Genomic DNA, 53,276 nt, shown 5'->3' with positions numbered 1-53,276 from the left:
TCCTTGCAGCCGTGCTCGGCCAGCAACTCCCTGCTGGCTCGGCGGTCGTAGCCACGGTCCGCGTACAGCCGCGCGGCGGTGTTGGATGCGTCGATGACCTCCGGGAGGGTATTGCCATCATCCACATTAGCGGGCGTGACCTTGTAGCGCCGGATGAGCTTGTAGCGCGCATCGACGTTGGCGTGCAGCTTGTTGTCCAGCGCGCCTCGCAGTCCTTGTGGCTGCTCTTCTTCGCGCCCCACTCCAGCGGCACGGCGCCCTGCTGGACGAGAGCCTTCTCTTCCTTGTCGAGGTGCTGGATGGGCGCACGCACGATGGTGGCGTCCACGATCTGACCGCCCCTCGGGATGTAGCCCTGGGCCTGCAACTGCTGCTGCACCGCATCGAAGATCGCCTGCGCGCCAAGCCCGCCCTGCGCGAGCCGCTGCTTGAACAGCCAGACCGTGCGCGCGTCCGGGATGCGCAGCTCGTCGGCCAGGCCGCAGAAGCGCTGGAAGCTGCGTGTCGGATACGGAGGCCGCCCGCCCTTGCTGCGATCGGGCCTGGGGCAGGCCGCATCCACTGCAGCCGCCACCTGCTCGAAGTCCACCAGCTCGCCCATGCGCTCCAGGCTATCGGTGTACTGTGTCTTCTTGCTGCTCATCCCCGCATCATGCCGCAGGGGCGGTTTCTAGAAGCTCCCTTGGGCAGTACCTGCACCAGCCTGCCGGATGCTAGATACCGGTTCACATCCCACTCGGCGCGCATGACGATGCCCAGTCCGTCCAAGGCCCAGTTGACCGCGATCTCGCCGTCGTTGGTCGTGACGTTCCCGCGCGTCTTGATCGACTCCGTGTGCTCCTTGGCCCCGCGCCCGGTGGTCAGCCTCCACAGTCCGTAGGCCTCGTCGCCTTGCCGGATGCCGATGCAGTTGTGGCTCATCAGGTCGCGCGGCTCCTTCGGATGGCCGTGGCGGGCCAGGTAGTCGGGCGAGGCGCACAGCACGCGCCGGTTGGGGGCGACGCGCCGCGCGATCACCCGGGCATCCGGCGGCTCGCCAAAGCGGATGCAGACGTCAAAGGCATCGTCACTGAGCGGTGGCGGATTGACGGAGAGCTGGAGCTGCACGTCGACGTCCGGGTACTGCTGCACAAAGCGTGAGACGACCGGCGAGACATGCGATCGGCCGAAGCCGAGCGTCGCGTTCACGCGCAACAGGCCCTTGGGCGTGCCCTTCTGTGAGCTCAGCAGTTCCTGCAGGTCGTCGATCTCGCGCAAGATGCGCCGCGCATGCTCCACGAGCACCTCGCCCTCCGGCGTCAAGCTCATGCGCCGCGTGGTGCGGTTCACCAACGCCACGCCCAGGCGCTTCTCCATCTGCGCCAGGTGCTTGCTGACGGCGGCGGTGGTGATCCCCATGTCGCGTCCGGCCGCGCTCAGGCTGGGGCTGCTGGCCAGCTGTGTGAAGAAGCCGAGTTCGGCGGGTTGGAGGGACGCAGACACGGCATCAACCTTTAAATCCAAGTTAATAGTGGATTCACTTTAGGCCTGCTTCTCGGGGGTGTCCAGTCCCTACAGTCCCACCTCATTCGCTCACCGACTTTGGAGACACCGAGATGAAGACCTACCAGATCGCAACGATTCCCGGCGACGGCATCGGCAAGGAAGTGATCCCCGCAGGCCGCCAGGTTCTGGAAGCCCTGGCGAAGGCTGACGGCTCCTTCGCGTTCGAATTCGAGAACTTCGGCTGGGGCGGTGACTGGTACCGCGAGCATGGCGAAATGATGCCCGCCGACGGCCTGGACGCGCTGCGCGGCAAGGACGCGATCCTGTTCGGCTTCGCGGGCGATCCGGACATCCCGGACCACATCACGCTGTGGGGCCTGCGCCTGAAGATCTGCCAGGGCTTCGACCAGTACGCCAACGTGCGCCCGACCCGGATCCTTCCCGGCATCGATGCGCCGCTCAAGCGCTGCGGGCCCGAGGACCTGAACTGGGTCATCGTGCGCGAGAACTCGGAAGGCGAGTACTCGGGCGTGGGCGGCCGCGTGCACCAGGGCCACCCGCTGGAGGCGGCCACCGACCTGTCGATGATGACCCGCGCCGGCGTCGAGCGCGTGATGCGCTTCGCGTTCAAGCTGGCCCAGTCCCGTCCGCGCAAGCTGCTGACCGTCGTCACCAAGAGCAATGCGCAGCGCCACGCCATGGTGATGTGGGACGAGATCGCGCTGCAGGTCTCCAAGGAGTTTCCGGACGTGACTTGGGGCAAGGAGTTGGTGGACGCCGCCACCGCGCGCATGGTCAACAAGCCCGCCACGCTCGACACCATCGTCGCGACCAACCTGCACGCCGACATCCTGAGCGACCTGGCGGCGGCGCTGGCCGGCAGCCTCGGTATCGCGCCCACCGGCAACATCGATCCCGAACGCCGCTACCCCTCGATGTTCGAGCCGATCCACGGCTCCGCCTTCGACATCATGGGCAAGGGCCTGGCCAATCCGGTCGGCACCTTCTGGTCGGTGGTCATGATGCTCGAGCACCTGGGCGAGCAGGCCGCGGCCGAGCGCGTGATGCGCGCCATCGAGAAGGTCACTGCCAACCCCGCGCTCCACACCGGTGACCTTGGCGGCCGGGCCACCACGGCCCAGGTGACGCAAGCCGTCTGCGAGCTGATTGCCGCGCCGGCACAGCGCCGCGCCGCCTGAACGCCTTCCCCCGCCCACCCCGGGCCGAGGTCCGCCGCAACACGGCGCGACCTCGGGGCCGCGCCCTGCGCGCCCGACCCGGACTGCAAGGACCACCGACCATGAACCAGGACGACGCGCAGCGCCTGCTGCGGCGCATGTTCGACGCCGCGATCGCCTCGGCCCAGCCGCGGCTGCGGATCCCGGACTTCCTGCCGGCGCCGCCCCGGGGCCGCCTGATCGTCATCGGCGCGGGCAAGGCTTCCGCCGCAATGGCCCAGGCCTTCGAGAGTCACTGGCCAGGGCCGCTGGAAGGGCTCGTCGTGACCCGCTACGGCTACGCAGTCCCTTGCGAGCGCATCGAGATCGTCGAGGCCGCGCACCCAGTGCCGGACGCAGCCGGCGAGCGCGCCGCGCGCCGCATGCTGGAGTTAGTGAGAGGCCTCACGGCCGACGACCTGGTGCTGTGCCTCCTCTCCGGCGGCGGTTCCTCGCTGCTGCCCCTGCCGCTGCCGGGCCTGACGCTACAGGACAAGCAGGCGGTCAACCGCGCGCTGCTCAGGAGCGGCGCGACCATCGCCGAGATGAACTGCGTGCGCCGCCACCTGTCGGCCATCAAGGGTGGCCGTCTGGCCGCGGCCTGCAGCCCGGCGCGTGTGCTCAACCTGCTCATCTCCGACGTGCCCGGGGACGACCCGATCGACATCGCCTCCGGCCCCACGGTGCCCGACCCGACCACCTGCGCCGATGCGCTGGATATCCTGCGCCGTTACGGCATCGAGGTGCCGCCGCGGGTGCTCGAGATCCTGCACAGCGGCGAGGGCGAAACGCTGAAGCCCGGCGACCCGCGACTGCCGGAGATCGAGACCCGCTTCATCGCCACGCCGCAGCAGGCGCTGGAAGCCGCGGCCGCCGTAGCGCGCGAAGGAGGCATCGCGGCCCACATCCTCGGCGACGCGATCGAGGGCGAGGCGCGCGACGTGGGCAAGGTCCTAGCCGGAATCGCGCTGCAGGCGGCCGGCCGGGGCCAGCCCTTCGAGCTACCCTGCGTGCTGCTGTCCGGTGGCGAGACCACCGTGACGGTGCGCGGGAGCGGCCGGGACGGGCGCAACGTGGAATGCCTGCTGGCCCTGGGCCTCGCGCTCGACGGCGCCCCGACGGTCCACGCCCTCGCAGGCGACACCGACGGCGTCGATGGCCAGGAGGAGACCGCCGACGCGCTCTGGGCCCCCGACTCCCTCACACGCGCCTGGGCCCTCGGCCTGCGGCCCCGCGACGCGCTCGCCGACAACGACGCCCACGCCTTCTTCGAGGCCCTGGGAGACGCCGTCATCACCGGCCCGACCCTCACGAACGTCAACGACTTCCGTGCCGTTCTCGTCACCGGCCCTGCAGGCCCTTTCCGGAGACCCTGACATGCGACGCCATCGCAATGCAAAGATAGTCGCTACGCTGGGCCCTGCCAGCAGCACCCGTTCCGTCATCGAGGCGCTGTTCGACGCGGGCGCGGACGTGTTCCGGCTCAACTTCAGCCACGGCAGCCATGATGACCACCAGCGCCGCCTGGACCTGATCCGCGCGATCGAGCGCGAGCGGGGCCGCCCGATCGGCGTGCTGCTCGACCTGCAGGGACCGAAGCTGCGCATCGGCACCTTCGCGCAAGGGCCGATCCAGCTGGCCGAGGGTGCGGGCTTCCGGCTCGACCTGGACACGAAGACGCCCGGGGACGCGACGCGTGTGCCGCTGCCGCATCCCGAGATCTTCGCCGCGCTGGAACCGGGCGCCGACCTGCTGCTGGACGACGGGCGCGTGCACCTGCGCGTCGAGCGCCACGGCCGGGACTTCGCTGAGACGCGCGTCGTGACCGGCGGCCATCTCTCCGAGCGCAAGGGCGTTAACGTGCCCGGCGTGGTGCTGCCGCTCTCGGCGCTGACCGAGAAGGACCGTTGCGATCTCGACTTCGGCCTCACGCTCGGCGTGGACTGGATCGCCCTGTCCTTCGTTCAGCGGCCCGAGGACATCGCCGAGATCAAGGAGATCGTCCAGGGCCGCGCTTCCATCGTCGCCAAGCTGGAGAAGCCCTCGGCGATCCAGAGCCTCGCGGCCATCGTCGAGGCGTCGGACGCGGTGATGGTCGCCCGCGGCGACCTGGGCGTGGAGATGCCGGCCGAGCAGGTGCCCTCGCTGCAGAAGCTCATCGTGCGCACCTGCCGGCAGGCCGGCAAGCCGGTCATCGTCGCGACGCAGATGCTGGAGTCTATGGTCAGCGCGCCGGTGCCCACGCGGGCCGAGGCCTCGGACGTGGCCACCGCGGTCTACGACGGCGCCGACGCCGTAATGCTCTCGGCCGAGTCCGCCTCGGGCAAGTACCCCGTCGAGGCGGTGCGCATGATGGACGGCATCATCGCCCGCACCGAGGCCGACGAGCACTACCACCAAGCCATCCAGGCCTCGCACACCGCCCCTCGCGCGGAGGCCGCCGATGCCATCGGCTATGCCGTTCGCCATGTTGCCCGGCTACTCAAGGTCCCGGCCACCGTGGCCTACACCAGCTCAGGCTATTCCGCACTGCGCATGGCCCGCGAGCGGCCCCAGGTGCCCATCCTCGGCATGACGCCGCGCGTGGCCACCGCGCGCCGGCTCGCGCTGGTCTGGGGCGTGCACTCGGTGCTCTGCCACGAGGTGGTGGACGTGCCCGAGATGACTGATCTTGCGGGCCTCACCGCGCGCCGCGAGGGCTTCGGCGAAGTGGGCCAGCCGATCGTCATCTCCGCCGGCCTGCCCTTCGCGGTGGCGGGAACGACCAACCTGCTGCGCATCGCGCAGGTGCAGTGAGGCGGTGAACGGCATGCCCGAGCGCCGGTCCCCGCCCGTGCGCGAGTGGAACGTTCTCGCGCCCACGTCCCCCGCCGGCTTCCCCCATGAACCCTGGCCGCCCGCCGGGTTGTGCTTTCTAGATCCCGGGGCGCTCCGCGCCCCGCTCCCAGAGGAGACAACGATGACTGCACCTTCCACCCACGGTCGCCTCGCGACCCGCAACACGACCCGCCGCACCGTCCTGGCCCTTGGCATCGCCGGGCTGTGTGCCCTGAGCGGGACCTCCGCCCTGGCGCAGGCCTGGCCCGCGCGGCCCATCACCCTGGTCGTGCCCTTCGCGGCCGGCGGCACGACCGACGTGCTGGCCCGCGCGCTGGGCGACAAGCTGCGCCAGTCGCTGGGCCAGCCCGTCATCATCGAGAACAAGCCGGGCGCCGGCGCGACCCTGGGCGCGGCCGGAGTGGCCAAGGCCCGGCCGGACGGCCACACGCTGCTGATGGGCGCGGTCCACCACACGATCGCCACCAGCGTCTACAAGACCCTCCCCTACGATTTCGAGAAGAGCTTCGCGCCGATCACCACGGTGGCCCTCGTGCCCAACGTGCTCACGGTCAACACGAGCACGCCCGCGAAGACCGCCCAGGAGCTGATCGCCTCGGCCAAGACTTCCTCGGGCGGGCTGACCTACGGCTCCAACGGCGCGGGCACGCTCCAGCACCTGATCGGCACGCAGTTCTCGGCCGAGACCGGCGTCGATCTCGTGCATGTGCCCTATAAGGGCAGCGGCCCGCTGGTTACGGACCTGATGGGCGGCCAGGTCACGATGTCCTTCGACACCGTCACGCCCGTGCTGCCGCACATCAAGGCCGGCAAGCTGCGCGCGCTGGCCGTCACCACCGCGAAGCGCTCCTCCGCGCTGCCGGACGTGCCGACGCTGGAGGAGAGCGGGCTCAAGGGCTTCGACCTGGGCACCTGGTTCGGCGTGCTGGCCCCGGCCGGAACGCCCCCGGAGGTCGTCGCCCGGCTGAACGCGGAGATGGTCAAGATCATCCAGTCGCCGGACTTCCGCAAGCGCATGGAGGAGATCGGGGCCGAGCCGATCGGCAACACCTCGGAGCAGATGCGGCAGCAGATCGCTGCCGACACGACGCGATTCGCCCGCTTGGTTAAGGAGCACCAGATCAAGAACGATTGAGAGCGGTACCCGCGGGCTTGCTCGGTCGGCGAGCGCGGCTCCGCGGTTCCAGCCCCCTTTGAATCCCGGATCCAAGCAAGGACGGCGGCTGTCTTTCCTCAAGGCTGCCGCCGTCGAAACGACAGTTGTTGGAGTTGGACAACCTGGCCCAGGGAGGGGCACGGACTATAGCGATTTGCAGGCAGGCCTTGGGGTCGAAAGGCCACCTACAGGTCCGCGGACCGCGCTGCTGCCCTCTGAGGAGGCCGACATAATTTTTCATAAAAGTGCATAAAAGCTGTGGCGCCCTCCACAAGCGCCAGTGAGCCCCAGGCCGCGCGAACGATGTGCGACATGGGAAGCAAGGGAGTGCTCTCCAGGATGGATGCAGGCCCGTCCACCTCAAAACATGCGTGAAATGCCTCACGAGACAGACAGCGCCCTCCTGCCGGAAGGCCCGGGATGCCGCTCCAGTTCTGCTGCCGCGGCTGATCCGGCGGGGCTGCTGTCAGTACGATGGGGGAGGTACACATTGAGGTGCCATCCTTTTGCGTGGGCCGCTCCCTGGGCAGCCGACGCAAGTTGTTGACACTAAAAGGTTTTTTCTTGGTGGAGCAAGAGCCAGGGGCATCTCAGTAACAACGCCCCCTTCGTCTCGACCTAGAGGCGGCGCACCCTACTTCTTGAACGACTGCCGGAACCGCTCGACGAACTCGGCGGGACGCTTGTTGTAGTACCGGTTCAACATCCGCCGGTCCGTATGCCCGGTCACCCAGCCGATCTCGGCTTCGCGCAAGTCGGTGCGCTCGAACAGCCGGCTGGTGCCCTCATGGCGCAGGTCGTGCATCCGCAGATCCTGGCATTGCGCTCGCTTCAGCGCACGCCGGAAGGCGAGCTTGACGGTGTTGACGTTCGTGTCGAAGACGAGCTCGCCCGCGCGCGGCTGGGTCGCCAGGATGCGCCGCGCGCGCAGCGTCAGCGGCACCATGCGGGGCCGCCGGTTCTTCGTGATGGCGCCCGGCAGCTCCAGGTAGCCCTCGTCGAGCCGCACATGGCTCCAGCGCAGCTTCACCATCTCGCCCCGGCGCATCGCGGTCTCGATCGCGAAGCTCACGACCGCCCACAACCGCAACCCACCGCGCATCCGCGCCTTCACAGGCGCCTCGGCAGAGCGCCTCTCGCGGGCTTCTCGCGTGGCCTCGGTCACGTTCGCCTTGCGCTGCACGTACCAGTGCGGATAGCGGCAGGCGCGCAGCAGCGCCTGCTGCTCGGTCTGAGGCATCTCCAGCAACGCCGCGGCCTCCGGATCGTGCACATAGAGCTCACCGGCCTGCTTGCGCCGGCTCGCCGCCCTGCCCTGACCCGGCTCGGGGACGCCGTCGATCATCACGACGTGCCGCTCCGCCAGGCGGCGGTCGCGCTCGTCACCGGGCTCCGGATCGGGTCGTCGCACGAGCCGCCCCGAGGCCGGGTTCTGGACCAGTTGCACGCCCCACTCGGCGCGCGCAACGCTGATGACACGGGCGATCAGCTCGAGCTCCTTCTTGACCGTTGCTCCCTTGACCACCTGCCGGCGCTCGTCCCGATAGCCGGCCACGTCCGCGGGCTTGAGCAGTGACATGCGGATCGCGGCGAGCGGATGCTCGCAGAGCCGGGCGATGCGCACGCAGTCCGCATCGTGCCTGTCGCGCCCGGCGAGCCGCTCGGTGCGGTAACGGCGCAGCAGGTCGCCGAGCGTGTTGCGCTCGGCCTCCCTGTAATCGACGAACTCCCGCTTGACGATCTCGCCTTCGCGCGCGGCCGCCCACTCCTCGGCGAGGTCCTTGCGCGGGAAGGTCTTGACGAGCGCGGGGGCGCCCTGACGACGGATGCGCACCTCCCAGCTGCCACCGGGCGCACGCGAGCAGCGCACGTCCGCATGGCCGGCGGCCGCGAGCCGGGCGGCAGTGGCCTGGGCCTGCTTCTGCGTGGAATGGACGGAGGCAAGCTCGGGCTTGCCGGCGACAATGACGCGCCACGCGCTGCGGCGGCGGATGCTGGCCATCGGAGGAGCTCCTTGTACGTTTGAGGTCCAGGAGTCCAGTGGCGCAAATTTGGCGCAAACGCACCAGCGCGCCGGCCCAATGGGCTGGTGCGGGAACGTTCGGGAAGAGGAGCGGAAAGGAAAAAGCCCCGTAAATCAATGACTTACGGGGCTTCTCTGTTTGGTGGGTGGTACAGGGATTGAACCTGTGACCCCTGCCGTGTGAAGGCAGTGCTCTACCGCTGAGCTAACCACCCGGGAATCCGGTCTTCGCTGCGTCTGTCTTCGTCAGCAGCGAAGAACGCTATTGTGGCACAGTTTCCTGGCGCCACAAGGTCTTTCCCCCAGAATTTTTGTCAACTTCTGCAAGGACCGCCTCGTGGGCCGCCAGTTCCTCGGCGGTGGCGCACAGCACCGGCAGCGTGAACTGGCCGAAGTCGATGCGCTCGAGCTCCAGCGTCTCGGTCCGCTCCTCGCCCGCGTCGATAACCAGGGACTCCTGGCCGCGCGTCATCTGGATGTAGACCTCGGCCAGCAGCCCCGCGTCGAGCAGCGCGCCGTGGAAGGTGCGGTTGGAGTTGTCGACCTCCAGGCGGCGGCACAGCGCGTCGAGCGAGTTGGCCTTGCCGGGGAACATCTCGCGCGCCATCTGCAGCGAGTCGGTGATCTGCGCCACCTGCTCGACGAAGCGCGGCCGGCCGAGCCGGCGCAGCTCGGCATCCAGGAAGCCGACGTCGAAGGCGGCGTTGTGGATGATGATCTCGGCGCCCGCGAGCCAGTCCATCAGCTCGTCGGCGACCGCCGCGAACACCGGCTTGTCGGCGAGGAACTCGTCGGTCAGGCCGTGGATGCGCACCGCGTCCGGATGGCTCGACCGCTCGGGGTTCAGGTAGAAGTGCTTGACCTCGCCGGTGAGGCGGCGATTCACCATCTCCACGCAGCCGATCTCGACGAGGCGGTCGCCGCCCTCGGCGCTCAGGCCCGTGGTCTCGGTGTCGAGGAAGATCTGTCGGCTCATGCGCGGCTCAGTGGTTCTCGCGGGCGTGGTTGATCGTGTACTTCGGGATCTCGATCGTCACGTCCTGCTGCGCGAGGATGGCCTGGCAGCTCAGGCGCGACTGCGCCTCCAGCCCCCAGGCGCGGTCGAGCAGGTCCTCCTCGCACTCGTCGAGCTCGTTGAGCGAGTTGAAGCCCTCGCGCACGATGACGTGGCAGGTGGTGCAGGCGCAGCTCAGGTCGCAGGCATGCTCGATCTCGACACCGTTGTCGAGCAGCGCCTCGCAGATCGAGGTGCCCGCCGGGGCCTCGATCTGCTTGCCCTCGGGGCAGTATTCGGCGTGGGGCAGGATCTTGATGATGGGCATGGGTTCACATCTCCTCGACGCGGCGTCCGGACAGGGCGTCGCGGATGCTGCGGTTCATACGTTCTGCGGCGAAGGCCTCGGTGCCCTTGGCCAGCGCCTCGACGGCGGCCTCGATCGCGTGGTGGTCCTCGCCGCGCGCGGCCTCGCGCACCTGCGCGAGCAGCGCGTCGATGCTTGCCCGCTCCTCGGCCGACAGCAGGTCGCCGTCGCGCTCGAGCGCGGCCAGCGTCGCGAGGTCCATGCGCTCGGCCTCGACGCGCGCCTCGCGCAGCGCGCGCTGGCGCATGTCCTCCTCGGCGGTCGTGAAGCTCTCGGCCAGCATGCGCGCGATGTCCTCGTCGGCGAGGCCGTAGCTCGGCTTGACGGCGACGTTCGCCTCGACGCCGGAGGTCTCCTCGCGCGCCGTGACGTTCAGCAGCCCGTCGGCGTCGACCTGGAAGGTGACGCGAATGCGCGCCGCGCCGGCGGCCATCGGCGGGATGCCGCGCAGCTCGAAGCGCGCGAGCGAGCGGCAGTCGCTCACGAGCTCGCGCTCGCCCTGCAGCACGTGGATGGCCATCGCGGTCTGGCCGTCCTTGAAGGTGGTGAAGTCCTGCGCGCGCGCGGTCGGGATGGTGCTGTTGCGCGGGATGATGCGCTCGACCAGGCCACCCATCGTCTCGAGGCCGAGCGACAGCGGGATCACGTCGAGCAGCAGCAGGTCGGTGCTGTCGCGGTTGCCGGCAAGCGCGTGGGCCTGGATCGCCGCGCCGAGCGCGACGACCTCGTCGGGGTTCAGGTTCGTCAGCGGCTCGCGCCCGAAGAAGGCGCCGACCGCGGCCTGCACGGCCGGAATGCGCGTGGAGCCGCCGACCATCACGATGCCCTGCACCTCGCCGCGATCGACCTTGCCGTCGCGCAGCACCTTGCGCACCGCGGCGAGCGTGCGGTCCACGAGCGGCCGGGTCAGCAGGTCGAACTGCGCGCGGTCGATCTCGACCGCGATCTCGCGCCCGCCCTGCGTGCAGCGCAGCGTGGCCTGCGGCTGGGACGAGAGCTGTTCCTTGGCGGCGCGCGCGGCGACGAGCACGGCGCGCTTGTCCTGGGCGCTGTCGGCGAGCACGCCGGCCTGCTCGAGCGCCCAGTCGGCGAGCAGGTGGTCGAAGTCGTCGCCGCCGAGGGCCGAGTCGCCGCCGGTCGCGACCACCTCGAACACGCCCTTCGAGAGGCGCAGCAGCGAGATGTCGAAGGTGCCGCCGCCAAGGTCGTAGACCGCGTACAGGCCCTCGGAGCCGTTCTCCAGCCCATAGGCGATCGCTGCGGCGGTGGGCTCGTTGATCAGGCGCAGCACGTTCAGGCCGGCGAGCTTCGCGGCGTCCTTGGTCGCCTGACGCTGCGCGTCGTCGAAGTAGGCCGGCACCGTGATGACGGCGCCGAAGATGTCGTCGTTGAAGGTGTCCTCGGCGCGGTAGCGCAGCGTCGCGAGGATCTCGGCCGAGACCTCCACCGGCGACTTCACGCCGTCGCGCGTCTGCAGCATCACCATGCCGGGCGCCTCGACGAACTGATAGGGCAGCTTGTCGCGGTCGACGATGTCGGCGAGGCCCCGGCCCATGAAGCGCTTGACCGAGACGACGGTGTTCTCGGGGTCGCGGGCCTGCTCGGCGAGCGCCTCGTGGCCGATCTGGCGCCGGCCTTCGCCGAGGTAGCGCACGGCCGAGGGCAGGATCACGCGCCCCTGGTCGTCGGGCAGGCACTCGGGCACGCCGTTGCGCACCGAGGCGACGAGCGAGTGCGTGGTGCCGAGGTCGATGCCGACCGCGATGCGCCGCTCGTGCGGATCGGGCGATTGCCCGGGTTCTGAGATCTGTAGAAGGGCCATGGCTCGCAGATGAAGCCCGGCGACCGTGCGGCCGTGCGGGCGATTGTCGTTATTGTTCCAGCGCTTCCAGCCGGCGCTCGACGTCCTCGGCAAAGCGCTCGACGAACATGAGGGCTCTGACCTGCTGGGCCGCCGCGGAAAAGTCCTGCCGCTCGTCTAGCAGCGACTGCAGCGCCTCGAGCATCGCGCGGCGACGCGCGGCCACCTCGTCGGCGAGCGCCTCGACGGCCTCGGGCGAGCGCGCCTCCTCGAGCGACTCGCGCCACTCCATCTGCTGCATCAGGAAGGCCGGCGGCATCGCGGTGTTGCTCTCGCTCTGCACCGCCACGCCGCCGAGCTCGCACAGGTAGGCGGCGCGCTTGACCGGGTCCTTCAGCCGCTGGTAGGCCTCGTTGACGCGCACCGCCCACTGCATCGCGACGCGCTGCGAGGCCGCCCCGTCCGAGGCGAAACGGTCCGGGTGCACCTCCGCCTGCAGCGCGCGCCAGCGCGCGTCGAGGGCGGCGCGGTCCTGCGCGAAGCGGCGCGGGAGGCCGAACAGTTCGAAGTCGTCGTCGTCGAGTTTCATGGCGTGCCGGGTGGTGGTCGGAAGGTCGGACGGGGCGGGCACAAGCACGCTCGATGCCACGACCGCGAGAACCGATGCGATCCCTGCCCTCGCACCCCTCGCAATGCCCCCGGCCGGGGCGCGATCATAAAGAAAACGCCCGACCGAAGCCGGGCGTCCTTCAGCAGACGGGCGGAATGCGGGACAAGTTCAGATCCGGAACGACTCGCCGCAACCGCAGCGGTCCTTCTCGCGAGGATTGTTGAAGCGGAAGCCCTCGTTGAGGCCCTCGCGCACGAAGTCGAGCTGCGTGCCGTCGAGGTAGGGCAGGCTCTTCGGGTCGATCAGCACCTTCACGCCGTGGTCCTCGAACACATGGTCCTCGGGCGCCACCTCGTCGGCGTACTCCAGCTTGTAGGCCAGTCCCGAGCAGCCCGTGGTCTTCACGCCCAGGCGCACGCCCACGCCCTTGCCGCGCCGGCTGAGGTAGCGCGACACGTGCCGTGCCGCGGCTTCGGTCAAGGTCACCGACATCCTGTCATCTCCCCTTGTCGCCGCCCGGCTCAGCCGGTGTGGCGTGCCTTGTAGTCCTGCACCGCCGCCTTGATCGCGTCCTCGGCCAGGATCGAGCAGTGGATCTTCACCGGGGGCAGCGCCAGTTCCTCGGCGATCTGGCTGTTCTTGATCGCCATCGCCTCGTCGAGCGTGCGGCCCTTGACCCACTCGGTCACGAGCGAGCTCGACGCGATCGCCGAGCCGCAGCCATAGGTCTTGAAGCGCGCATCCTCGATCACGCCGGTGCTCGGGTTGACCTTGATCTGCAGCTTCATCACGTCGCCGCAGGCGGGCGCACCCACCATGCCGGTGCCGACCGTCTCGTCACCCTTCTCGAAGGAGCCGACGTTGCGGGGGTTCTCGTAGTGGTCGACAACTTTTTCGCTGTATGCCATGACTGCTTCTCCAATCTCGTCAATGGGCGGCCCACTGGATCGTGCTCAGATCCACGCCGTCCTTGTACATCTCCCACAGCGGAGACAGCTCGCGCAGCTTGGCGACGCGCTCGCGCAGCGTGGAGACCGCGTAGTCGATCTCTTCCTCGGTCGTGAAGCGGCCGATCGTCATGCGCAGCGAGGAGTGCGCGAGCTCGTCGCTGCGGCCCAGCGCGCGCAGCACGTAGCTCGGCTCGAGGCTCGCCGAGGTGCAGGCCGAGCCCGAGGACACCGCGATGCCCTTGATGCCCATGATGAGCGACTCGCCTTCCACGAAGTTGAACGAGATGTTCAGGTTGTGCGGAACGCGACGCTCCATGTCGCCGTTGATGAAGACCTGCTCGATGTCCTTCAGGCCGTCGAGCAGGCGCTGCTGCAGGCCGCGGATGCGCTCGCGCTCGCTGTCCATTTCCTCCTGCGCGATGCGGAAGGCCTCGCCCATGCCGACGATCTGGTGCGTCGGCAAGGTGCCCGAGCGCATGCCGCGCTCGTGGCCGCCGCCGTGCATCTGCGCTTCCAGGCGCACGCGCGGCTTGCGGCGCACGTACAGCGCGCCGATGCCCTTGGGCCCGTAGGTCTTGTGCGAGGCCAGGCTCATCAGGTCGACCGGCAGCGCCTGCAGGTCGATCTTCACCTTGCCGGTGGCCTGGGCCGCGTCGGTATGGAAGATGATGCCGCGCTCGCGGCAGATCGCGCCGAGCGTCGGGATGTCCTGGATCACGCCGATCTCGTTGTTCACGTACATCACCGACGCGAGGATCGTGTCGGGACGCAGCGCGGCCTTGAACTGCTCCAGGTCGAGCAGGCCGTCGGGCTGCACGTCGAGGTAGGTCACCTCGAAGCCCTGGCGCTCGAGCTCGCGCATCGTGTCGAGCACCGCCTTGTGCTCGGTCTTCACCGTGACGAGGTGCTTGCCCTTGGTCTTGTAGAAGTGCGCGGCGCCCTTGAGCGCGAGGTTGTTCGACTCGGTGGCGCCCGAGGTCCAGACGATCTCGCGCGGGTCGGCGTGGATCAGCGAGGCGACCTGCGCACGCGCCTTCTCCACCGCCTCCTCCGCCTCCCAGCCCCAGGCGTGGCTGCGCGACGCCGGGTTGCCGAAGTGCTCGCGCAGCCAGGGCACCATCGCGTCCACCACGCGCGGATCGACCGGCGTCGTCGCGCCGTAATCCATGTAGATCGGGAAGTGCGGGGTCATGTCCATTTTGACGTTCTCACAGGGCGCCCCGGCACCCCCGGGGCGACTGAAGGATTACTTGTTGAAGGCGTTGCCGAGCGCGAACACCGAATTCGGCGCGTTCACCTTGATCGGCTTGACGACCGGCTGGCTGGAGATCGCGCGCTTGACCGGCTGCTCCTCGATCGAGATGCCGCGGGCGAGCTGGTCCTCGACCAGCTTCTTCAGCGAGATCGAGTCGAGGTACTCGATCATCTTCGCGTTCAGGCTGGCCCACAGGTCGTGCGTCATGCAGCGGCCCTGGTCGCCCAGGCAGTTCTCCTTGCCGGCGCAGCCGGTGGCGTCGATCGGCTCGTCGACTGCGACGATGATGTCGGCAACCGTGATCTCCTCGGCCTTGCGGCCGAGCGAATAGCCGCCGCCAGGGCCGCGCGTGCTCTCGACGAGCTCGTGGCGGCGCAGCTTGCCGAACAGCTGCTCGAGGTAGGACAGCGAGATTTGCTGGCGCTGGCTGATCGCCGCCAGTGCAACCGGCCCCGTGTGCTCGCGCAGGGCCAGATCGATCATGGCGGTGACGGCGAAACGACCTTTGGTAGTGAGGCGCATGGAAGACTCTCCTTGTGCTCCGTGATTCCGGAAGCGATTGACCCAAGACGGCTTGTGACCGGGGTTTTCCCTCGACTTAACCTGAGCAATTTAGTCGAATTCTACCCGTAACTCAGTTTTTTGGTCAAGTTTGCGTGAGGAAGTTCCTATGGCCACGATTGCAGTTTCTGTGCCCGCCATCACGCTCGGACACCCTAGCATGGCACGCCAAGCTTACGCCACGCGATCGCCGCCGGAAGCCCCGAACGCCTGCTCCTTGAGCAGCGCGAGCTGGTCGCGCACGCGCGCGGCCTTCTCGAACTCGAGGTTGCGCGCGTGCTCGAGCATCTCCTTCTCGAGCTGCTTGATGCGCTTGCCGAGGTCCTTCTCGCTGAGCGCGTCGAAGGCGAGCGCCGCGGCCTGGCCGCCCACCAGCTCGATGCGGTCGGGCTGGTTGGAGAACACCCCGTCGATCAGCTCGCGCACCTGTTTCTGGATGCCGCGCGGCGTGATGCCGTGCGCCTCGTTGTAGGCGATCTGCTTGGCGCGGCGGCGCTCGGTCTCGTCGATCGCGCGGCGCATCGAGTCGGTGATGCGGTCGGCATAGAGGATGGCGCGGCCGTTGACGTTGCGCGCCGCGCGCCCGATGGTCTGGATCAGGCTGCGCTCGGCGCGCAGGAAGCCTTCCTTGTCGGCGTCGAGGATCGCGACGAGCGACACCTCGGGGATGTCCAGGCCTTCCCTGAGCAGGTTGATGCCGACCAGCACGTCGAAGGTGCCGAGGCGCAGGTCGCGGATGATCTCGACGCGCTCGACGGTGTCGATGTCGGAGTGCAGGTAGCGCACCTTGACGCCGTTGTCGCTCAGGTAGTCGGTGAGCTGCTCGGCCATGCGCTTGGTCAGCGTCGTGATCAGCACGCGCTCGCCGATCTCGACGCGCTGGCGGATCTCCTGCAGCACGTCGTCGACCTGATGCGTCGCAGGCCGCACCTCGACCACCGGATCGATGAGGCCGGTGGGCCGCACCACCTGCTCGACCACCTGCCCGGCGTTGCGCTTCTCGTAGTCCGCGGGCGTGGCCGAGACGAACACCGTCTGGCGCATCTTGCGCTCGAACTCCTCGAACTTCAGCGGCCGGTTGTCCAGCGCCGAGGGCAGCCGGAAGCCGTATTCCACGAGGGTCGTCTTGCGCGCGCGGTCGCCGTTGTACATGCCGCCGAACTGGCCGATCAGCACGTGGCTCTCGTCGAAGAACATCAGCGCGTCCTTCGGGAGGTAGTCCACGAGGGTCGAGGGCGGCTCGCCGGGCGCGGAGCCGGAGAGGTGGCGGGTGTAGTTCTCGATGCCCTTGCAATGGCCGACCTCCTGCAGCATCTCCAGATCGAACCGGGTGCGCTGCTCGAGGCGCTGCGCCTCGACGAGCTTGCCCGCCTTGACGAACTCGTCGAGGCGCTGGCGCAGCTCGTCCTTGATGCCGTCGATCGCCGCGAGCACGCGCTCGCGCGGCGTCACGTAGTGGCTGCTCGGGTAGACGGTGAAGCGCGGGATCTTCTGCCGCACGCGGCCGGTGAGCGGGTCGAACAGCTGCAGCGACTCGATCTCGTCGTCGAAGAGCTCGATGCGGATCGCGAGCTCCGAGTGCTCGGCGGGGAAGACGTCGATCGTGTCGCCGCGCACGCGGAAGGTGCCGCGCCCGAAGTCGGTGTCGTTGCGCGTGTACTGCATGCGGATGAGCTGCGCAATCACGTCGCGCTGGCCCGCCTTGTCGCCCACCCGCATCGTCATCACCATCTGGTGGTAGTCGCTCGGGTTGCCGATGCCGTAGATCGCCGAGACGGACGCGACGATCACCACGTCGCGGCGCTCCATCAGGCTCTTGGTCGCCGACAGCCGCATCTGCTCGATGTGCTCGTTGATTGCGCTGTCCTTCTCGATGAACAGGTCGCGCTGCGGCACGTAGGCCTCGGGCTGGTAGTAGTCGTAGTAGCTGACGAAGTACTCGACCGCGTTCTTTGGGAAGAACTCGCGGAACTCGCTGTAGAGCTGCGCGGCGAGCGTCTTGTTCGGCGCGAACACGATCGCCGGGCGGCCGAGCCGCGCGATCGTGTTGGCCATCGTGTAGGTCTTGCCCGAGCCGGTCACGCCCAGCAGCGTCTGGAAGCTCAGGCCGTCCTCGACGCCCCCGACGAGCTGCTCGATCGCGGCGGGCTGGTCGCCCGCAGGCGGATAGGGCTGGTACAGCAGGAAGGGCGAGCCCTCGAAGCGCACGAAGCGCTCGTCGTCGGTCGCGGGAACTTCGGTCAGGGCTGGGCTCATGGGATGGGTGCGGGACGGTGGAGAAGCCGGGAACGGCGCGGCGGCAGTGCCGCCAGCCTTAAAATGGAGGGCTGCCCTGCCCTTTGCAAGGCCGAGAGCTGTAAAGCGTAGCCCAAACGGGCACGCACCGCTTCCCCACCGCCGACATCCAAGGACACCCTTCATGGCATCGCTTTTCGCCGCCGTCGAAATGGCCCCCCGCGACCCGATCCTGGGCCTCAACGAGCAATTCGCCGCCGACCCCAACCCGGCCAAGGTCAACCTGGGCGTGGGCGTCTACTACGACGACAACGGCAAGCTGCCGCTGCTGGCCTGCGTGGCCGCGGCCGAGAAGCAGCTGATCGAGGCCGCCAAGCCGAAGGGCTACCTGCCGATCGACGGCATCGCGGCCTACGACAAGGCCGTGCAGGGCCTGGTCTTCGGCGACGAGGCAGTGCAGAGCGGCCGCATCGCCACCGTGCAGGGCCTCGGCGGCACCGGCGGCCTGAAGATCGGCGCCGACTTCCTCAAGCGCCTGAACCCGGGCGCGCAGGTGCTGATCAGCGACCCGAGCTGGGAGAACCACCGCGCGCTGTTCGAGAGCGCGGGCTTCCCCGTCGGCACCTACCCCTACTACGACGCCGACAAGCGTGGCATCAACTTCGACGGCATGCTCGCGGCGCTCCAGGCCGCGCCGGCCGGCACCGTCGTGGTGCTGCACGCCTGCTGCCACAACCCGACCGGCTACGACCTGACGGCCGAGCAGTGGGGCCAGGTGATCGACGCGGTCAAGGCGGCCGGCCTCGTCGCCTTCCTCGACATGGCCTACCAGGGCTTCGGCGAGGGCATCGCCGAGGACGGCGCGGTGGTCAAGCGCTTCCTCGACGCGGGCCTGAACTTCTTCGTCGCGACCTCGTTCTCCAAGAGCTTCTCGATGTACGGCGAGCGCGTCGGCGCGCTGAGCGTGGTCTGCGAGAGCAAGGAGGAGGCCGGCCGCGTGCTGAGCCAGCTCAAGCGCGTGATCCGCACCAACTACTCCAACCCGCCGACGCACGGCGCGCAGGTGGTCACCACCGTGCTGAGCACGCCCGAGCTGCGCCAGCAGTGGGAGGACGAGCTCGCCGCGATGCGCGTGCGCATCAAGCAGATGCGCGAGGCGCTGGTCGAGAAGCTCAAGGCCGCGGGCGTGCAGCAGGACCTGAGCTTCATCACGCGCCAGAAGGGCATGTTCAGCTACTCGGGCCTGAACAAGGAGCAGATGCAGCGCCTGCGCAGCGAGTTCGGCGTCTACGGCGTCGACTCGGGCCGCATCTGCGTCGCCGCGCTCAACAGCAAGAACATCGACGCGGTCGCCGCCGCGATCGCCAAGGTGGTCTGAGCGCCGCCCGCTGCCGGCCGGACATCCCAAGGGGCTCTTCGAGCCCCTTTTTCTTTTCCTGCCATCCCGGCAATAGGAACGGAAATTGCCAAGAACCCCGTGTAATAACGCCGTCACTCCTGCAAGATAGCGTCCGGCGCCTGGAGGCCAGACTCCAGAAACATTTCGCGACAAGCTGTACCGTTGCACTTTTTGCCAGTTTCAGGCCGGACTCCCTGCCACCGGATCACAGACGACTCGGGACGGCCCCTGCGCCGCCCCTTCACGATGAGAGGCTGAAATGCTGTATCAGTTGTACGAAACCCACCGCGCGCTGCTGAGCCCGTTCTCGGAGTTCGCGAGCGCCTCCTCCAAGCTCTACAGCCATCCTCTGTCGCCCTTCACGCACGTGCCGATGGCGCAGCGCCTGTCGGCGGGCCTGGACCTGATGCACCGGCTGGCCAAGGAGTACGAGAAGCCGGAGTTCAACATCCGCAGCGTGGCCGTCGATGGCGTCGACGTCGCGGTGCAGGAGCAGGTCGCGCTCGCCAAGCCCTTCTGCCGGCTGCTGCGCTTCAAGCGCTTCACCGACGACGTCGCGGTGCTCGAGAAGATGAAGGACCACCCGACGGTGCTCGTCGTCGCGCCGCTGTCGGGCCACCACGCCACGCTGCTGCGCGACACGGTGCGCACGCTGCTGCAGGGCCACAAGGTCTACATCACCGACTGGATCGACGCGCGCATGGTGCCGCTGTCGGACGGCCCCTTCCACCTCGACGACTACGTCGAGTACGTGCAGGAGTTCATCCGCCACATCGGCGCCGACAACGTGCACGTGATCTCGGTCTGCCAGCCCACCGTGCCGGTGCTCGCCGCGATCTCGCTGATGGCGAGCCGCGGCGAGAAGACGCCGCGCAGCATGACGATGATGGGCGGGCCGATCGACGCGCGCAAGTCGCCGACCGCGGTCAACAACCTCGCGCTCAACAAGAGCTACTCCTGGTTCGAGAACAACGTGATCTACCGCGTGCCGCCGAACTACCCCGGCAGCGGCCGCCGCGTCTACCCCGGTTTCCTGCAGCATACCGGCTTCGTCGCGATGAACCCAGACCGGCACCTGAACTCGCACTACGACTACTTCCTCGACCTGGTGCGCGGCGACGAGGAAAGCGCCGAGGCCCACCGCGCCTTCTACGACGAGTACAACGCGGTGCTCGACATGCCGGCCGAGTACTACCTCGAGACGATCAGGACGGTGTTCCAGGACTTCGCGCTCGTCAACGGCACCTGGGTGGTCAAGGGCGAAACGGTGCGTCCGCAGGACATCAAGACCACCGCGCTGATGACGGTCGAGGGCGAGCTCGACGACATCTCGGGCGCCGGCCAGACCGAGGCCGCCCAGGCGCTGTGCAGCGGCATCCCCCAGGAGCATCGCCACCACTACACCGCGATCGGCGCCGGCCACTACGGCATCTTCTCGGGTCGCCGCTGGCGCGAGATGGTCTATCCGGAGATCCGCCAGTTCATCGCTCAGCACGACAGGTAAAGTCGCGGCTTTTCCTGTTCCCGACCGAGCCTTGACCCCGACCGACGACCAAGCCGCGCTGATCGACGCCCTGCTGCCGCAGACGCAGTGCACGCGTTGCGGCCAGCCCGACTGCGAAAGCTATGCCCGCGCGGTGGCCTCCGGCACCGCCGGCATCAACCAGTGCCCGCCCGGCGGCGCCGAGGGCGTGGTCCGCCTTGCGCGCGCCACCGGCCGGCCTGTGCTGCCGCTCGACCCGCGCCATGGGGCCGAGGGGCCGCGGCTGCTCGCGGTGATCGACGAGGACTGGTGCATCGGCTGCACGCTGTGCATCAAGGCCTGCCCGGTGGACGCGATCTTCGGCGCCTCCAAGCAGATGCACGTGGTCGTCGACGCGCAGTGCACCGGCTGCGAGCTGTGCCTGCCGGTCTGCCCGGTCGACTGCATCTCGCTCGTCGACGCGAGCGGCGGCGCCACCGGCTGGGCCGCGTGGTCGCCCGAACAGGCGGCCGAGGCACGCCGGCGCTACGACTTCCACCGCCTGCGCGTCGAGCGCGACAAGCGGGACAACGAGGCGCGGCTCGCCGCCAAGGCCGAGCACAAGCTCGCCCACCTCGAGACCGAGACCCGGCTGACGGATCCAGCGCAGATCGAGCGCAAGCGCAGCGTGATCGAGGCGGCGCTCGCCCGCGCGCGTGCCCGCCGCCCGCAGGACCGGGCGTGAAGGCGGCGCACATCGCGCCCTTCTTCGCGACGCTGAAGGCCGCCAATCCCGAACCCGCCACCGAGCTGGAGTACACCTCGGTGTTCGAGCTGCTCGTCGCGGTGCTGCTGTCGGCGCAGGCCACCGACGTCGGCGTCAACAAGGCCACGCGGCGCCTCTTCCCGGTCGCGAACACGCCGCAGGCGATCCTCGCGCTCGGCAACGAGCGGCTGTGCGAGTACATCCGCACGATCGGCCTCTACCGCAGCAAGGCCCGCCACCTGCTCGAGACCTGCCGCATGCTCGTCGAGCTGCACGGCGGCGAGGTGCCGCGCACGCGCGAGGCGCTCGAGGCGCTGCCCGGCGTCGGGCGCAAGACCGCCAACGTGGTGCTCAACGTCGCCTTCGGCCAGCCGACGATGGCCGTGGACACGCACATCTTCCGCGTCGGCAACCGCACCGGCCTCGCGCGGGGCAAGACGCCGCTGGCGGTCGAGCTGCAGCTTCTGAAGCGCGTGCCGCCCGCCTACGCGGTCGATGCGCACCACTGGCTGATCCTGCACGGCCGCTACGTCTGCCAGGCGCGCAAGCCGCTGTGCTGGAAATGCCAAGTGGCGCCGTATTGCGACTTCCGCCCGAAGACGCCGGCACCCGGCTGACGAAAGCCGACGAGAAGGTCCAGCGCCTACAATCGGCGCTCCTTGCCGCCCACCCTTCCACCGCCCGGTCGCGCCGATGTCACGATTCGAAGAACTCGCTGAACGCGTGGAGCGCCTGCTCGTGCGCCACGAGGAAATGCAACGCCGCTGCGCGGAGCTCGAGCGCCAGCTCGCGGAGGTCACGCAGGAGCGCGACGGTCTGCACGCGCGCCTGGTCGCGGCGCGGCAGCGCGTGGACGCGCTGCTCGAGCGCCTTCCGGTGGGCGACGGTTCCTCCGGGAGTTCCGCATGAAGCAGCTCGAGGTGACGATCATGGGGCAGAGCTACCTCCTCGGCTGCACCGAGGGAGGCGAGGCGGCGCTGCTCGATGCGGTGGAGAACGTGGACCGCGAGATGTGCGCGATCCGCGATGCCGGCAAGGTCAAGGCGCGCGAGCGCATCGCCGTGCTCGCCGCGCTCAACATCGCCTACGAACTCGCCGAGCGCAGCCGGCAGGCGCCGCCGGCGCCCGCGCAGGCCCCGGCATCGGCCGACAGCGACCCGGCCTCCGGCGCCCGCCTGGAAGCACTGCTGCGTCGTCTCGACGAGGCGCTGAGCGCCCAGGGCGGCACGACGCGCTGAGCTTGCTCGCGCGCCTGCACCCCGGCGCACCGCAATGCAAGCGGCGCCTGCGGTATCCCTGAGCCGAACAGGCCCGGCCTGCCGGGTCGATCGGGCCGGCCGCTTAGAATGGGTCCGTCCGTTGCGTTCGCGTGGGTTCTATATTTCCTTGAACCGATGCTCTCTGAGCAAGGGCTTGGAAAATGTCCGGCGGGTGTGATCGTCTCGCGTCAGACGAACCCGAAGCCCGACTGACCTCGCCCACCTGAATCCCCTGGGTTCAGGAATGCGGCTCACGGCTCGCGGCGGACACCCTCCTTCCCCCGGCCCTGCAGGCAAGCCAGCACTGCACGGCGCCTTCCCTCCCCCGCATTGCACGTTCCGGGCGCCTGCGCCTCGACGGCTGCGCGCCGATTGCGCGACACTTCAGCCCTTGTGCCCGCATGGAAGCGGGCGGAACGGATGGAGTCGTCTTGGATCTCGATTGGCTGTTGATCGCCGAGCTGCTGCTGCTCGGCTGCTGCACCGGATTTCTCGCGGGCCTGCTCGGCATCGGCGGCGGCATGCTGCTGGTGCCCTTCATGACGATGCTGCTGACCATCCAGGGCTTCCCGGCCGACCTGGTGGTCAAGACCGCGGTCGCCACCTCGCTCGCGACGATCTGCTTCACATCGGTGTCGTCGGTGCGCGCGCACCAGGCCCGCGGCGCGGTGCGCTGGGACATCTTCGCCCGGCTCGCCCCCGGCATCGTGATCGGCTCGATGCTCGGCGCGCAGATCGCGAAGGCGCTGCCGTCGAACGCGCTCGCGCTGCTGTTCGCCGGCTTCGTCGGCTTCTCGGCGACGCAGATGTTCCTCGACCGCAAGCCCAAGCCCTCGCGCCAGCTGCCCGCCACCGGCGGCATGCTTGCTGCGGGCAGCGGCATCGGTGCGCTGTCGGCGCTCGTCGGCGCGGGCGGCGGCTTCGTCTCGGTGCCCTTCATGACGTGGTGCAACGTCGTGATCCACCAGGCGGTGGGCACCTCGGCCGCGCTCGGCTTCCCGATCGCGCTGGCCGGCACGATCGGCTACATCTGGGCCGGCTGGGACCTGCCGCAGATGCCCCCCGGCGCGCTCGGCTTCCTCTACGTGCCGGCGCTGGTGGTGGTGTCGCTCGCGAGCGTGACCACCGCGCCGCTCGGCGCGCGCACCGCGCACCGCATGAACGTCAGGCAGCTCAAGCGCGCCTTCGCGGTGCTGCTCTACCTGCTGGCCGCCTACATGCTGTACCGCGGCCTGCGCGGCTGAGCCGCTTGCCGGCCGGCCCCTGCGGGGCCGGCGACGCTCAGAAGGACAGCGGCTCGTCGAGGCCGGCGGCCGGCGCATCGAAGGAGATGCTGGCCAGCGCGACCGTGTTGGCGCCCCGCTCGCGCGCCTGCGCCAGCGCCCGCTCGGCCGCCGGCAGCAGCGCGTCCGGCCGGGCGGTGGTGTGCGGGAAGCAGGCCACCCCCACCGAGACGGTGAAGCGGATCTCGCGCCCCTCGTGCATCACCGGCAGGGCCTCGCACTGGCGGCGCACGTTCTCCATGCGCGCATGCGCGGTGGCCAGGCCGATGCCTGACAGCAGCACCGCGAAGCGCTCGTCGCCGAGCCGGCAGGGCGCGTCCATCGCCCGCGTGCTCGCGCGCAGCTGCAGGCCGAGCGCCTGCAGCACGCGCTCGCCGGCCGCGACCCCGTGCTCCCCGATCAGCGCATCGAAGGCGTCGACCTCCACCGTGACGAGCGCGAACTCGCGATGCTCGCGCAGCGAGACCTCGATCTCGCGGCGCACCTGCTCCTCGAAGTGCCCGCGTGCATAGACGCCGGTCAGCGGGTCGCGCACCTGCCCGTCCGGGCCGCTCGCCCCGGCCGCAGCGTCGTGCTGCAACTGCGCGAGCGCCTGGCGCAACTGGTCCTGCGTGCGGCGCAGCTCGGTGATCTCGATCCAGATGCCGCACAGCGGCTGCAGCGGGTCGCTCTCGCGCTGCGAGACCGGCACGCGCACCGAGAAGAAGTCGCGCTCCAGCCCGGGCTGCCCCGGCGCCGGCAGCGCCTCCTCGCATTCCAGCGCGCGGCGCTGGCTGCGGGCGCTGCGGTCGAGCTCGACGATGCGGTGCGCGAGTTCGGCCGGGAAGATGTCGGTGTCGCGGCGACCCACGATCTGCGCGGCCGGCAGCCCGATCACGTCGGCCGCCGCCTGGTTCACGAACAGGTAGCGCCCTTGCGGATCCTTCGCGAACACCCCGGCGCGCAAGGGCTCGACCGCGAGTTGCAGGTGCTGCAGGAAGCGGTGGTCGTCGCAGCCGCGCGCGTGGGCCTGCCGGAGCATCTGCTCCAGGACGTCGGCGGAAAGGGTCTCTTCGGCTGAAATCATCTCGCCTGCATACAGGGGCCGAAGCCGCGTCATTCTCGTGAAAGCATTGTTATCCGATTGTGATCGTTTGCGCGACCTCGTTTCCAGGGGGAGAAAGAGGTCTTGCCGGAGCCGGACGGCCACGGTAGCGCTGCCCGCGCGTCGCGCTGCGGAAAGCGGCCTCAGCCGATCAGCGTCTGCATGCTGCGCTCGTAGCGCTCGGTGAGCCGGTCGAGCTGCTCCAGCAGCGCCTCGCTCGCCTCGGCCAGCAGCAGCCGCCCGGCCGGGCCGTGCACGCGCTGCACGCCGTCGAGCAGCCGGCGCCATTCCTGCAGGGCGAGCTCCTGCCCCTCCCGGATCTCGGCCGAGCTCAGCGGGATGCCAGCGAGATGGGTCATCGCCTGCTCGAAGCGCGCCTGCGTCTCGGCGGCGGCCTCGGCGATCGCGGCCGCCACGTCGCGCGGCAGCAGCGTCGTCAGCAGCGCCTGCTTGGCAAGCCGCTGCGACAGCATGCGCTGGCGCCCGCAGACGTTGATCACGTGCAGCGGCGGCGTGCTGCCGGCGGTCTCGAGGCTGAGCGTGAGCTGCTCGGCCTGCGTCATCAGCCGCTCGGCATGCTCGTCGAGCTCGCGCAGCCGCACGCGGCGCGGCTCCGCGTCGAGCTCGGCCTTCAGCTCGCGCCAGGTGCCCTTGACCGCGTCGACGAGGTCGCCGAAGGTGGGCCTGGACAGCGAGCGCTCGAGATGCGCGAGCGTCTGCTCGGCGCGCTGCACCGATTGCGCCAGCAGCCGGGTCGCGCCGGCCTCGTCGGCGTTGGCGCAGCGCAGCGCGTGCAGCTTCACGAGCCGCTGCGACAGCATGCGCAGCTGGCCCGCGCGGTTGACCGACTCGGCGTGGTGCGCCGCGTCGATGATCTGGCGCGAGACCTGCCCGACGCGCTGGTTGACGTGCATCGACGCGGTGCGCAGCACGCGGAAGGCCTCGTCCTCGGAGACCTGCGTCGCGCGCATCAGGATGCCCTTGGCGCGGTCGACGAGCTTGCGCTCCTCGAAGCGCTCGCCGAGCTCCTGCATCTCTCGACGCAGGCGCGACTCGCGCCGGAAGCGCAGCTGCGCCAGGTGCAGGGTCGGCCGCAGGCGCGCGAGGCCGTAGCCGCTGACGACGTAGGCATGCACGCCGCTGTCGAGCGCCCCCTCCATCAGCGTCACGTCCGCGTCGAGCGTGAACAGCGCCACCGGCAGCGGCGCGGTGTCGCGCAGCGCCGCGAGCGCCGCGAGCAGCGCCGCATCCGGGCTCGGCGTCCAGCACACCAGCACGTCGGGCACCTGGCGCGCCACCTCGCGCACCAGATTGACGCCGTCGCTCGCACCAAGGACGTGAATGCCGAGCGACGCGAGGTCGGCGGCGAGCGGCGGGGTCTGCGGCCCCTCGGTCACGAGCAGCAAGGCGGTGGTCATCGCGGCGGGTACTTTCTCTTCTTGGTTCTCTGGGCCCCGCATGGGCGCGGCAGGGCGAAAAAGTCCGCAAGCATAGAGCAGGCCGGGCTGCAGGGAGGCCACCGCCTCCTGCTGGCACGGCTGTTGCGAACAGAGCGCCCCGAGGTGTGACGCTGCACCTCGACCGTGCGACAGCACCGCCGGTCACGCGCACAGTGCCGTGCGCCGCCATGTGCCCTCCCCGCCCCCGGCCCGCGCCGGGCGCTGCAGTTTCCCTGGAGAGCGACATGCGCCACCGCGCCTTCCGAGCCGTCCCCGTCCCGCCCCCCCGGCCGCTGCCGCGCGGCGGCATGTCGCTGCGTCCGGCCCCGGGCCGTCCTTGCTGAGAACCGCGCCCGCACCTGCGAAAGACCCACGATGTCCAGCTACAAGACCTTCATGAAGGCGGGCCACTGGCCGACGCTCTTCGCCTCCTTCCTCTACTTCGACTTCTGCTTCGCGATCTGGGTGCTCAACGGCGCGATGGGCCCGTTCATCGGCGAAGCCTTCAACCTCACGCCGGCGCAGAAGGGCTTCATGATCTCGGTGCCGATCCTCGCCGGCGCGCTGATGCGCTTCCCGCTCGGCGTGCTGGCGCAGTACATCGGGCGCAAGAACGCCGCGATGGTCGAGATGGGCCTCGTGATCGCCGCGCTGGTGTTCGGCTACGTCGCGGTCGACAGCTACGACGACGTGCTGCTGATGGGCGTGCTGCTGGGCATCGCCGGCGCGAGCTTCGGCGTCGCGCTGTCGCTGGGCAGCGGCTGGTATCCGCCGCGCTACAAGGGCCTGGCGATGGGCATCGCCGGCGCCGGCAACTCCGGCACCGTGCTCGCGGTGCTGTTCGCGCCGCCGCTGGCCACCGCCTACGGCTGGCAGACCGTGTACGGCCTGGCCGCGCTGACGATGCTGGTGCCGATGGCGGTGATGTGGTTCTGCGCGAAGGAGCCGCCCGACCGCGAGCACCAGACCTTCCGCGAGCACGTCTCCTGCCTGTTCGAGAAGGACGGCTGGGCCTTCAGCCTGATCTACATCGTCACCTTCGGCGGCTTCATCGGCCTCGCGAGCTTCCTGCCCACCTACTTCTACGACCAGTTCAAGGTCACCAAGGTCGAGGCGGGGCAGTTGACGATGCTCGCGACGCTGATGGGCTCGGCGGTGCGCGTGCTCGGCGGCTACGTGTCCGACCGCATCGGCGGCATCAACACGCTCACCGGCGTGCTGCTCGCGGTGGCCGTGACCCTCGTGATGTGCGGCTTCGCCGGCGGCTCGGTGGTGGTGACGACGCTGCTGTTCATGCTGTGCTTCGCCGCCCTGGGCGCGGGCAACGGCGCGCTGTTCCAGCTCGTGCCGCTGCGCTGGCCGCTGACCACCGCGGTGGCCGGCTCGATGATCGGCGAGGTCGGCGCGCTCGGCGGCGGCTTCCTGCCCAACGCGATGGGCCTCTCGAAGCAGTACGCCGGCACCTACCTGTGGGGCTTCGTCGCCTTCGCCGCGCTCGCGCTGGCGATGCTCGCGATGCTGCGCCTCGTGCAGCTGCGCTGGACGCGCACCTGGGCCGAGAAGGGCGGGCGGGCCCGGCCCGGCACGCCCGCCGCGGCCCCGCGGCCCGGCACCTCGCGCGCCACGCGGAGCGCCTGATGCCACCCGCACCCCGCCGCACCGGCCGTGGCACGCGATATGCGTCGCCGCGCCGGTTCGGGCCCGCCGAACGGATCACTGACAAAACCGACATAGCCGACAGGGGACGACATGGATCAGGCCAGCTTGCAGAAGATCGCCCGGCTGCGCACGCTCGCGGCACGCCAGGGGAAGAATTTCGATGTGGTGCGGTTTGCGACAGACCGGGAGTTCGCGCTCCAGACCCTCACCGCCGTGATGGACACGACGGACGAGGAGCTGCTGATGGCGGGGCTCGAGCTGATGAACTCGCTCCGGATGATTCCCGAGCCGCAGCCAGCCGCACCGCCGGCCGCGGCGAAGCCAGCGGGTGCGCCGTCCGAGCCGAGCGGCGGTCGCTACGTCGGCCGCTTGCGCTGAGCCGCCCTGCCGCGCACCCGGCACCCGTCTCAGCGCGGCAGGAACAGCAGCCAGATCACGAGCAGCGCGTTGAAGAGCAGCGAGACCGCCAGGCCGATCTTCCACAGCGCGGCCGGGTCGCGCGCGACCAGCGGCGTGGCGCCCGGTGCGGGCAGCGCCCGCGAGGCGCCGCGCTGCAGCGCCAGCACGAGCTCCTCGGCGGTCTCGAAGCGGCGCGACCGCTCGCGCGCCACGGCCTTCAGCACCACGTGGTCGAGCCAGATCGGCACGTCCGGGCGCAGCCGCGACGGTGCGCGCGGATCGCGGCGGAAGCGCGCGGTCTGCCAGGGCTCGATCTCGCCGTAGGGCAGCCGGCCCGTCAGCCAGCGGTAGAGCGTGACGCCGAGGGCGTAGAGGTCGCTCATCGCGTCGGCACCCTCGCCCTCGCCCTGCGGTCCGCCGTCCCACTGCTCGGGGTTCATGTAGCTCGGCGTGCCGGCGTGCAGCTCGCGCTGCACCGCCGGCTCGCGGCCGGACAGCGCGACGCCGAGGTCGAGCAGCCGCCACTGGCCGTCCTCGCCGAGGTGCAGGTTGTCGGGCTTGACGTCGCGATGCACGACGCCCATGCGGTGCAGCCGGCCAAGCGCGCGGGCGACCGCGATCGCGCCGTCGACTACCTCGGCGACCTCGAAGCGCCGGCCCTGCGCGAGCAGCTCCTCGAGCGTGCGGCCGGCATGCCAGTCGAACACGACGTAGAAGGCGCTCGGGTCGCGCGGCTCGTGCACGCGCACCAGGCCCCGCGCGTCGCGCGCGGTCAGGCGCTGGCCGAGCCAGGCCTCGTGCGCGAGCATCGCGCGCTCCTCGGGGTCGCTCGCGCGCGCCTCGTGCAGCGCCTTGAGCACCACCTCGGCGCCGCTGCGCTCGTCGCGGGCCCGGTAGAGCCGGTGCACGCCGGTGTCGGCGAGCTGCGCGAGGACGGTGTAGCCGTCGAGGCTCTCGCCGGGCTTCAGCCGTGGTGGCGCCGGCAGCAGCCGGCTGCGGCGCAGCAGGTCGTCGAGCCGGCCGGGCGCGAGGCCGCGCACGCGCAGCACCATCGCGGTGACGTTGTCGCGGCTGCCGGCGGCCAGCGCCGCGTCGACCAGCGCCTCGGCCGCCTGCTGCGCGCCGCCCTCGCCCGCCAGCGCCGCGATGCGCTCGCGCCTGAGCACGCCGTGCACGCCGTCGCTCGTGAGCACGAAGGTGTCGCCCGGGCGCAGCTCGCCCTCGACGTAGTCGACGTGGACGTGCGCGTCGAGCCCGATCGCGCGCGTGAGCTGGCTGCGCAGGTCGGGATGGTCGAGGCAGTGGTCCTGCGTGAGCTGGAGGCACTCGCCGCCGCGCAGCAGCCAGCAGCGCGTGTCGCCCACGTGGGCGATCGCCCAGCCCTGGCCGCGCAGCACCAGCGCGGTGAGCGTGCACATCGCGGTGACCCCGCCGCCCGCGCTGCCCTGGCGGCGCCGGTTGTGGTCGGCGAGCCAGGCGTTCTGCGCGCCGATGAGCCGGTCGAGCGCGACCGTGGTGTCCCAGGTGGCGGGCGTGGCGTGGAAGTCCTGGAGCACGCTGCGCACGGTGCTGCGCGCGGCCTCCGCGCCCGCGCCGCCGCTCGACACGCCGTCGGCCACCGCGGCGATCAGCCCGCGCGCCTCATCCTGGGGCGCCGGATGCACCACCGCGGCGAAATCCTCGTTCGCCTCGCGCTGCCCGCTGCGGCTGCAGGCGCCGCTGTCCACGTCGTAGCTCACCGCCCGACGGCGCGCCCGGCGGCGCGATTCATGGTTCTCGACACGTTCTTTTCTACCCGTCGTGCCGCGCAGCAGGCCTGCTGCGGCGGCGTGGAACAACCCGGGCATGTCGCTTGCGTTGGCGACGCCCCGTTTCAGGAGTGCGCAGTATGAAGAAGATGAAGCTGGTGATGGTGGGCAACGGCATGGCGGGCGTGCGCACGCTCGAGGAACTGCTGAAGATCGCCCCGGACCTCTACGAGATCACGGTGTTCGGCGCCGAGCCGCACCCGAACTACAACCGCATCCTGCTATCGCCGGTGCTCGCCGGCGAGCAGACGCTCGAGGAGATCGTCCTCAACCCGCTGTCGTGGTACGAGGAGCACGGCATCACGCTGCACCTGGGCAAGAAGGTGGTCGAGATCGACCGGCGCCGTCGCGTCGTGCGCGCCGAGGACGGCACCGAGGCCGCCTACGACCGGCTGCTGCTGGCCACCGGCTCCAACCCTTTCATGCTGCCGGTGCCCGGCCGCGAGCTCGACGGCGTGATCGGCTACCGCGACATCGCCGACACGAACGCGATGATCGAGGCGGCGAAGACGTACAGGCACGCGGTCGTGATCGGCGGCGGCCTGCTCGGCCTGGAGGCCGCCAACGGCCTGATGCTGCGCGGCATGCAGGTGACGGTGGTGCACATCGGCGACTGGCTGATGGAGCGCCAGCTCGACTCGGTGGCCGGCGGCCTGCTGAGGAAGTCGCTCGAGGAGCGCGGCCTGAAGTTCCTGCTGCCGGCGCAGACCGCGGCGCTGGTCGGGGACCGCGACGGCGGCAAGGCCGGCCGGGTGAAGGCGGTGCAGTTCAAGGACGGCAGCGAGGTCCCCGCCGACCTCGTCGTGATGGCGGCCGGAATCCGCCCGAACGTGGAGCTCGCCGAGAAGGCCGGGCTGCTGTGCAACCGCGGCATCGTCGTGACCGACACGCTGCAGACCGTCACCGATCCGCGCATCTACGCGGTGGGCGAGTGCGCGGCGCACCGCGGCATCGCCTACGGGCTGGTCGCCCCGCTCTTCGAGCAGGGCAAGGTCTGCGCGACGCACCTGGCCGAGTTCGGCATCGGCCGCTACACCGGCAGCCAGGTCTCGACCAAGCTGAAGGTCACCGGCATCGACCTGTTCTCCGCCGGCGACTTCATGGGCGGCGAGGGCACCGAGGAGATCGTGCTGTCCGACCCCTGGGGCGGCGTCTACAAGAAGCTCGTGCTCAAGGACGACCGGCTCGTCGGCGCCTGCCTCTACGGCGACACGGTCGACGGCAGCTGGTACTTCAAGCTGGTGCGCGAGGGCAAGAACGTCGCCGAGCTGCGCGACAAGCTGATGTTCGGCGAATCGAACCTCGGCGACACGGGCCACCAGGGCCAGAGCAAGGCCGCCGCGATGGCGGACAGCGACGAGGTCTGCGGCTGCAACGGCGTCACCAAGGGCGCGGTCTGCAAGGCGATCAAGGAGAAGGGCCTGTTCACGCTCGAGGACGTGAGGAAGCACACCAAGGCGAGCGCCTCCTGCGGCTCCTGCACCGGCCTCGTCGAGCAGCTGCTGATGTTCACCGCCGGCGGCGACTACTCCGCCTCGCCGAAGAACAAGGCGATGTGCGGCTGCACCGAGCACAGCCACCAGGAGGTGCGCGACGCGATTCGCGAGCAGAAGTTGCTGACCATCGACGGCGTGTACCGGGCGCTCGACTGGCGCAGCCCGGACGGCTGCAGCTCCTGCCGCCCCGCGGTCAACTACTACCTGATCTCGACCTGGCCCAAGGAGGCGAAGGACGACCCGCAGAGCCGCTTCATCAACGAGCGCGCCCACGCCAACATCCAGAAGGACGGCACCTTCTCGGTGATCCCGCGCATGTTCGGCGGCGAGACCACCGCCGACGAGCTGCGCCGCATCGCCGGCGCGGTGGACAAGTACCGGATCCCAACCGTCAAGGTCACGGGCGGGCAGCGCATCGACCTGCTCGGCGTCAGGAAGGAGGACCTCGCCGGTGTCTGGAAGGACATCGGCATGCCCTGCGGCCACGCCTACGCGAAGGCGCTGCGCACCGTGAAGACCTGCGTCGGCAGCGAGTGGTGCCGCTTCGGCACGCAGGACAGCACGCAGATGGGCAAGGACATCGAGCGCGCGCTGTGGAAGATGTACGCGCCGCACAAGGTCAAGATCGCGGTGTCGGGCTGCCCGCGCAACTGCGCCGAGTCCGGCATCAAGGACGTGGGCATCATCGGCGTCGACTCCGGCTGGGAGATCTACGTCGCCGGCAACGGCGGCATCAAGACCGAGGTCGCCGAGTTCCTCGTGAAGGTCAGGACGCCCGAGGAGGTGATGGAGTACAGCGGCGCCTTCCTGCAGCTCTACCGCGAGGAGGGCTGGTACCTGGAGCGCACCTGCCACTGGGTCAAGCGCGTCGGCCTCGACCATGTGAGGAAGAAGGTGCTCGACGACGCCGGGAACCGGCGCGCGCTATGGGAGCGGCTGCAGTTCGCGCTCGACGGCGAGCCCGACCCCTGGTTCGAGCAGGAGAAGGCGGCGGTCGACGCACGCCAGTTCGCGCCGATCGAGATCTGAGGCCGCGCGCGCCGCCCCCTTGCCCGCACTCCCTTGCCACCGAGAACGAGAATGAGTCATCGCTTCGCCCCCGTGCCCGCCTCCCGCCGCCGCCTGATGCAGGCCGCCGGCGCCTGCCTCCTCGCCGCGGCCGTCCCGGCCGCGCGCGCCCAGATCCACAGCCTCAACGAGGCGATCAACAAGGCCGGCCGCCAGCGCATGCTGTCGCAGCGCATGGCCAAGGCCTGGCTCGCGATCGGCCAGGGCATCGACGTGCCGCGCGCCGAGCGCGTGCTGCACGACTCGATGGCGCTGTTCGACCGCCAGCTCGTCGAGCTGAAGCTCTTCGCGCCGACGCCCGAGATCCGCGGCACCTACGACGCGCTCGAGCCGGTGTGGGGGCAGTACAAGACCGCGCTCGTCGGCACCGCGCCCGCGCGCACCGCAACGCCGGAGCTGATCGCGCTCGACACGCGCGTGCTGCAGCTCGCGCAGCAGGGCACCGCGCAGCTCGAGAAGCACTCGGGCCAGCCGGTGGGCCGGCTCGTCAACATCGCCGGCCGCCAGCGCATGCTGTCGCAGCGCACCGCGAAGTTCTTCCTGGTGCAGTCCTGGAACGTGACGCTGCCCAATGCGCGGGCCGAGTTCGACGCCGCGCGCGCGGAGTTCGTGCGCGCGCTGCGCGAGCTCGACGCCGCGCCGCAGGCCACCGCGTCGATCCGCGGCGACCTCGAGCTCGCGCGGCAGCAATGGGTGTTCTTCGAGAACGCGCTCGAGCGCGGCGCGGAGGGCAGCGCCGGCGCCACGCGCGCCGCCCAGGTCTTCAGCACCAGCGAGAACATCCTCGACCTGATGGACCGCGTCACCGGCCAGTACGCGCGGCTCGCCGCCTGAGGCCCCGCTCCACACCTACCCCACATCCTTCGAGAGCCTCCCATGAGTCAATGGAAAACCGTCTGCCGCGTCGAGGACATCCCCCTCAAGGGCGCCCGCCAGGTGCGGCGCGCGCGCGGCCCCGCCATCGCCCTGTTCCGCACCGGCGGGGACAAGGTCTACGCGCTGCTCGACCGCTGCCCGCACCGCGGCGGCCCGCTGAGCCAGGGCATCGTGTTCGGCGAGAGCGTCGCCTGCCCGCTGCACAACTGGACGATCGGCCTGGAGGACGGCTGCGCCCGCGCGCCCGACGAGGGCCGCACGCCGCGCTTCTCGGTGCGCGTCGAGGACGGCTGCGTCGCGCTCGACGTCGACGAGCTCGACCGCCTCGCGCTCGACGAGCCGTCCCATGCCGAATGCGGACATTGCGACTGACAATCCCCCTCCCCAAGCCAGCAAGGAGTTGCGCTGTGCGTGAAACCAAGAGCACCTGCCCCTACTGCGGCGTCGGCTGCGGCGTCGTCATCGAGTCCGACGGCGCCCAGATCACCGGCGTGCGCGGCGACCCGGACCACCCGGCGAACTTCGGCAGACTGTGCACCAAGGGCAGCACGCTGCACCTGACCGCCGCCGCGCCGCTGACCCGCCACGCGCGGCTGCTGCACCCGATGCGGCGCGCCGCGCGCGGCGAGGCGCCGCAGCGCGTCGGCTGGGACGCCGCGCTCGACGAGGCCGCGGAGCGCTTCGCGGGCATCGTGCGCGCGCACGGCCCCGACGCGGTCGGCTTCTACATCTCGGGCCAGCTGCTGACCGAGGACTACTACGTCTTCAACAAGCTCGCCAAGGGCCTGATCGGCACCAACAACATCGACACCAACTCGCGCCTGTGCATGAGCAGCGCGGTGGCCGGCTACAAGCAGACGCTCGGCGCCGATGCGCCACCGGCCTGCTACGAGGACGTCGACCACAGCGAGCTGATCTTCATCGTCGGCTCCAACACCGCCTGGGCCCACCCGATCCTGTTCCGCCGCATCGAGGAGGCGCGCAAGGCCCGTCCCGGCATGAGGCTGGTGGTGGCCGACCCGCGGCGCACCGAGACCGCCGACGTGGCCGACCTCTTCCTGCCGCTGCTGCCCGGCACCGACGTCGCGCTCTTCCACGGCATGCTGCACGTGATGCTGTGGGAGGGCCTGGTCGACCGCGCCTGGATCGACGCGCACACCAGCGGCTTCGAGGCGCTGCGCGAGCTGGTGCGCGAGTTCACGCCGAAGGAGACCGCGCGCATCTGCGGGCTGGAGGAGGCCGACATCGTGAAGGCCGCGCACTGGTTCGCGCAGTCGAAGGCCACGCTGTCGCTCTACTGCCAGGGCCTGAACCAGAGCAGCAGCGGCACCGCGAAGAACGCCGCGCTCGTCAACCTGCATCTCGCCACCGGCCAGATCGGCCGCCCCGGCGCCGGCCCCTTTTCCTTGACAGGCCAGCCCAACGCGATGGGAGGCCGGGAGGTGGGCGGACTCGCCAACCTGCTGTCGGGGCACCGCGACCTCGGCAATCCCGAACACCGCGCCGAGGTGGCGCGCCTGTGGCGCGTGGCGGACGTGCCGTCCGTGCCGGGCCGCAGCGCGGTCGAGCTGTTCCAGGCCGCGGCCGACGGCGAGGTGAAGGCGCTGTGGATCGCCTGCACCAACCCGGCGCAGTCGATGCCCGACCAGGCCACGGTGCGCCGCGCGCTGGAGCGCTGCGAGTTCGTCGTCGTCCAGGAGGCGTTCAACAGCACCGCCACCTGCGCTTGGGCCGACCTGCTGCTGCCCGCCACCACCTGGGGCGAGAAGGACGGCACCGTCACGAACTCCGAGCGCCGCATCAGCCGCGTGCGCCCGGCAGTGGCGGCGCCCGGCGAGGCGCGGCACGACTGGTCGATGGTGGTCGACTTCGCGCGCCGCCTGGAGCGCCGCCTGCCGCAGCGCCTGAACGGGCAGGCCACGCTGTTCCCCTACGAGACGCCCGAGTCGGTCTGGAACGAGCACCGCGAGACCACGCGCGGGCGCGACCTCGACATCACCGGCCTGAGCTACGCGCTGATCGAGCGCGACGGCCCGCAGCAGTGGCCCTGCCCGGAAGGCGCCGCGCCCGACGCGCAGGGCCGCTGGGGCCGCGCCCGCCTCTATGAGGACGGCGTCTTCCCGACGCCCGACGGCCGCGCCCGCTTCGTCGCCGCGCCCTACCGGCCGGTGGCCGAGCCGCGCGACGCGCGCTACCCCTTCAGCCTGACGACCGGCCGGCTGCGCGACCAGTGGCACGGCATGAGCCGCACCGGCCTGCTCGGGCGGCTGTTCGGCCACGTCCCGGAGCCCGCGATCCAGCTCAACCCGCAGGACCTCGCGCGGCGCGGGCTGAAGCCCGGCGAGCTGGTGCATGTCACCTCGCGCCGGGGCTCGATCGTGCTGCCGGTCGAGGGCAGCGAGCAGGTCCAGCCGGCGCAGGCCTTCATCGCGATGCACTGGGGCGAGGAGGTGCTCTCGGGACGCGGCAGCCAGGGCGAGCCGCTCGCCGGCGTCAATGCGCTGACCTCGCCCGCCTTCTGCCCCGGCTCGCGCCAGCCGGAGCTCAAGCACAGCGCGGTGAAGGTGCTGAAGGCCGAGATGCCGTGGACGCTGCTCGGCATGGCCTGGCTGCCCGAGGACGCCGCGCCGGCGGCGCGCGAGGCCCTGCGGGCGCTGATGCCGTCCTTCGCCTTCGCGAGCTGCGTGCCCTTCGGCCGCGAGCCGAGCCCGCGCGGCATGAGCGGCCTGCTGTTGCGCGCCGCCGACTACGAGCCGGCGAGCGAGGAGTTGATCGCGCGCATCGAGGGCCTGCTCGGGCTCGCCGGGCGCGAGGTGCTGCGCTACGAGGACCGCCGCCGCGGCCAGCGCCGCGCGATGCGCCTCGTGCGCGATGGCGCGGCGTCGCGGCTGGAGGCCTTCGTGCTGGCGGGCGACACCAGCGCCGAGGGCTGGATCCGGGCGCTGCTGCAGGACGAGCTGCCGGCCGACGCCTACGGGCGCGCGCTGCTCGCGCCCGGCGGCAGGCCGCCCGTCGCGGTCGCGGCGCGCGGGCGGCAGGTCTGCACCTGCTTCAACGTCACCGAGCCGCAGATCGCCGAGACCTTGATCGGCTGCGCGGGCTCGGCCGACGAGCAGCTCGCGCAGCTGCAGGGCCGGCTCAAGTGCGGCACCAACTGCGGCTCCTGCATCCCGGAGCTGAAGAAGCTGGTGCGGGGGCAGATGGCCGCGGCCTGACACGGCGGGGCGGGCGCGCTACAGTGCCCGCCTACGATGGACAACAGCCTTCCCTGCCCCGATCCGCTGCCGCTGTGGCAGGACGCCGACTACGTCGCCGTCCACAAGCCGCCCGGGCTGCTCGTGCACCGCAGCCCGATCGCGAACCGCGACGAGCGCTTCGCGCTGCAGCTCGTGCGCGACCTGCTCGGGCGCCACGTCTTTCCGGTGCACCGGCTCGACCGCGGCACCTCCGGCGTGCTGCTGATGGCGCTCAGCAGCGAGGCGGCGCGCGCCGCGGCGGAGCGCTTCGAGGCCGGCGAGGTGCGCAAGCGCTACGTCGCCTTCGTGCGCGGCTGGCCGGCCGACGAGGGCCGCATCGACCACCCGCTGCGGCGCATCGAGGAGGAGCTGCCGCGCACCGACCGCGGCGTAAACGCCGAGGCCCAGCCCGCGCTGACGCACTACCGGCGGCTGCGCCGCATGGAGTGCCCGCTCGCCGGGTTGCCCGGGACGCTGCCCGCGGGCCTCGCCGCGCCGGGACACGCCAGCCTGCGCTATGCGCTGATGGCGCTGCAACCTCAGACCGGGCGGCAGCACCAGCTGCGCCGCCACCTGAAGCACATCGCCCACCCGATCGTCGGCGACGCGAGCTACGGCAAGGGCGTGCACAACCGCTGGTGGGCCGCTCGCCTGGGCCTGCAGCGCCTGTGGCTGCATGCCGAGGCGCTGGAGCTGCCGCACCCGCGCGACGGCACGCCGCTGCGCCTGGAATCGCCGCTGGCGGCCCCCTTCAACATGGATTGGCAGCGGCTGCTCGAGCAGCCCGACTGGCTGCCACCGGCGCCGCGCTGAGCCGCAGCGAGCGGGGAGGCGGAATCAGCCCGCGTCGTCCGGCAGCCAGGTCACCGAGAGCTGCGGCACGCCCGGCGGCGCCCAGGCGCGCGCATCGATGCCGAGCCCCGGCACGTAGAGGAGTTGCCCGCCCTGCCACAGCAGGGGGCCGCCGCGCAGCCAGGCCGGCACGCCGAGCGCCTGGTACTGCTTCTTCAGCGAACGGGCCGGTCGCGCGGGTGCGAACTGGAACTGCTCGCCGCCCTGCCGTGGCGCGAGGCGCACCGCCGCGAGCCGCGCGGGCTCGATCCCCTTCTCCGCGACCGGCTCGACCCGCAGCACGCCCGGCCAGCCGCGCGCGCGGTGGTCGCCGGGCCGGTCCAGGCGCAGCAGCGGCCTTGCAGACTCGTCCGGCGTGCCGTCGTCCGTGAACGCCTCCGGGGCGGCAGGCCCCGTACTTCCGCTTCCCGGTCGTGGCGCCGCCCGCCAGGACAAGCCCCCCCGGTAGCACTCGAGCGCGCCGTCGGCCATCGGCCAGCGCGCGGCGCGGCCGCCCGGCAGCTCCATCATCAGCCGCTCGCAGAGCGTCGCCGGCAGCGCCCGGCCGGCGGCGGAACGAAACCAGGCACGCAGCGCGTTGCGGGCACGATGCGCCGGCAGCGCCAGCAGCCCGGCCACGTCGAGGCCCTGAGGCGTGCGCAGTCCCTGCAGGTCGATGCCGGCCAGGTCGGCCAGGCAGGCGCGCACCTCCTGGGCGCGGCGCGCGCTGTCGGCGAGCGTCGCCTCGGCACTCGGGAAGGCCGTGGCGAGCGCCGGCCAGACCGCGTGCCGCAGCCGGTTGCGCGCAAGCCGCGTGTCGGCATTGCTGCCGTCGTCCACGTAGGGGAGCGCGTGCTGCGCGACGTAGGCCTCGATCGCCTCGCGCGGCCGCTCGAGCCAGGGCCGCACCCAGAGGATGCCGTCGCGCCCGATCGCGCGCGGCATCGCGGCGAGGCCGGCGGCGCCGGCGCCGCGCAGCGCCTGCAGCAGGAAGGTCTCGGCCTGGTCGCGGCGGTGATGCGCCAGCCAGACCTCGGCGGCGCCGTGCCCCAGCGCCATCTCGCGCAACGCGGCATAGCGCGCGCGCCGCGCCTCGGCCTCGACGCTGTCGCCCGCACGCAGCCGTAGCGCGAGGCGGCGGTGCTCGAAGCGCAGCGGCAGGCCCTCGTGCCGCCAGCGCGCCGCGAGCCGCTCGCAGTGTGCGAGCCAGTCGTCGGCGTCCGGCTGCAGGCCGTGGTGGACGTGCAGCGCGAGGACCTCGGGGTATCCGAGCGAATGCGCCGCGTGGACGGTCGCATGCAGCAAGGCGGTGGAGTCCCGCCCTCCGCTCCAGGCCACCGCCACCACGCCCGGCGCGGCGGCGGCGTCCCGGCTCATCAGCGTTCTTTGGTGTCGGTGAAGCGGCCGTAGCCCTGCAGCCGCTCGTAGCGCGCCTGCAGCAGCTCCTTCGGCTTGAGGTCGCTGACCTGGCGCAGCGCGTCATTGAGCGCGCGCTTCAGGTAGGCCGCCATCTGCTTCGGGTCGCGGTGCGCACCGCCGACCGGCTCGTTGACGATCTTGTCCACGAGGCCCAGCGCCTTGAGGCGGTGCGCGGTGATGCCGAGCGCCTCGGCGGCGTCCGACGCGCGCTCGGCGGTCTTCCACAGGATCGACGCGCAGCCCTCGGGGGAGATCACCGAGTAGACGGAGTACTGCAGCATCAGCACCTGGTCCCCGACGCTGATCGCCAGCGCCCCGCCCGAGCCGCCCTCGCCGATGATGGTGGCGATGATCGGCACCTCCAGCTGCGCCATCTCGAAGATGTTGCGGCCGATCGCCTCGGACTGGCCGCGCTCCTCGGCGCCGATGCCGGGATAGGCGCCCGGCGTGTCGACGAAGGTGAACACCGGCAGGCCGAACTTCTCGGCCAGCTTCATCAGGCGCAGCGCCTTGCGGTAGCCCTCGGGGCGCGACATGCCGAAGTTGCGCGCGGCGCGTTCCTTGGTGTCACGGCCCTTCTGGTGGCCGATCACCATGCAGGGCTGGCCGTTGAAGCGCGCGATGCCGCCGACGATGGACTTGTCGTCCGCGAAGGCGCGGTCGCCGTGCAACTCCTCGAACTCGGTGAAGATCTCGGCCACGTAGTCCAGCGTGTAGGGACGCTGCGCATGGCGCGCGATCTGCGTCACCTGCCAGGGCGTGAGGCGCGAGTAGATGTCCTTCGTGAGCTGCTGGCTCTTCTTGCTGAGGCGGTCGATCTCCTCGGAGATGTCGACCGCGGACTCGCTCTGCACGTAGCGCAGCTCGTCGATCTTGGATTCGAGCTCGGCAATCGGCTGCTCGAACTCGAGGAAGTGTTTCTTGCTCATCCACTGATCCCGTCGTCAGACGAAAATCCGCCCGACCCGCGTCGCCGGTGGCAAGGCGAGGTTCGGACGACAGAAAGCCGGTCGCGCAGGGACCGGGCGCCTTTCAGTACTCCACCGGCAGGGGGTCGAGGCTGCGCCAAATGTACCATGTCGCAACCGAGCGAAACGGCGCCCAGGCCTCGCCGACCTCGCGCGCCTCGGCGCGCGACACCGGCTCGCCGCTGAAGTAGTTCTGGCTGATGCCCTTGAGCAGCCCCACGTCGTCGAGCGGCAGCACGTTCGGCCGCATCAGGTGGAAGATCAGGAACATCTCGGCAGTCCAGCGGCCGATGCCGCGGATCGCCACCAGCTCATCGATGATCGCCTCGTCGTCCATCGACTTCCACGAGCGCACATGCACCGCGCCCGACTCGAAGTGGCTCGCGAGGTCGAGCAGGTACTCCACCTTGCGCGCCGACAGCCCGGCCGCGCGCATCGTCTCGGGCGCGAGCGCGAGCAGCGCCGCCGGCGCGATGCGGCTCGCCGGCCCGGGCAGCAGCGCGGTGAAGCGCTCCCACACCGCCTGCGCAGCCTTCACCGAGATCTGCTGGCCGACGATTGAGCGCGCCAGCGTCGTGAAGGCGTCGCCGCGGCTCTGCAGCCGGGCTTCGCCGAACTGCGGGATCAGCTTGGCCATCACGCGGTCTCGCTCCGCGAGATGCCCGCAGGCCTCGTCCCAATAATCAGGCGTGACGACCTTGACCATCCGGGCGCTCAGGCCTTGACCCAGGTGGTGCCCTGCGGGCCGTCCTTCAGCACGATGCCCTGCGCCGCGAGCTGCTCGCGGATGCGGTCGGCCTCGGCGAAGTTCCTCGCCTTCTTGGCCTCGGCGCGCGCGGCGATCAGGGCCTCGATCTCCGAGGCGTCCTCCGACGCCGCCCCGCCCTGCAGGTACTCGCGCGGCGCGCGCTGCAGGATGCCGAGCGTGCCGCCCAGCGCCTTCAGCAGGCCCGAGAGCTCGGCCGAGCGGCTGCGGTTGACCTCGGAGGCGAGCTCGAACAGCACCGCCAGCGCCTCGGGCGTGTTGAAGTCCTCGCACATCACCGCGCGCAGGCGCGCAGCGTGGGGCTGAGACCAGTCGATCCGGCTGGGCGGCGCGGGCGGCACCGCGTCGAGCGCGGTGTAGAGCCGGCGCAGCGCCTGGCGCGCGTCGTCGATGTGCGCGTCGCTGAAGTTGAACTGGCTGCGGTAGTGCGTGCGCAGCATGAAGAAGCGCAGCGTCTCGCCGTCGTAGCGCGCGAGCACGTCGCGGATCGTGAAGAAGTTGCCGAGCGACTTCGACATCTTCTCGTTGTCGACGTTGACGAAGCCGTTGTGCATCCAGACGTTGACGAAAGGACGGCCGCTCGCGCCCTCGCTCTGCGCGATCTCGTTCTCGTGGTGCGGGAACTGCAGGTCCATGCCGCCGCCGTGGATGTCGAAGTGCTCGCCGAGCAGCGCGCAGCTCATCGCCGAGCACTCGATGTGCCAGCCCGGGCGTCCGCGGCCGTAGGGGGCGTCCCACTTCGCGTCCTCGGGCTCGCTCTCCTTGGCGGACTTCCACAGCACGAAGTCGAGCGGATCCTCCTTGCCGTCGGCCACCGCCACGCGCTCGCCGGCGCGCAGCTGGTCGAGCGACTTGCCCGAGAGCTTGCCGTAGCCGGGGAAACGCCGCACCGCGTAGTTCACGTCGCCGTTGGAGGCCCGGTAGGCCAGCCCCTTGCGCTCGAGCGTGCCGATCAGGTCGAGCATCTGCGGCACGTAGTCGGTGGCGCGCGGCTCGTGCGTCGGGGGCTCGATGCCGAGCGCGCCGATGTCGGCATGCATCGCCGCCGTCATCTCGTCGGTGAGCTGGCGGATCGGGATGTCGCGCTCGAGCGCGCGGCGGATGATCTTGTCGTCGATGTCGGTGATGTTGCGCACGTAGGTGACGCGGTATCCCATCACCTTCAGCCAGCGCTGCACCACGTCGAACGCCATCATCATGCGCGCGTGACCCACATGGCACAGGTCGTAGATCGTCATGCCGCACACGTACATGCGGACGTGACCCGGCTCGATCGGCTCGAAGGGCTCGATGCGGCGGGAAAGCGTGTTGTAGATCGACAGCGTCATGGGTGCAGGGTTCGTCGGCGGGCGCCTCGTCCGCGTCCGCGACGAGCGCGCCCGGGACACCGGACGCGCAAGGCAGGGCCGGGCGCGCTGCCGCGGGGCAGCCGGCGAGGCTCGGGGGGAGAGGCGGGGGAAGGAAGCCGCAAAGGGCTACGATACAATCAGTCGAGTATACCGGCAGGGGCGGCCGGGTGTCGGCGGGTGCCGCGTCAGGCCCTCGCATTCCGTCGAACGCTGCACGCCCGCCCCCGTCGCACGCGGCTTGCCGGGGACGCCCTGGCGGCGCCTGCGACGGCCTGCCGCACCGCGTCCCGCCCCGTGAGGCAGGACCGCCGATCGGCGCTGCCGCGCCGGGCCTGCCGCGCTCGAACCCCCACCACCACACCGACCCGCATGAAGCCACGCACCGTCCGTTTCGCCGCCGCCCTGCTGCTGTCCGCCCTGGCCGCCGCCGCGCAGGCGCAGACCGTGAAGATGAGCACCTCGGCCGGCGACATCGTCGTCGAGCTCGACGCGGCCCGCGCGCCGAAGACCGTCGAGAACTTCCTGCACTACGTCAAGGAAGGCCACTACAACGGCACCATCTTCCACCGCGTGATCGACGGCTTCATGATCCAGGGCGGCGGCTTCACGCCGGACATGAGCGAGAAGCCGGCATCGCGCGCCGCGATCCCGCTCGAGAGCCGCAACGGCCTGGCCAACAGGCGCGGCACGATCGCGATGGCGCGCACGATGGATCCGAACTCCGCGCGCGCGCAGTTCTTCATCAACGTGTCCGACAACGCCTTCCTCGACGCCGCCAACTCGCGCGACGGCAACGGCTATGCGGTGTTCGGGCGCGTCACCAGCGGCATGGACGTGGTCGATCGCATCAAGTCCGTCAAGACCGGCCGCCGCGGCCCGCACGGCGACGTGCCGGTCGAGCCGGTCCTCATCAAGCAAATCTCCCTGGAGAAGTAAATGGCTGTCGAACTCCACACCAACCTCGGCGTGATCCGCATCGAACTCGACGCGGAGAAGGCCCCGCTGTCCGCGCAGAACTTCCTGAACTACGTGCGCAAGGGCCACTACGACAATACGGTGTTCCACCGCGTCATCAACGGCTTCATGGTCCAGGGCGGCGGCTTCGAGCCCGGCATGCAGCAGAAGCCCACCGACGCGCCGATCCAGAACGAGGCCAACAACGGGCTGAAGAACGACAAGTACACGCTGGCGATGGCGCGCACCAACGCGCCGCACTCCGCCACCGCGCAGTTCTTCATCAACGTCGCCGACAACGACTTCCTGAACTTCCGCTCCGAGACGCCGCAGGGCTGGGGCTACGCGGTGTTCGGCAAGGTCGTCGCCGGCCAGGACGTGGTCGACCAGATCCGTGGCGTGAAGACCGGCCGCAAGGGCTTCCACGACGACGTGCCGCTCGAGGACGTCGTGATCCAGAAGGCCGTCGAGGTCTGATCCCGCGGATGGCCTCGTTCCCGCCTGTGCCCGCGCCCGGCGCAGCGCCGTTCGCGCCGCAGGTCCTCGAGGCCCCGGCGCACTGGCGCTGCATCGACTTCCTGTCGGACCTGCACCTGCAGGGGGCGCAGCCGCGCACCTTCGCGGCGCTGCGCGCGCACCTGCTGGCCACCCCGGCCGACGCGGTCTTCATGCTCGGCGACCTGTTCGAGGCCTGGGTCGGCGACGACGCGGCCGACGAGGGCTTCGAGCGCGAGTGCGCCGAGCTGTTCGCGCAGCTGTCGCGCCGGCTCACGCTGGCCTTCCTGCCGGGCAACCGCGACTTCCTGGTCGGCCCGGCCTTCCTGGCGCGCAGCGGGGTGGTCGGCCTCGCCGATCCGACGCTGCTGCGCGCCTTCGGGCGCTCGCTGCTGCTGACGCACGGCGACGCGCTCTGCCTGGAGGACCGCGACTACCAGCGCTTTCGCGCCACGGTGCGCAATCCGCGCTGGCAGGCGGAGTTCCTCGCGCAGCCGCTGGCGCGGCGCCGCGAAATCGCGGCCGCGCTGCGTGCCGAGAGCCGGCAGCGCCAGGGCGGCCCGGCGCCGGACGCGGCCAGGCAGCCGGACGGGCTGGGCGCCGACGTCGACGCGCAGGCCGCGCTCGCTTGGCTGCAGGCCTGCGACGCGCCGGCGATGATCCACGGCCACACCCACCGCCCCGCCGATCATGCCCTCGCGGACGGTTGCTGGCGCCACGTGCTGAGCGACTGGGAGTTCGACGTCGCACCGGACCGCATCCGCGGCGACGTGCTGCGCCTGACCGGGGACGGCCTGCAGCGCCTGCCCGTCGCACCCTCCCCCGCCTGACGCGACGCGATGCTGGGACGCTGGTGGCGACAACTGCGGCAGGCCCGCGAGCAGCGCGTGCTGCAGCGGCGCGCGATTCCCGAGCCGCTGTGGCAGCTGACGCTCGCGCGCTTTCCCTTCCTCAACTGGCGCGACGAGGCCGACATGCTGGAGCTGCGCCGGCTCTCGACGCTGTTCCTCGACCGCAAGGAGTTCCAGGGCGCCGGCGGCTTCGAGGTCAGCGACGAGGCGGCGGTCGCGGTCGCCGCCCAGGCCTGCCTGCCGGTGCTCAAGCTCGGCATCGAGCTCTACGACGGCTTCGTCGGCATCGTGATGCACGCCGACGAGGTGCTGGCGCGCCGCGAGGTGGTCGACGAGGACGGCGTGGTGCACCAGTACGAGGAGCGGCTGGCCGGCGAGGCGATGGACGGCGGGCCGGTCATGCTGTCCTGGCGTGACGTCTGCGAGGCCGGCGACAGCGCCGGGCTCGGCTACAACGTCGTGGTGCACGAGTTCGCCCACGTCCTCGACCTGCTCGACGGCGAGGCCGACGGCATGCCGCCGTTGCCGACGCAGGCGCAGCGCGAGGCCTGGGCCGGGACGATCGACGCCGCCTACGAGCGCTTCTGCGAGGAGGTGGACGCCGGCCTCGACACCTTCCTCGATCCCTATGGCGCCGAAGGCATCGACGAGTTCTTCGCCGTCGCGTCCGAATCCTTCTTCGTCAGCCCGCGCGGTTTCGCCCGGGAGCACCCCGAGCTCTACCGGCTGCTGGCCGGCTACTTCCGTCAGGACCCGGCCGCGTTCGCCGACGCATGAAAAAACCCGGCACGGGGCCGGGTTCAGGGATCGGGAGGCGGCGGCCCTCGGGGGCCGCCCCTTCGCTCGCCGTCAGGCGGTGGCGGGCTCCGCCTTCGGCTTGTCGCTGCGGCGGGCCGGCTGGATGTCCAGCACCACCTCCTCCTTGTCGTCGAGGTCCACCGTGAGGCGACCGCCGTCGACCAGGCGGCCGAACAGCAGCTCGTCGGCCAGCGCGCGACGGATCGTGTCCTGGATCAGGCGCTGCATCGGGCGCGCGCCCATCAGCGGATCGAAGCCCTTGCGCGCCAGGTGCTTGCGCAGCGCGTCGGAGAAGGCGACCTCGACCTTCTTCTCGGCCAGCTGCGTCTCGAGCTGGAGCAGGAACTTGTCCACCACCCGCAGGATGATCTCCTCGTCGAGCGCACGGAAGTTGATGATCGCGTCGAGCCGGTTGCGGAACTCGGGCGTGAACAGCCGCTTGATGTCGGCCATCTCGTCGCCCTGCTCGCGGCTGTTGGTGAAGCCGATCACCGCCTTCTGCATCGTCTCGGCGCCCGCGTTGGTCGTCATGATGATCACGACGTTGCGGAAGTCGGCCTTGCGCCCGTTGTTGTCGGTCAGCGAGCCGTGGTCCATCACCTGCAGCAGCACGTTGAAGACGTCCGGATGCGCCTTCTCGATCTCGTCGAGCAGCAGCACCGCGTGCGGCTTCTTCGTGATCGCCTCGGTCAGCAGGCCGCCCTGGTCGAAGCCGACATAGCCCGGAGGCGCGCCGATCAGGCGGCTGACCGCGTGGCGCTCCATGTACTCCGACATGTCGAAGCGGATCAGGTCGATGCCCAGGATGTAGGCGAGCTGCTTCGCGACCTCGGTCTTGCCGACGCCGGTCGGGCCGCTGAACAGGAAGGAGCCGATCGGCTTGTCCGGCTTGCCCAGGCCCGAGCGCGCCATCTTGATGGCGGCCGCCAGCGCGTCGATCGCGGCGTCCTGGCCGAACACCACGCTGCGCAGGTCGCGGTCGAGGTTGCGCAGCTTCGAGCGGTCGTCGTTGGAGACGCTCGCCGGCGGAATGCGCGCGATCTTGGCGACGATCTCCTCGACCTCGGCGCGCGTGATGGTCTTCTTCTGCTTGCTCTTGGGCAGGATGCGCTGCGCCGCGCCCGCCTCGTCGATCACGTCGATCGCCTTGTCGGGAAGGTGACGGTCGTTGATGAATTTGGCGGAAAGCTCCGCCGCCGCCTGCAGCGCGCCCATCGCGTACTTGACGCTGTGGTGCTCCTCGAAGCGCGACTTCAGGCCCTTGAGGATCTCCACGGTCTGCTCGACCGAGGGCTCGACCACGTCGATCTTCTGGAAGCGCCGCGACAGCGCCGCGTCCTTCTCGAAGATGCCGCGGTACTCGCTGAAGGTGGTCGCGCCGATGCACTTCATCTGGCCCGAGCTGAGCGCGGGCTTGAGCAGGTTGCTCGCGTCGAGCGTGCCGCCCGATGCGGCGCCGGCGCCGATCAGCGTGTGGATCTCGTCGATGAACAGCACCGCGCCCGGCTGGTCCTTCAGCGCCTTGAGCACCGCCTTCAGGCGCTGCTCGAAGTCGCCGCGGTACTTGGTACCGGCCAGCAGCGCGCCCATGTCGAGCGCGTAGACGGTCGAGTCGGCGAGCACCTCGGGCACGTCGTTCTCGGTGATGCGCCAGGCCAGGCCCTCGGCGATCGCGGTCTTGCCGACACCGGCCTCGCCGACCAGCAGCGGGTTGTTCTTGCGCCGGCGGCACAGCACCTGGATCACGCGCTCGACCTCGTGCTCGCGGCCGATCAGGGGATCGATCTTGCCCTCGCGCGCCAGCTGGTTCAGGTTCTGGGTGAACTGCTCCAGCGGCGAGCCCTTGCCGTCGGACTCCTCCTTCTCGGCCTCGGGCGCGGCACCGTCGCTCGGACGCGGGGTCTCGGGCGGATCGGACTTCTTGATGCCGTGCGCGATGTAGTTGACGACGTCGAGGCGCGTCACGCCCTGCTGATGCAGGTAGTAGACCGCGTGCGAGTCCTTCTCGCCGAAGATCGCCACCAGCACGTTCGCGCCGGTCACTTCCTTCTTGCCGCTGCCGGTCGACTGGACGTGCATGATCGCGCGCTGGATCACGCGCTGGAATCCCAGCGTCGGCTGGGTATCGACCTCGTCGGAGCCACCCACCGTGGGCGTGTTCTCCTTGATGAACTGCGTCAAGCTCTTGCGCAGATCCTCGATGCTGGCCGAGCAGGCGCGCAGCACCTCCGCGGCCGACGGGTTGTCCAGCAGGGCAAGCAACAAGTGCTCCACCGTGATGAACTCATGACGCTGCTGGCGTGCCTCGACGAACGCCATATGCAGGCTGACTTCAAGTTCCTGAGCAATCATGCTGCCTCCATAATGCACTGCAAAGGATGCCCCGCGCGACGCGCGGCGGCAAGCACCAATTCAACCTTTGTGGCCGCGACGTCCTTGGTGTAGACGCCGCAGACACCCCGCCCTTCATGGTGGATCTTCAACATGATCTGAGTCGCGGCTTCCAGGTCGCGCTGGAAGAACTGCTGCAGCACCATGACGACAAACTCCATCGGCGTGTAATCGTCGTTGAGCATCACCACCTGGTACATCGGCGGTGGCTGCGTCTTGGCGCTCTGGCGCTCTGCAACGACGGAACCCTGGCCCTCGTCTGGAACGGGGCCGGGGGGGACGCGGGGCTTGTCGGGTGGGCTGGACATGATGAAGTTCATTCTAGCGAGAGCCTCTCGCAAAGAGCGTGCCTTCCATTTGACGCCAGCGCGCCCAAGGTCAAGCGCCCCCGCGAATGTGTTACAACTTCGGCTGGAGCCCCTCCCCTGGGGGTAGGACCCTTACATGGGAGGCCATATGCTGTGCCTGCACTGGGCGCTGGCTTGACACCCCTTCGCCCGCGCCCGGAGAATGACTAGCACATTAGAGTATCCAGGGAGGTGTTATGGGATTCGGCAAAGTGAAATGGTTCAACGATGCCAAGGGGTTCGGTTTCATCGAACCGGACGGGGGGGGCGATGATGTCTTCGCGCACTTCTCCGCCATCCAGATGGAAGGTTTCCGCACCCTGAAGCAGGGTGGCCGGGTGAGCTTCGATCTCGTCGAGGGCCCCAAGGGACGACTGGCGAAGAACATTCGCCCGGTCGAGGCAGTCCGCGCTCCCGCCAGCACCTTGTCGAGCAGCGACGGAACCCAGGCCGCGCTGACCGACTGACCAACGGGAAGTCCAGCCCCGCTCGGTATCTTGCGCTCAAAAGAAAAAGCCCGCTGAAGCGGGCTTTTTTGCGATTCGGATCGGCGGGATCACATGTGGTCGATCATGACCTGGCCGAAGCCCGAGCAGCTCACCTGGGTGGCGCCTTCGAGCAGGCGCGCGAAGTCGTAGGTGACCTTCTTCGACAGGATCGCCTTCTCCATGGAGCTGATGATCAGGTCGGCCGCCTCGGTCCAGCCCATGTGGCGCAGCATCATCTCGGCCGACAGGATCTCGGAGCCCGGGTTCACGTAGTCCTTGCCGGCGTACTTCGGCGCGGTGCCGTGGGTGGCTTCGAACATCGCGATCGAGTCGCTCAGGTTGGCGCCCGGAGCGATGCCGATGCCACCGACCTGTGCCGCCAGCGCGTCGGAGATGTAGTCGCCATTCAGGTTCAGCGTCGCGATCACCGAGTACTCGGCCGGGCGCAGCAGGATTTGCTGCAGGAAGGCGTCCGCGATGGAATCCTTGACGATGATGTCCTTGCCCGTCTTCGGATTCTTGAACTTGCACCACGGGCCGCCGTCGATCGGCTCGGCGCCGAACTCCTTCTGCGCCAGCGCGTAGGCCCAGTCGCGGAAGCCGCCCTCGGTGAACTTCATGATGTTGCCCTTGTGCACGATCGTCACGGAGGGCTTGTCGTTGTCGATCGCGTACTGCACCGCCTTGCGCATCAGGCGCTCGGTGCCCTCGCGCGACACCGGCTTGATGCCGATGCCGGAGGTCTCCGGGAAGCGGATCTTCTTGACGCCGAACTCGTTGGTCAGGAAGTCGATCAGCATCTTCGCCTTGTCGCTCTGCGCCTCGTACTCGATGCCGGCGTAGATGTCCTCCGAGTTCTCGCGGAAGATGACCATGTCGGTCTTCTGGGGCTCCTTTAGCGGCGAGGGCACCCCGTTGAAGTAGCGCACCGGCCGCAGGCAGACGTAGAGATCGAGTTCCTGGCGCAGCGCGACGTTGAGCGAGCGGATGCCACCGCCGACAGGTGTCGTCAGCGGCCCCTTGATCGAAACCACGTACTCCTTGAGCACCTGCAGCGTCTCTTCAGGAAGCCAGACATCCGGACCGTAGACCTTGGTGGATTTCTCACCGGCATAGATCTCCATCCAGTGGATCTTGCGCCGGCCCGCGTAGGCCTTGGCCACCGCCGCATCCACCACCTTGATCATCACCGGGGTGATGTCGAAGCCGGTGCCATCACCTTCGATGTACGGAATGATCGGCTGATCGGGAACGTTGAGCGAGAAGTCGGCGTTGACGGTGATCTTCTGCCCGCCCTCGGGCACCTTGATGTGCTGGTACATGTGAGATTGCTCCGCGCGATACGGGGTTAGGGGGATGCGTTCCGGTGTGAAAGATTTTACGGCAGGCAAGCTGTCTGCCCACTTGCATGCCGGCGACGAGTACCTCCCGGACAAAATGGCGGCACCGCGCCGGGCGGGCCGCCCCTGCCGCAAGGCGCCGGCTCAGCGACAGACCCGGGCCCCGTACTCCAGCCAGAGCGCATGACCCACCGCCCAGAACGAGGCGGAGGCTAGCGCGAGGCCGGCCACCCGGACCGCCGCCGCCCCGGAGATCGTGTTCTGCGAGGCCGCCGCCGCTGCTCCCCGTCCGCGCCACCAGAGCCAGAAGGCGGGCACGAGATGCAAGGCCAGGCCCGAGCCCGCCGCGAAGGCGGCCATCACGGCCGCGCCGCCTAGCGGGGAAGGAGCGAGCGCCGCGACCATCAGCGCGGAATACAGCAGCCCGCAGGGCAAGAAGGCCCAGAGCCCGCCCGCCGTCGCAGCGCGAAGCGCTCCCGGCCAGCGCTGCCCCGCGACCTCCAGGCGCGTCCAGCGCAGCCGCTCCCAGACCCGGCGCGCCCATCCGTCGAGCCAAGCCGGTTGTCGTCCGCTCCAGAGCAGCCAGAGCCCGAGCAATGCCACCGAGAGATGGAACATGCCCCAGAAGGGCTTGAGCAACGCGCTGTTCGCGGCGCCCCACTGGAGGGCTTGCGCCGACGCGGCGACGATCGCGCCGAGCAGGCCGTAGCCGAAGACCCGTCCGCCCTGGAAGGCGAGCAATCCCTGCTGCCGCCGAACGCCGCATCCGCTGACGACGCCCGCGGAGGCTGCGCCACACATGGCAATGCAATGAGGCCCGCCGGCGAGCCCCATCAGCAGTGCGGTGAGCAGCAGACTGGAAAGCATCAGATGATCTTGGAGAACTTCTCGCGCGTCCGATCCGCCTGCAGGTACTTGTCAAAGACCATCGCGATCGCGCGCACGAAGTACCAGCCCGTTGGCGTGACCTCGACGCCGTCCTCCGCGATCTCGACAAGTCCCATCTCGGCGAAAGGCTCGAGCCGCTCGAGCTCGGCCGCGAACTGCGCGCGGAAATCCACGAGGTAGGACAGCTCGATCGACTCGAACACCACGTGGCCCTGGCACATCAGCGCCATGATGACCGCGCGCCGCACGAGGTCGTCGCGGCTGAGCGCCAGCCCCCGCACGACCGGAAGCTGCCCTTGCCGCAGCGCGTCGTAGTACTCCGGCAAGGTCTTCGCGTTCTGGCTGTAAGTGACGCCGACCCTTCCGATGGCCGATACGCCGAGCCCGAGCAGGTCGCAGTCCGGCTGCGTGCTGTAGCCCTGGAAGTTGCGATGCAGCCGTCCCTGACGCTTCGCAACGGACAATGCATCGTCCTGCAGCGCGAAATGATCCATGCCGATGTAGTCGTAGCCGTGCTCCAGGAAACCCGAGATCGCCTGCGACAGCATGGCGATCTTGGCAGCCGCCCCCGGGAGTTGCGTGGCGTCGATGCGCCGCTGCGGCTTGAACCGCTGCGGCAGATGGGCGTAGGCATACAGCGCGATGCGGTCGGGCCGTAACTCCCCGACCTGCCGCACCGTTTCGGCAAACGACTCCGGCGTCTGGCGTGGCAGACCGTAGATCAGGTCCACGTTGATCGACTCGAAGCCGATCTCGCGCGCAGCCTGCACCAGCGAGACCACGGCCTCGCGGGACTGCACCCGATGAACCGCCTTCTGCACTTCGGCGTCGAAGTCCTGCACGCCGAAGCTCAGGCGGTTGAAGCCGAGGCTCCAGAGATGGGCCAGCCGGCTCGGCGTCACGGTCCGAGGATCCACCTCGATCGAGTACTCGCCGCCCGCGGCCAATCGGAACGACCTGCGCAAGGTGTCCATCACGCGGGCGAGTTCCGTGTCGCTGAGGAAGGTGGGCGAGCCACCGCCGAAGTGCAACTGCGACACCGGCTGCTCAGGGCCGAGCAGCGCAACGTTGAGCCCGATCTCCGTCTCCAGCGCCGCGAGGTAATCCGCCGCACGTTCGTGATGACGGGTAATGACCTTGTTGCAGGCGCAGTAGTAGCACACCGACTCGCAGAACGGGATGTGCACGTAGAGGGACAAGGGAGACAGCCGCCCGCCCACGGTTCCGACACCGCTGGCCCGCTGTTGGAGGGCTTGTGCGTAATGCGCCGAAGTGAAGGCCTCGACGAAGCGATCGGCCGTCGGATAGGAGGTGTAGCGCGGCCCGGGCACGTCGAAGCGCCGCAGCAACTCTTCGGAGAGGGGACTTTGGGAGGGGACCATGGACGCCGACTGTGCCAGAGACAGCCGCCCTTGCCTTGACATTCCTCAAGTGCGCGCGGCCCCTTCAAGGAAACAATATTGCCAGAACTTGAGGTCCATCATGCTCCAGAAAAACCAGGTCCCATCGCTAGAAACGCCTGCGTGCGGCACGGCCGAGGAAGCCGCGCCCCTTCGCGAGCGCTCGCGTTTCCCGGCCGGCCCGGCTGCTGGCTCCATAATGAGCAAGGATGAGGGTGCCCGAAAAATGAAACTGGATTCTTTCAAAGTCGCCTGCTCGAGTTGCAGCCTGCGCGAGCTCTGCCTTCCGGTGGGCCTGTCCGCACAGCAACTCGAACGGCTCGATTCCCTGATTGCCACACGCCGCTCGGTTCATCGAGGTGACGCCCTCTTCCATGTCGGGGACGCATTCCAGTCGCTCTACGCCGTGCGTACCGGCTTCTTCAAGACCTGCGTCTCGGCAGAGGATGGGCGGGACCAGGTGACCGGATTCCAGATGGCGGGCGAGCTCCTCGGCCTCGACGGCATCAGCAACGATCGGCACACCTGCGACGCGGTCGCGCTGGAAGACTCCCAGGTCTGCGTCATTCCGTACTCGCAGCTCGAAGACCTTTCACGCGAGTTCACCGACCTGCAGCATCAGTTCCACAAGATCATGAGTCGGGAGATCGTCCGGGACCACGGCGTCATGCTGCTGCTCGGAAGCATGCGTGCCGAAGAACGGCTCGCCGCCTTCCTTCTCAATCTGACGCAACGCCTGCAGGCGCGGGGCTTTTCTCCGTCCGCACTGATCTTGCGCATGACACGGGAGGAGATCGGCAGCTACCTGGGCCTCAAGCTGGAGACAGTGAGCCGCACTTTCTCCAAATTCCAGGACGACGGCTTGCTCGAGGTAAAGCAGCGGCAGATCCGCATCCTCAACGAGGACGGCCTGCGCCGGCTGGTGAACAACACAAGTTGCTGAAGACCGGGTTCGCGGCTTGATGAGTCGTGGCACGATCAGGGGCGCCTACGGGCGCCCTCTTGCATTTCGGGTTCAAGCTGTCCGATTGTCTCTAGGAGAGCACTCGTTTTCCGGAAGGGGTTCGAAGGCAGCAAAAGAGTTGGATCCGACGGCAAGGCATGTGCATCCGCGGCAGCAACGCAATCCTGCTGCAGAGTTGCGTGCCAGAGTTGGTGGCAAACACCAGCCCCGATCCGCTGGTTCAGCAAAGCAGCGAATCTTCGCCCGATTCTGCGGCCCCAAAAGCAAAACCCCCGACCGCTGCATAGCGACCGGGGGTTTG

General features: G+C 69.7%; 48 protein-coding genes, 1 tRNA gene and 1 other RNA gene. 25 read left to right on the top strand and 25 right to left on the bottom strand.

Features of this window, described 5'->3' with window-relative positions:
* Positions 1 to 242 (bottom strand): transposase (locus D3A59_RS26445; RefSeq protein ID WP_240636128.1); only part of this gene is annotated, 242 nt, incomplete at its 3' end.
* A 397-nt stretch (positions 243 to 639) separates the two neighbouring features.
* Positions 640 to 1,482: a LysR substrate-binding domain-containing protein gene (locus D3A59_RS19145; RefSeq protein ID WP_119156929.1), complete on the bottom strand. Its 843-nt coding sequence runs from the start codon at positions 1,480 to 1,482 to the stop codon at positions 640 to 642.
* Between the two features lie 113 nt (positions 1,483 to 1,595).
* Here D3A59_RS19145 and D3A59_RS19140 point away from each other — a divergent pair, with 113 nt between their 5' ends.
* The 4 genes from D3A59_RS19140 to D3A59_RS19125 all read left to right on the top strand — a co-directional run bounded on the left by D3A59_RS19140 (position 1,596) and on the right by D3A59_RS19125 (position 6,675).
* Positions 1,596 to 2,684 carry a tartrate dehydrogenase gene (locus D3A59_RS19140; protein ID WP_119156928.1) on the top strand — a complete coding sequence of 363 codons (1,089 nt, stop codon included), beginning with the start codon at positions 1,596 to 1,598 and terminating at the stop codon, positions 2,682 to 2,684.
* A 101-nt stretch (positions 2,685 to 2,785) separates the two neighbouring features.
* On the top strand, positions 2,786 to 4,078 hold the full coding sequence (locus D3A59_RS19135) for a glycerate kinase type-2 family protein (RefSeq protein WP_119156927.1): 1,293 nt from the start codon (positions 2,786 to 2,788) through the stop codon (positions 4,076 to 4,078).
* A 1-nt stretch (position 4,079) separates the two neighbouring features.
* The gene (gene pyk / locus D3A59_RS19130) at positions 4,080 to 5,498 is read left to right on the top strand and encodes a pyruvate kinase (RefSeq protein ID WP_119156926.1); all 1,419 of its coding nucleotides are present in this window, start codon (positions 4,080 to 4,082) and stop codon (positions 5,496 to 5,498) included.
* Positions 5,499 to 5,661: 163 nt separating this feature from the next.
* Positions 5,662 to 6,675, top strand: coding sequence for a Bug family tripartite tricarboxylate transporter substrate binding protein (locus tag D3A59_RS19125; RefSeq protein WP_119156925.1), 1,014 nt, complete (start codon positions 5,662 to 5,664; stop codon positions 6,673 to 6,675).
* Between the two features lie 655 nt (positions 6,676 to 7,330).
* On the opposite strand, the gene D3A59_RS19120 is transcribed toward D3A59_RS19125, so the two are convergent.
* From D3A59_RS19120 to uvrB, 11 genes are all read right to left on the bottom strand, one after another.
* Positions 7,331 to 8,698: a site-specific integrase gene (locus D3A59_RS19120; RefSeq protein ID WP_119156924.1), complete on the bottom strand. Its 1,368-nt coding sequence runs from the start codon at positions 8,696 to 8,698 to the stop codon at positions 7,331 to 7,333.
* Positions 8,699 to 8,859: 161 nt separating this feature from the next.
* Positions 8,860 to 8,934, bottom strand: a tRNA-Val gene (locus tag D3A59_RS19115).
* A gap of 47 nt (positions 8,935 to 8,981) precedes the next feature.
* The gene (gene dnaQ / locus D3A59_RS19110; RefSeq protein WP_119156923.1) at positions 8,982 to 9,695 is read right to left on the bottom strand and encodes a DNA polymerase III subunit epsilon; all 714 of its coding nucleotides are present in this window, start codon (positions 9,693 to 9,695) and stop codon (positions 8,982 to 8,984) included.
* A 7-nt stretch (positions 9,696 to 9,702) separates the two neighbouring features.
* Entirely contained in the window at positions 9,703 to 10,041 is a 339-nt protein-coding gene (gene fdx / locus D3A59_RS19105) for an ISC system 2Fe-2S type ferredoxin (protein ID WP_119156922.1), read from the bottom strand.
* Positions 10,042 to 10,045: 4 nt separating this feature from the next.
* On the bottom strand, positions 10,046 to 11,902 hold the full coding sequence (hscA, locus tag D3A59_RS19100; RefSeq protein WP_119156921.1) for a Fe-S protein assembly chaperone HscA: 1,857 nt from the start codon (positions 11,900 to 11,902) through the stop codon (positions 10,046 to 10,048).
* Positions 11,903 to 11,951: 49 nt separating this feature from the next.
* Positions 11,952 to 12,470 carry a Fe-S protein assembly co-chaperone HscB gene (hscB, locus tag D3A59_RS19095; protein ID WP_119156920.1) on the bottom strand — a complete coding sequence of 173 codons (519 nt, stop codon included), beginning with the start codon at positions 12,468 to 12,470 and terminating at the stop codon, positions 11,952 to 11,954.
* A 189-nt stretch (positions 12,471 to 12,659) separates the two neighbouring features.
* On the bottom strand, positions 12,660 to 12,983 hold the full coding sequence (iscA, locus tag D3A59_RS19090; RefSeq protein ID WP_119156919.1) for an iron-sulfur cluster assembly protein IscA: 324 nt from the start codon (positions 12,981 to 12,983) through the stop codon (positions 12,660 to 12,662).
* Positions 12,984 to 13,012: 29 nt separating this feature from the next.
* Entirely contained in the window at positions 13,013 to 13,399 is a 387-nt protein-coding gene (gene iscU, locus D3A59_RS19085; RefSeq protein ID WP_119156918.1) for a Fe-S cluster assembly scaffold IscU, read from the bottom strand.
* A 19-nt stretch (positions 13,400 to 13,418) separates the two neighbouring features.
* The gene (locus D3A59_RS19080; protein ID WP_119156917.1) at positions 13,419 to 14,639 is read right to left on the bottom strand and encodes an IscS subfamily cysteine desulfurase; all 1,221 of its coding nucleotides are present in this window, start codon (positions 14,637 to 14,639) and stop codon (positions 13,419 to 13,421) included.
* A 48-nt stretch (positions 14,640 to 14,687) separates the two neighbouring features.
* Entirely contained in the window at positions 14,688 to 15,218 is a 531-nt protein-coding gene (gene iscR / locus D3A59_RS19075; protein ID WP_119156916.1) for a Fe-S cluster assembly transcriptional regulator IscR, read from the bottom strand.
* Between the two features lie 213 nt (positions 15,219 to 15,431).
* A complete protein-coding gene (gene uvrB, locus D3A59_RS19070) occupies positions 15,432 to 17,513 on the bottom strand; it encodes an excinuclease ABC subunit UvrB (RefSeq protein ID WP_119156915.1) in 2,082 nt (693 codons plus the stop codon).
* Positions 17,514 to 17,676: 163 nt separating this feature from the next.
* Between uvrB and D3A59_RS19065 the strand changes: the two genes are divergently transcribed.
* From D3A59_RS19065 to D3A59_RS19030, 8 genes are all read left to right on the top strand, one after another.
* Complete coding sequence (locus D3A59_RS19065) at positions 17,677 to 18,870, top strand: amino acid aminotransferase (RefSeq protein ID WP_119156914.1); 1,194 nt, start codon at positions 17,677 to 17,679, stop codon at positions 18,868 to 18,870.
* Positions 18,871 to 19,150: 280 nt separating this feature from the next.
* The gene (locus tag D3A59_RS19060) at positions 19,151 to 20,395 is read left to right on the top strand and encodes a polyhydroxyalkanoate depolymerase (protein ID WP_119156913.1); all 1,245 of its coding nucleotides are present in this window, start codon (positions 19,151 to 19,153) and stop codon (positions 20,393 to 20,395) included.
* Between the two features lie 31 nt (positions 20,396 to 20,426).
* Positions 20,427 to 21,098 carry an electron transport complex subunit RsxB gene (rsxB, locus tag D3A59_RS19055; RefSeq protein ID WP_119156912.1) on the top strand — a complete coding sequence of 224 codons (672 nt, stop codon included), beginning with the start codon at positions 20,427 to 20,429 and terminating at the stop codon, positions 21,096 to 21,098.
* Positions 21,095 to 21,736, top strand: a complete 642-nt coding sequence (nth, locus tag D3A59_RS19050) for an endonuclease III (RefSeq protein WP_119156911.1) — start codon at positions 21,095 to 21,097, stop codon at positions 21,734 to 21,736. The genes rsxB and nth overlap by 4 nt, the downstream gene beginning before the upstream one ends.
* A gap of 76 nt (positions 21,737 to 21,812) precedes the next feature.
* Entirely contained in the window at positions 21,813 to 22,028 is a 216-nt protein-coding gene (locus D3A59_RS19045; RefSeq protein WP_119156910.1) for a DUF904 domain-containing protein, read from the top strand.
* Complete coding sequence (locus D3A59_RS19040; RefSeq protein WP_119156909.1) at positions 22,025 to 22,357, top strand: cell division protein ZapA; 333 nt, start codon at positions 22,025 to 22,027, stop codon at positions 22,355 to 22,357. The genes D3A59_RS19045 and D3A59_RS19040 overlap by 4 nt, the downstream gene beginning before the upstream one ends.
* 112 nt (positions 22,358 to 22,469) lie before the next feature.
* Positions 22,470 to 22,652, top strand: a non-coding RNA gene (gene ssrS / locus D3A59_RS19035) — 6S RNA.
* A gap of 127 nt (positions 22,653 to 22,779) precedes the next feature.
* Positions 22,780 to 23,622, top strand: a complete 843-nt coding sequence (locus D3A59_RS19030) for a sulfite exporter TauE/SafE family protein (protein ID WP_119156908.1) — start codon at positions 22,780 to 22,782, stop codon at positions 23,620 to 23,622.
* Positions 23,623 to 23,659: 37 nt separating this feature from the next.
* On the opposite strand, the gene D3A59_RS19025 is transcribed toward D3A59_RS19030, so the two are convergent.
* On the bottom strand, positions 23,660 to 24,727 hold the full coding sequence (locus tag D3A59_RS19025) for a sensor domain-containing diguanylate cyclase (protein WP_170162365.1): 1,068 nt from the start codon (positions 24,725 to 24,727) through the stop codon (positions 23,660 to 23,662).
* 161 nt (positions 24,728 to 24,888) lie between these two features.
* Complete coding sequence (locus D3A59_RS19020) at positions 24,889 to 26,163, bottom strand: type IV pili methyl-accepting chemotaxis transducer N-terminal domain-containing protein (RefSeq protein ID WP_119156906.1); 1,275 nt, start codon at positions 26,161 to 26,163, stop codon at positions 24,889 to 24,891.
* Positions 26,164 to 26,559: 396 nt separating this feature from the next.
* On the opposite strand from D3A59_RS19020, the gene D3A59_RS19015 reads away from it, so the two are divergent.
* Both D3A59_RS19015 and D3A59_RS19010 read left to right on the top strand, forming a co-directional pair.
* On the top strand, positions 26,560 to 27,822 hold the full coding sequence (locus D3A59_RS19015; RefSeq protein WP_119156905.1) for an MFS transporter: 1,263 nt from the start codon (positions 26,560 to 26,562) through the stop codon (positions 27,820 to 27,822).
* A gap of 111 nt (positions 27,823 to 27,933) precedes the next feature.
* On the top strand, positions 27,934 to 28,221 hold the full coding sequence (locus D3A59_RS19010) for a hypothetical protein (protein WP_119156904.1): 288 nt from the start codon (positions 27,934 to 27,936) through the stop codon (positions 28,219 to 28,221).
* Between the two features lie 29 nt (positions 28,222 to 28,250).
* On the opposite strand, the gene D3A59_RS19005 is transcribed toward D3A59_RS19010, so the two are convergent.
* Positions 28,251 to 29,981 (bottom strand): bifunctional protein-serine/threonine kinase/phosphatase, encoded by a 1,731-nt coding sequence (locus D3A59_RS19005; RefSeq protein WP_119156903.1) that lies wholly within the window; start codon positions 29,979 to 29,981, stop codon positions 28,251 to 28,253.
* A gap of 149 nt (positions 29,982 to 30,130) precedes the next feature.
* Between D3A59_RS19005 and nirB the strand changes: the two genes are divergently transcribed.
* From nirB to D3A59_RS18980, 5 genes are read left to right on the top strand one after another with little or no spacing between them, the layout of a single operon-like run.
* The gene (nirB, locus tag D3A59_RS19000; RefSeq protein ID WP_119156902.1) at positions 30,131 to 32,575 is read left to right on the top strand and encodes a nitrite reductase large subunit NirB; all 2,445 of its coding nucleotides are present in this window, start codon (positions 30,131 to 30,133) and stop codon (positions 32,573 to 32,575) included.
* Between the two features lie 51 nt (positions 32,576 to 32,626).
* On the top strand, positions 32,627 to 33,448 hold the full coding sequence (locus D3A59_RS18995; protein ID WP_240636126.1) for a type IV pili methyl-accepting chemotaxis transducer N-terminal domain-containing protein: 822 nt from the start codon (positions 32,627 to 32,629) through the stop codon (positions 33,446 to 33,448).
* 42 nt (positions 33,449 to 33,490) lie between these two features.
* On the top strand, positions 33,491 to 33,862 hold the full coding sequence (nirD, locus tag D3A59_RS18990) for a nitrite reductase small subunit NirD (RefSeq protein ID WP_119156901.1): 372 nt from the start codon (positions 33,491 to 33,493) through the stop codon (positions 33,860 to 33,862).
* 35 nt (positions 33,863 to 33,897) lie between these two features.
* Entirely contained in the window at positions 33,898 to 36,705 is a 2,808-nt protein-coding gene (locus D3A59_RS18985; RefSeq protein ID WP_119156900.1) for a nitrate reductase, read from the top strand.
* Positions 36,706 to 36,741: 36 nt separating this feature from the next.
* Positions 36,742 to 37,539 carry a pseudouridine synthase gene (locus tag D3A59_RS18980; protein WP_119156899.1) on the top strand — a complete coding sequence of 266 codons (798 nt, stop codon included), beginning with the start codon at positions 36,742 to 36,744 and terminating at the stop codon, positions 37,537 to 37,539.
* Positions 37,540 to 37,563: 24 nt separating this feature from the next.
* Here the strand turns inward: D3A59_RS18980 and tilS are convergent, their stop codons facing one another.
* The 4 genes from tilS to cysS form a co-directional block, all read right to left on the bottom strand.
* Positions 37,564 to 38,934, bottom strand: coding sequence for a tRNA lysidine(34) synthetase TilS (gene tilS / locus D3A59_RS18975; RefSeq protein ID WP_119156898.1), 1,371 nt, complete (start codon positions 38,932 to 38,934; stop codon positions 37,564 to 37,566).
* Positions 38,934 to 39,905, bottom strand: a complete 972-nt coding sequence (locus D3A59_RS18970; protein ID WP_119156897.1) for an acetyl-CoA carboxylase carboxyltransferase subunit alpha — start codon at positions 39,903 to 39,905, stop codon at positions 38,934 to 38,936. The genes tilS and D3A59_RS18970 overlap by 1 nt, the downstream gene beginning before the upstream one ends.
* 103 nt (positions 39,906 to 40,008) lie before the next feature.
* Entirely contained in the window at positions 40,009 to 40,650 is a 642-nt protein-coding gene (locus D3A59_RS18965) for a DNA-3-methyladenine glycosylase family protein (protein ID WP_119156896.1), read from the bottom strand.
* A gap of 8 nt (positions 40,651 to 40,658) precedes the next feature.
* Positions 40,659 to 42,038 carry a cysteine--tRNA ligase gene (cysS, locus tag D3A59_RS18960; protein WP_119156895.1) on the bottom strand — a complete coding sequence of 460 codons (1,380 nt, stop codon included), beginning with the start codon at positions 42,036 to 42,038 and terminating at the stop codon, positions 40,659 to 40,661.
* Positions 42,039 to 42,428: 390 nt separating this feature from the next.
* Between cysS and D3A59_RS18955 the strand changes: the two genes are divergently transcribed.
* Genes D3A59_RS18955 through D3A59_RS18940 form a run of 4 tightly spaced genes read left to right on the top strand, consistent with a single transcriptional unit; the run spans position 42,429 to position 45,136 of the window.
* Positions 42,429 to 42,995, top strand: coding sequence for a peptidylprolyl isomerase (locus D3A59_RS18955; RefSeq protein ID WP_119156894.1), 567 nt, complete (start codon positions 42,429 to 42,431; stop codon positions 42,993 to 42,995).
* Entirely contained in the window at positions 42,996 to 43,490 is a 495-nt protein-coding gene (locus D3A59_RS18950) for a peptidylprolyl isomerase (RefSeq protein ID WP_119156893.1), read from the top strand.
* 8 nt (positions 43,491 to 43,498) lie between these two features.
* The gene (locus tag D3A59_RS18945) at positions 43,499 to 44,338 is read left to right on the top strand and encodes a UDP-2,3-diacylglucosamine diphosphatase (RefSeq protein ID WP_119156892.1); all 840 of its coding nucleotides are present in this window, start codon (positions 43,499 to 43,501) and stop codon (positions 44,336 to 44,338) included.
* A gap of 9 nt (positions 44,339 to 44,347) precedes the next feature.
* Positions 44,348 to 45,136, top strand: coding sequence for a M90 family metallopeptidase (locus tag D3A59_RS18940; protein ID WP_119156891.1), 789 nt, complete (start codon positions 44,348 to 44,350; stop codon positions 45,134 to 45,136).
* Positions 45,137 to 45,208: 72 nt separating this feature from the next.
* On the opposite strand, the gene clpA is transcribed toward D3A59_RS18940, so the two are convergent.
* On the bottom strand, positions 45,209 to 47,509 hold the full coding sequence (gene clpA / locus D3A59_RS18935; protein ID WP_119156890.1) for an ATP-dependent Clp protease ATP-binding subunit ClpA: 2,301 nt from the start codon (positions 47,507 to 47,509) through the stop codon (positions 45,209 to 45,211).
* The gene (clpS, locus tag D3A59_RS18930) at positions 47,506 to 47,868 is read right to left on the bottom strand and encodes an ATP-dependent Clp protease adapter ClpS (RefSeq protein ID WP_119156889.1); all 363 of its coding nucleotides are present in this window, start codon (positions 47,866 to 47,868) and stop codon (positions 47,506 to 47,508) included. Before clpS ends, clpA begins: the two co-directional genes overlap by 4 nt.
* Positions 47,869 to 48,092: 224 nt before the next feature.
* On the opposite strand from clpS, the gene D3A59_RS18925 reads away from it, so the two are divergent.
* Positions 48,093 to 48,362 (top strand): cold shock domain-containing protein, encoded by a 270-nt coding sequence (locus tag D3A59_RS18925; RefSeq protein ID WP_119156888.1) that lies wholly within the window; start codon positions 48,093 to 48,095, stop codon positions 48,360 to 48,362.
* Positions 48,363 to 48,451: 89 nt separating this feature from the next.
* Here D3A59_RS18925 and icd read toward each other — a convergent pair whose 3' ends face one another.
* The 3 genes from icd to hemN form a co-directional block, all read right to left on the bottom strand.
* A complete protein-coding gene (icd, locus tag D3A59_RS18920; RefSeq protein WP_119156887.1) occupies positions 48,452 to 49,705 on the bottom strand; it encodes an NADP-dependent isocitrate dehydrogenase in 1,254 nt (417 codons plus the stop codon).
* A 162-nt stretch (positions 49,706 to 49,867) separates the two neighbouring features.
* Positions 49,868 to 50,590: a sulfite exporter TauE/SafE family protein gene (locus D3A59_RS18915; RefSeq protein WP_119156886.1), complete on the bottom strand. Its 723-nt coding sequence runs from the start codon at positions 50,588 to 50,590 to the stop codon at positions 49,868 to 49,870.
* Positions 50,590 to 51,993: an oxygen-independent coproporphyrinogen III oxidase gene (gene hemN, locus D3A59_RS18910; protein WP_119156885.1), complete on the bottom strand. Its 1,404-nt coding sequence runs from the start codon at positions 51,991 to 51,993 to the stop codon at positions 50,590 to 50,592. Before hemN ends, D3A59_RS18915 begins: the two co-directional genes overlap by 1 nt.
* A gap of 217 nt (positions 51,994 to 52,210) precedes the next feature.
* On the opposite strand from hemN, the gene fnr reads away from it, so the two are divergent.
* Positions 52,211 to 52,954, top strand: coding sequence for a fumarate/nitrate reduction transcriptional regulator Fnr (gene fnr, locus D3A59_RS18905; protein ID WP_119156930.1), 744 nt, complete (start codon positions 52,211 to 52,213; stop codon positions 52,952 to 52,954).
* The last annotated feature ends 322 nt before the right edge of the window (positions 52,955 to 53,276 follow it).

Origin of the sequence: Caldimonas tepidiphila, from assembly GCF_003569765.1 — a bacterium.
Lineage (GTDB): Bacteria > Pseudomonadota > Gammaproteobacteria > Burkholderiales > Burkholderiaceae_C > Caldimonas > Caldimonas tepidiphila.
This window is presented reverse-complemented; position numbering and strand designations above follow the sequence as displayed.

What these genes read in the sequence shown, in the direction of transcription:
- D3A59_RS18995 (WP_240636126.1), top strand. Translation starts at nt 32,627, where the DNA reads ATGAGTCATCGCTTCGCCCCCGTGCCCGCCTCCCGCCGCCGCCTGATG.
- clpA (WP_119156890.1), bottom strand. Translation starts at nt 47,509, where the DNA reads ATGATTGCTCAGGAACTTGAAGTCAGCCTGCATATGGCGTTCGTCGAG.
- D3A59_RS19020 (WP_119156906.1), bottom strand. Translation starts at nt 26,163, where the DNA reads ATGACCACCGCCTTGCTGCTCGTGACCGAGGGGCCGCAGACCCCGCCG.
- D3A59_RS19010 (WP_119156904.1), top strand. Translation starts at nt 27,934, where the DNA reads ATGGATCAGGCCAGCTTGCAGAAGATCGCCCGGCTGCGCACGCTCGCG.
- icd (WP_119156887.1), bottom strand. Translation starts at nt 49,705, where the DNA reads ATGTACCAGCACATCAAGGTGCCCGAGGGCGGGCAGAAGATCACCGTC.
- dnaQ (WP_119156923.1), bottom strand. Translation starts at nt 9,695, where the DNA reads ATGAGCCGACAGATCTTCCTCGACACCGAGACCACGGGCCTGAGCGCC.
- D3A59_RS18955 (WP_119156894.1), top strand. Translation starts at nt 42,429, where the DNA reads ATGAAGCCACGCACCGTCCGTTTCGCCGCCGCCCTGCTGCTGTCCGCC.
- D3A59_RS19025 (WP_170162365.1), bottom strand. Translation starts at nt 24,727, where the DNA reads ATGATTTCAGCCGAAGAGACCCTTTCCGCCGACGTCCTGGAGCAGATG.
- D3A59_RS18965 (WP_119156896.1), bottom strand. Translation starts at nt 40,650, where the DNA reads ATGGTCAAGGTCGTCACGCCTGATTATTGGGACGAGGCCTGCGGGCAT.
- nirB (WP_119156902.1), top strand. Translation starts at nt 30,131, where the DNA reads ATGAAGAAGATGAAGCTGGTGATGGTGGGCAACGGCATGGCGGGCGTG.
- D3A59_RS19120 (WP_119156924.1), bottom strand. Translation starts at nt 8,698, where the DNA reads ATGGCCAGCATCCGCCGCCGCAGCGCGTGGCGCGTCATTGTCGCCGGC.
- iscR (WP_119156916.1), bottom strand. Translation starts at nt 15,218, where the DNA reads ATGCGCCTCACTACCAAAGGTCGTTTCGCCGTCACCGCCATGATCGAT.
- D3A59_RS19065 (WP_119156914.1), top strand. Translation starts at nt 17,677, where the DNA reads ATGGCATCGCTTTTCGCCGCCGTCGAAATGGCCCCCCGCGACCCGATC.
- D3A59_RS19140 (WP_119156928.1), top strand. Translation starts at nt 1,596, where the DNA reads ATGAAGACCTACCAGATCGCAACGATTCCCGGCGACGGCATCGGCAAG.
- uvrB (WP_119156915.1), bottom strand. Translation starts at nt 17,513, where the DNA reads ATGAGCCCAGCCCTGACCGAAGTTCCCGCGACCGACGACGAGCGCTTC.
- D3A59_RS18945 (WP_119156892.1), top strand. Translation starts at nt 43,499, where the DNA reads ATGGCCTCGTTCCCGCCTGTGCCCGCGCCCGGCGCAGCGCCGTTCGCG.
- D3A59_RS18940 (WP_119156891.1), top strand. Translation starts at nt 44,348, where the DNA reads ATGCTGGGACGCTGGTGGCGACAACTGCGGCAGGCCCGCGAGCAGCGC.
- D3A59_RS19015 (WP_119156905.1), top strand. Translation starts at nt 26,560, where the DNA reads ATGTCCAGCTACAAGACCTTCATGAAGGCGGGCCACTGGCCGACGCTC.
- tilS (WP_119156898.1), bottom strand. Translation starts at nt 38,934, where the DNA reads ATGAGCCGGGACGCCGCCGCCGCGCCGGGCGTGGTGGCGGTGGCCTGG.
- D3A59_RS18925 (WP_119156888.1), top strand. Translation starts at nt 48,093, where the DNA reads ATGGGATTCGGCAAAGTGAAATGGTTCAACGATGCCAAGGGGTTCGGT.
- hemN (WP_119156885.1), bottom strand. Translation starts at nt 51,993, where the DNA reads ATGGTCCCCTCCCAAAGTCCCCTCTCCGAAGAGTTGCTGCGGCGCTTC.
- D3A59_RS19045 (WP_119156910.1), top strand. Translation starts at nt 21,813, where the DNA reads ATGTCACGATTCGAAGAACTCGCTGAACGCGTGGAGCGCCTGCTCGTG.
- D3A59_RS18970 (WP_119156897.1), bottom strand. Translation starts at nt 39,905, where the DNA reads ATGAGCAAGAAACACTTCCTCGAGTTCGAGCAGCCGATTGCCGAGCTC.
- D3A59_RS19125 (WP_119156925.1), top strand. Translation starts at nt 5,662, where the DNA reads ATGACTGCACCTTCCACCCACGGTCGCCTCGCGACCCGCAACACGACC.
- nirD (WP_119156901.1), top strand. Translation starts at nt 33,491, where the DNA reads ATGAGTCAATGGAAAACCGTCTGCCGCGTCGAGGACATCCCCCTCAAG.
- D3A59_RS19080 (WP_119156917.1), bottom strand. Translation starts at nt 14,639, where the DNA reads ATGGACATGACCCCGCACTTCCCGATCTACATGGATTACGGCGCGACG.
- iscU (WP_119156918.1), bottom strand. Translation starts at nt 13,399, where the DNA reads ATGGCATACAGCGAAAAAGTTGTCGACCACTACGAGAACCCCCGCAAC.
- D3A59_RS18980 (WP_119156899.1), top strand. Translation starts at nt 36,742, where the DNA reads ATGGACAACAGCCTTCCCTGCCCCGATCCGCTGCCGCTGTGGCAGGAC.
- hscB (WP_119156920.1), bottom strand. Translation starts at nt 12,470, where the DNA reads ATGAAACTCGACGACGACGACTTCGAACTGTTCGGCCTCCCGCGCCGC.
- fnr (WP_119156930.1), top strand. Translation starts at nt 52,211, where the DNA reads ATGAGCAAGGATGAGGGTGCCCGAAAAATGAAACTGGATTCTTTCAAA.
- D3A59_RS19060 (WP_119156913.1), top strand. Translation starts at nt 19,151, where the DNA reads ATGCTGTATCAGTTGTACGAAACCCACCGCGCGCTGCTGAGCCCGTTC.
- D3A59_RS19135 (WP_119156927.1), top strand. Translation starts at nt 2,786, where the DNA reads ATGAACCAGGACGACGCGCAGCGCCTGCTGCGGCGCATGTTCGACGCC.
- cysS (WP_119156895.1), bottom strand. Translation starts at nt 42,038, where the DNA reads ATGACGCTGTCGATCTACAACACGCTTTCCCGCCGCATCGAGCCCTTC.
- D3A59_RS18950 (WP_119156893.1), top strand. Translation starts at nt 42,996, where the DNA reads ATGGCTGTCGAACTCCACACCAACCTCGGCGTGATCCGCATCGAACTC.
- fdx (WP_119156922.1), bottom strand. Translation starts at nt 10,041, where the DNA reads ATGCCCATCATCAAGATCCTGCCCCACGCCGAATACTGCCCCGAGGGC.
- clpS (WP_119156889.1), bottom strand. Translation starts at nt 47,868, where the DNA reads ATGAACTTCATCATGTCCAGCCCACCCGACAAGCCCCGCGTCCCCCCC.
- iscA (WP_119156919.1), bottom strand. Translation starts at nt 12,983, where the DNA reads ATGTCGGTGACCTTGACCGAAGCCGCGGCACGGCACGTGTCGCGCTAC.
- D3A59_RS19040 (WP_119156909.1), top strand. Translation starts at nt 22,025, where the DNA reads ATGAAGCAGCTCGAGGTGACGATCATGGGGCAGAGCTACCTCCTCGGC.
- hscA (WP_119156921.1), bottom strand. Translation starts at nt 11,902, where the DNA reads ATGGCCCTTCTACAGATCTCAGAACCCGGGCAATCGCCCGATCCGCAC.
- D3A59_RS19030 (WP_119156908.1), top strand. Translation starts at nt 22,780, where the DNA reads ATGGAAGCGGGCGGAACGGATGGAGTCGTCTTGGATCTCGATTGGCTG.
- pyk (WP_119156926.1), top strand. Translation starts at nt 4,080, where the DNA reads ATGCGACGCCATCGCAATGCAAAGATAGTCGCTACGCTGGGCCCTGCC.
- D3A59_RS18915 (WP_119156886.1), bottom strand. Translation starts at nt 50,590, where the DNA reads ATGCTTTCCAGTCTGCTGCTCACCGCACTGCTGATGGGGCTCGCCGGC.